The organism is Amycolatopsis sp. H20-H5 (genome assembly GCF_035828755.1).
Taxonomy (GTDB): Bacteria; Actinomycetota; Actinomycetes; order Mycobacteriales; family Pseudonocardiaceae; genus Amycolatopsis.
Genome location: NZ_JAYMZS010000008.1, coordinates 39,537 through 95,070, shown reverse-complemented (window position 1 = coordinate 95,070; position 55,534 = coordinate 39,537). Strand labels below are relative to the sequence as shown.

58 protein-coding genes and 1 pseudogene (1 of these 59 running past the window's edge) are annotated in these 55,534 nt (G+C 69.3%); 14 read left to right on the top strand and 45 right to left on the bottom strand.

Features of this window, described 5'->3' with window-relative positions; all coding sequences use genetic code 11:
• The 11 genes and pseudogenes from QMK34_RS06675 to QMK34_RS06635 form a co-directional block, all read right to left on the bottom strand.
• Positions 1-1,153: the 5' portion of a recombinase family protein gene (locus QMK34_RS06675; RefSeq protein WP_326412617.1), read on the bottom strand. It extends 758 nt beyond the left edge of the window; 1,153 of the gene's 1,911 nt are visible here — the first part of the coding sequence; it begins with the start codon at positions 1,151-1,153; its stop codon lies beyond the left edge, outside the window.
• Positions 1,154-1,639: 486 nt separating this feature from the next.
• Positions 1,640-1,957: a recombinase family protein gene (locus tag QMK34_RS06670; RefSeq protein WP_326412615.1), complete on the bottom strand. Its 318-nt coding sequence runs from the start codon at positions 1,955-1,957 to the stop codon at positions 1,640-1,642.
• Positions 1,908-2,207 carry a hypothetical protein gene (locus tag QMK34_RS06665; RefSeq protein WP_326412721.1) on the bottom strand — a complete coding sequence of 100 codons (300 nt, stop codon included), beginning with the start codon at positions 2,205-2,207 and terminating at the stop codon, positions 1,908-1,910. The genes QMK34_RS06670 and QMK34_RS06665 overlap by 50 nt, the downstream gene beginning before the upstream one ends.
• 255 nt (positions 2,208-2,462) lie before the next feature.
• The gene (locus QMK34_RS06660) at positions 2,463-3,188 is read right to left on the bottom strand and encodes a recombinase family protein (RefSeq protein WP_326412613.1); all 726 of its coding nucleotides are present in this window, start codon (positions 3,186-3,188) and stop codon (positions 2,463-2,465) included.
• A 24-nt stretch (positions 3,189-3,212) separates the two neighbouring features.
• The gene (locus QMK34_RS47705) at positions 3,213-3,881 is read right to left on the bottom strand and encodes a deazapurine DNA modification protein DpdA family protein (protein ID WP_442785104.1); all 669 of its coding nucleotides are present in this window, start codon (positions 3,879-3,881) and stop codon (positions 3,213-3,215) included.
• Positions 3,859-4,130: pseudogene (locus QMK34_RS47700) on the bottom strand (deazapurine DNA modification protein DpdA family protein). Before QMK34_RS47700 ends, QMK34_RS47705 begins: the two are co-directional and overlap by 23 nt.
• Complete coding sequence (locus QMK34_RS06655) at positions 4,127-4,714, bottom strand: VUT family protein (protein ID WP_326412611.1); 588 nt, start codon at positions 4,712-4,714, stop codon at positions 4,127-4,129. The pseudogene QMK34_RS47700 and the gene QMK34_RS06655 overlap by 4 nt, the downstream one beginning before the upstream one ends.
• Positions 4,711-5,634, bottom strand: coding sequence for a hypothetical protein (locus tag QMK34_RS06650; RefSeq protein ID WP_326412609.1), 924 nt, complete (start codon positions 5,632-5,634; stop codon positions 4,711-4,713). The genes QMK34_RS06655 and QMK34_RS06650 overlap by 4 nt, the downstream gene beginning before the upstream one ends.
• On the bottom strand, positions 5,631-7,094 hold the full coding sequence (locus QMK34_RS06645; protein WP_326412607.1) for a DNA cytosine methyltransferase: 1,464 nt from the start codon (positions 7,092-7,094) through the stop codon (positions 5,631-5,633). The genes QMK34_RS06650 and QMK34_RS06645 overlap by 4 nt, the downstream gene beginning before the upstream one ends.
• On the bottom strand, positions 7,091-8,281 hold the full coding sequence (locus QMK34_RS06640) for a TRM11 family SAM-dependent methyltransferase (protein ID WP_326412605.1): 1,191 nt from the start codon (positions 8,279-8,281) through the stop codon (positions 7,091-7,093). The genes QMK34_RS06645 and QMK34_RS06640 overlap by 4 nt, the downstream gene beginning before the upstream one ends.
• On the bottom strand, positions 8,278-9,378 hold the full coding sequence (locus QMK34_RS06635; RefSeq protein ID WP_326412603.1) for a hypothetical protein: 1,101 nt from the start codon (positions 9,376-9,378) through the stop codon (positions 8,278-8,280). Before QMK34_RS06635 ends, QMK34_RS06640 begins: the two co-directional genes overlap by 4 nt.
• 620 nt (positions 9,379-9,998) lie before the next feature.
• On the opposite strand from QMK34_RS06635, the gene QMK34_RS06630 reads away from it, so the two are divergent.
• From QMK34_RS06630 to QMK34_RS06580, 11 genes are all read left to right on the top strand, one after another.
• Entirely contained in the window at positions 9,999-10,976 is a 978-nt protein-coding gene (locus tag QMK34_RS06630; protein WP_326412601.1) for a hypothetical protein, read from the top strand.
• Positions 10,977-11,182: 206 nt separating this feature from the next.
• Positions 11,183-11,497 carry a pilin gene (locus QMK34_RS06625; RefSeq protein WP_326412599.1) on the top strand — a complete coding sequence of 105 codons (315 nt, stop codon included), beginning with the start codon at positions 11,183-11,185 and terminating at the stop codon, positions 11,495-11,497.
• A 204-nt stretch (positions 11,498-11,701) separates the two neighbouring features.
• Positions 11,702-13,768, top strand: coding sequence for a hypothetical protein (locus QMK34_RS06620; protein WP_326412597.1), 2,067 nt, complete (start codon positions 11,702-11,704; stop codon positions 13,766-13,768).
• Positions 13,765-13,992 carry a hypothetical protein gene (locus QMK34_RS06615; RefSeq protein WP_326412595.1) on the top strand — a complete coding sequence of 76 codons (228 nt, stop codon included), beginning with the start codon at positions 13,765-13,767 and terminating at the stop codon, positions 13,990-13,992. The genes QMK34_RS06620 and QMK34_RS06615 overlap by 4 nt, the downstream gene beginning before the upstream one ends.
• Positions 13,989-14,492 (top strand): PrgI family protein, encoded by a 504-nt coding sequence (locus QMK34_RS06610; RefSeq protein ID WP_326412593.1) that lies wholly within the window; start codon positions 13,989-13,991, stop codon positions 14,490-14,492. The genes QMK34_RS06615 and QMK34_RS06610 overlap by 4 nt, the downstream gene beginning before the upstream one ends.
• Positions 14,411-15,277, top strand: coding sequence for a hypothetical protein (locus QMK34_RS06605; protein ID WP_326412591.1), 867 nt, complete (start codon positions 14,411-14,413; stop codon positions 15,275-15,277). The genes QMK34_RS06610 and QMK34_RS06605 overlap by 82 nt, the downstream gene beginning before the upstream one ends.
• Complete coding sequence (locus QMK34_RS06600) at positions 15,277-17,226, top strand: VirB4 family type IV secretion system protein (protein WP_326412589.1); 1,950 nt, start codon at positions 15,277-15,279, stop codon at positions 17,224-17,226. The genes QMK34_RS06605 and QMK34_RS06600 overlap by 1 nt, the downstream gene beginning before the upstream one ends.
• A gap of 56 nt (positions 17,227-17,282) precedes the next feature.
• Positions 17,283-19,910, top strand: coding sequence for a type IV secretory system conjugative DNA transfer family protein (locus QMK34_RS06595; RefSeq protein ID WP_326412587.1), 2,628 nt, complete (start codon positions 17,283-17,285; stop codon positions 19,908-19,910).
• 71 nt (positions 19,911-19,981) lie between these two features.
• Positions 19,982-21,037, top strand: coding sequence for a replication-relaxation family protein (locus QMK34_RS06590; RefSeq protein ID WP_326412585.1), 1,056 nt, complete (start codon positions 19,982-19,984; stop codon positions 21,035-21,037).
• A gap of 7 nt (positions 21,038-21,044) precedes the next feature.
• Entirely contained in the window at positions 21,045-21,365 is a 321-nt protein-coding gene (locus QMK34_RS06585; RefSeq protein ID WP_326412583.1) for a hypothetical protein, read from the top strand.
• Positions 21,362-22,324 carry a C40 family peptidase gene (locus QMK34_RS06580; RefSeq protein ID WP_326412581.1) on the top strand — a complete coding sequence of 321 codons (963 nt, stop codon included), beginning with the start codon at positions 21,362-21,364 and terminating at the stop codon, positions 22,322-22,324. Before QMK34_RS06585 ends, QMK34_RS06580 begins: the two co-directional genes overlap by 4 nt.
• Here the strand turns inward: QMK34_RS06580 and QMK34_RS06575 are convergent.
• Entirely contained in the window at positions 22,293-22,730 is a 438-nt protein-coding gene (locus QMK34_RS06575; RefSeq protein ID WP_326412579.1) for a hypothetical protein, read from the bottom strand. The genes QMK34_RS06580 and QMK34_RS06575 overlap by 32 nt on opposite strands.
• Positions 22,731-22,821: 91 nt before the next feature.
• Positions 22,822-23,706, bottom strand: coding sequence for a hypothetical protein (locus tag QMK34_RS06570; protein ID WP_326412577.1), 885 nt, complete (start codon positions 23,704-23,706; stop codon positions 22,822-22,824).
• A gap of 322 nt (positions 23,707-24,028) precedes the next feature.
• Here QMK34_RS06570 and QMK34_RS06565 point away from each other — a divergent pair, with 322 nt between their 5' ends.
• Complete coding sequence (locus QMK34_RS06565; RefSeq protein ID WP_326412575.1) at positions 24,029-24,931, top strand: MarR family transcriptional regulator; 903 nt, start codon at positions 24,029-24,031, stop codon at positions 24,929-24,931.
• Between the two features lie 72 nt (positions 24,932-25,003).
• On the opposite strand, the gene QMK34_RS06560 is transcribed toward QMK34_RS06565, so the two are convergent.
• From QMK34_RS06560 to QMK34_RS06505, 12 genes are all read right to left on the bottom strand, one after another.
• Positions 25,004-25,651 (bottom strand): hypothetical protein, encoded by a 648-nt coding sequence (locus QMK34_RS06560; RefSeq protein WP_326412574.1) that lies wholly within the window; start codon positions 25,649-25,651, stop codon positions 25,004-25,006.
• 609 nt (positions 25,652-26,260) lie between these two features.
• Entirely contained in the window at positions 26,261-26,599 is a 339-nt protein-coding gene (locus tag QMK34_RS06555; protein ID WP_326412572.1) for a hypothetical protein, read from the bottom strand.
• Positions 26,600-26,622: 23 nt separating this feature from the next.
• Positions 26,623-26,931, bottom strand: coding sequence for a hypothetical protein (locus QMK34_RS06550; RefSeq protein WP_326412570.1), 309 nt, complete (start codon positions 26,929-26,931; stop codon positions 26,623-26,625).
• Between the two features lie 48 nt (positions 26,932-26,979).
• Positions 26,980-27,318: a hypothetical protein gene (locus QMK34_RS06545; protein WP_326412568.1), complete on the bottom strand. Its 339-nt coding sequence runs from the start codon at positions 27,316-27,318 to the stop codon at positions 26,980-26,982.
• Positions 27,315-27,659 (bottom strand): hypothetical protein, encoded by a 345-nt coding sequence (locus QMK34_RS06540; protein WP_326412566.1) that lies wholly within the window; start codon positions 27,657-27,659, stop codon positions 27,315-27,317. Before QMK34_RS06540 ends, QMK34_RS06545 begins: the two co-directional genes overlap by 4 nt.
• A gap of 28 nt (positions 27,660-27,687) precedes the next feature.
• Entirely contained in the window at positions 27,688-28,266 is a 579-nt protein-coding gene (locus QMK34_RS06535) for a hypothetical protein (RefSeq protein ID WP_326412564.1), read from the bottom strand.
• Between the two features lie 36 nt (positions 28,267-28,302).
• Positions 28,303-29,121: a hypothetical protein gene (locus QMK34_RS06530; RefSeq protein ID WP_326412562.1), complete on the bottom strand. Its 819-nt coding sequence runs from the start codon at positions 29,119-29,121 to the stop codon at positions 28,303-28,305.
• Between the two features lie 84 nt (positions 29,122-29,205).
• Positions 29,206-29,460 (bottom strand): hypothetical protein, encoded by a 255-nt coding sequence (locus QMK34_RS06525; protein WP_326412560.1) that lies wholly within the window; start codon positions 29,458-29,460, stop codon positions 29,206-29,208.
• Positions 29,461-29,531: 71 nt separating this feature from the next.
• The gene (locus QMK34_RS06520) at positions 29,532-29,759 is read right to left on the bottom strand and encodes a hypothetical protein (RefSeq protein ID WP_326412558.1); all 228 of its coding nucleotides are present in this window, start codon (positions 29,757-29,759) and stop codon (positions 29,532-29,534) included.
• 52 nt (positions 29,760-29,811) lie between these two features.
• Positions 29,812-31,566 carry a vWA domain-containing protein gene (locus QMK34_RS06515; RefSeq protein WP_326412556.1) on the bottom strand — a complete coding sequence of 585 codons (1,755 nt, stop codon included), beginning with the start codon at positions 31,564-31,566 and terminating at the stop codon, positions 29,812-29,814.
• Positions 31,567-31,606: 40 nt separating this feature from the next.
• Positions 31,607-32,812, bottom strand: a complete 1,206-nt coding sequence (locus QMK34_RS06510; protein ID WP_326412554.1) for an AAA family ATPase — start codon at positions 32,810-32,812, stop codon at positions 31,607-31,609.
• Positions 32,809-33,051 carry a hypothetical protein gene (locus QMK34_RS06505; protein WP_326412552.1) on the bottom strand — a complete coding sequence of 81 codons (243 nt, stop codon included), beginning with the start codon at positions 33,049-33,051 and terminating at the stop codon, positions 32,809-32,811. Before QMK34_RS06505 ends, QMK34_RS06510 begins: the two co-directional genes overlap by 4 nt.
• Before the next feature lie 807 nt (positions 33,052-33,858).
• On the opposite strand from QMK34_RS06505, the gene QMK34_RS06500 reads away from it, so the two are divergent.
• On the top strand, positions 33,859-34,329 hold the full coding sequence (locus QMK34_RS06500) for a winged helix-turn-helix transcriptional regulator (RefSeq protein WP_326412550.1): 471 nt from the start codon (positions 33,859-33,861) through the stop codon (positions 34,327-34,329).
• A 70-nt stretch (positions 34,330-34,399) separates the two neighbouring features.
• Here QMK34_RS06500 and QMK34_RS06495 read toward each other — a convergent pair whose 3' ends face one another.
• From QMK34_RS06495 to QMK34_RS06415, 17 genes are all read right to left on the bottom strand, one after another.
• Positions 34,400-37,603, bottom strand: a complete 3,204-nt coding sequence (locus tag QMK34_RS06495) for a transcriptional regulator (protein ID WP_326412549.1) — start codon at positions 37,601-37,603, stop codon at positions 34,400-34,402.
• A 44-nt stretch (positions 37,604-37,647) separates the two neighbouring features.
• Positions 37,648-38,109: a hypothetical protein gene (locus tag QMK34_RS06490; RefSeq protein WP_326412547.1), complete on the bottom strand. Its 462-nt coding sequence runs from the start codon at positions 38,107-38,109 to the stop codon at positions 37,648-37,650.
• A gap of 48 nt (positions 38,110-38,157) precedes the next feature.
• A complete protein-coding gene (locus tag QMK34_RS06485) occupies positions 38,158-38,547 on the bottom strand; it encodes a pilus assembly protein TadG-related protein (RefSeq protein ID WP_326412545.1) in 390 nt (129 codons plus the stop codon).
• Between the two features lie 74 nt (positions 38,548-38,621).
• On the bottom strand, positions 38,622-39,035 hold the full coding sequence (locus tag QMK34_RS06480) for a TadE/TadG family type IV pilus assembly protein (protein ID WP_326412543.1): 414 nt from the start codon (positions 39,033-39,035) through the stop codon (positions 38,622-38,624).
• 137 nt (positions 39,036-39,172) lie between these two features.
• The gene (locus QMK34_RS06475) at positions 39,173-39,562 is read right to left on the bottom strand and encodes a TadE/TadG family type IV pilus assembly protein (protein ID WP_326412541.1); all 390 of its coding nucleotides are present in this window, start codon (positions 39,560-39,562) and stop codon (positions 39,173-39,175) included.
• 232 nt (positions 39,563-39,794) lie between these two features.
• Positions 39,795-42,143 carry a helix-turn-helix domain-containing protein gene (locus QMK34_RS06470; RefSeq protein ID WP_326412540.1) on the bottom strand — a complete coding sequence of 783 codons (2,349 nt, stop codon included), beginning with the start codon at positions 42,141-42,143 and terminating at the stop codon, positions 39,795-39,797.
• The gene (locus QMK34_RS06465; RefSeq protein WP_326412538.1) at positions 42,140-43,351 is read right to left on the bottom strand and encodes an ATP-binding protein; all 1,212 of its coding nucleotides are present in this window, start codon (positions 43,349-43,351) and stop codon (positions 42,140-42,142) included. The genes QMK34_RS06470 and QMK34_RS06465 overlap by 4 nt, the downstream gene beginning before the upstream one ends.
• Positions 43,348-45,534 carry a Mu transposase C-terminal domain-containing protein gene (locus tag QMK34_RS06460; RefSeq protein ID WP_326412536.1) on the bottom strand — a complete coding sequence of 729 codons (2,187 nt, stop codon included), beginning with the start codon at positions 45,532-45,534 and terminating at the stop codon, positions 43,348-43,350. Before QMK34_RS06460 ends, QMK34_RS06465 begins: the two co-directional genes overlap by 4 nt.
• Positions 45,531-46,247, bottom strand: coding sequence for a TnsA-like heteromeric transposase endonuclease subunit (locus QMK34_RS06455; protein ID WP_326412534.1), 717 nt, complete (start codon positions 46,245-46,247; stop codon positions 45,531-45,533). The genes QMK34_RS06460 and QMK34_RS06455 overlap by 4 nt, the downstream gene beginning before the upstream one ends.
• A gap of 167 nt (positions 46,248-46,414) precedes the next feature.
• Entirely contained in the window at positions 46,415-46,603 is a 189-nt protein-coding gene (locus tag QMK34_RS06450; RefSeq protein ID WP_326412533.1) for a hypothetical protein, read from the bottom strand.
• A 31-nt stretch (positions 46,604-46,634) separates the two neighbouring features.
• Complete coding sequence (locus QMK34_RS06445; protein ID WP_326412531.1) at positions 46,635-47,528, bottom strand: type II secretion system F family protein; 894 nt, start codon at positions 47,526-47,528, stop codon at positions 46,635-46,637.
• Positions 47,529-47,533: 5 nt separating this feature from the next.
• Positions 47,534-48,457 carry a type II secretion system F family protein gene (locus QMK34_RS06440; RefSeq protein WP_326412529.1) on the bottom strand — a complete coding sequence of 308 codons (924 nt, stop codon included), beginning with the start codon at positions 48,455-48,457 and terminating at the stop codon, positions 47,534-47,536.
• On the bottom strand, positions 48,445-49,965 hold the full coding sequence (locus tag QMK34_RS06435; protein WP_326412527.1) for a CpaF family protein: 1,521 nt from the start codon (positions 49,963-49,965) through the stop codon (positions 48,445-48,447). The genes QMK34_RS06440 and QMK34_RS06435 overlap by 13 nt, the downstream gene beginning before the upstream one ends.
• Complete coding sequence (locus tag QMK34_RS06430; protein WP_326412525.1) at positions 49,962-50,819, bottom strand: MinD/ParA family ATP-binding protein; 858 nt, start codon at positions 50,817-50,819, stop codon at positions 49,962-49,964. Before QMK34_RS06430 ends, QMK34_RS06435 begins: the two co-directional genes overlap by 4 nt.
• 38 nt (positions 50,820-50,857) lie before the next feature.
• Positions 50,858-51,562, bottom strand: coding sequence for a hypothetical protein (locus QMK34_RS06425; protein ID WP_326412523.1), 705 nt, complete (start codon positions 51,560-51,562; stop codon positions 50,858-50,860).
• A gap of 114 nt (positions 51,563-51,676) precedes the next feature.
• Positions 51,677-52,600: a hypothetical protein gene (locus QMK34_RS06420; RefSeq protein ID WP_326412521.1), complete on the bottom strand. Its 924-nt coding sequence runs from the start codon at positions 52,598-52,600 to the stop codon at positions 51,677-51,679.
• A gap of 107 nt (positions 52,601-52,707) precedes the next feature.
• On the bottom strand, positions 52,708-53,244 hold the full coding sequence (locus QMK34_RS06415) for a hypothetical protein (RefSeq protein WP_326412519.1): 537 nt from the start codon (positions 53,242-53,244) through the stop codon (positions 52,708-52,710).
• A gap of 331 nt (positions 53,245-53,575) precedes the next feature.
• Between QMK34_RS06415 and QMK34_RS06410 the strand changes: the two genes are divergently transcribed.
• Positions 53,576-54,214: a prepilin peptidase gene (locus QMK34_RS06410; RefSeq protein WP_326412517.1), complete on the top strand. Its 639-nt coding sequence runs from the start codon at positions 53,576-53,578 to the stop codon at positions 54,212-54,214.
• 27 nt (positions 54,215-54,241) lie between these two features.
• On the opposite strand, the gene QMK34_RS06405 is transcribed toward QMK34_RS06410, so the two are convergent.
• From QMK34_RS06405 to QMK34_RS06395, 3 genes are all read right to left on the bottom strand, one after another.
• Complete coding sequence (locus QMK34_RS06405; protein ID WP_326412515.1) at positions 54,242-54,580, bottom strand: hypothetical protein; 339 nt, start codon at positions 54,578-54,580, stop codon at positions 54,242-54,244.
• 211 nt (positions 54,581-54,791) lie between these two features.
• Positions 54,792-54,983, bottom strand: a complete 192-nt coding sequence (locus tag QMK34_RS06400; protein ID WP_326412715.1) for a DUF397 domain-containing protein — start codon at positions 54,981-54,983, stop codon at positions 54,792-54,794.
• Between the two features lie 2 nt (positions 54,984-54,985).
• The coding region (locus QMK34_RS06395; protein ID WP_326412513.1) for a DUF5753 domain-containing protein at positions 54,986-55,534 on the bottom strand (549 nt) is incomplete at its 5' end.

The window sequence follows — 55,534 nt, the reverse complement described above, 5'->3', positions numbered from 1 at the left end:
CCGTGCCGGGGCTGGCGTCGCTGCGGGAGCGTTCCCGTTTCGGCGCGATGTCGAGGGCGGCTTTGAACGTGTCCAGGTCGATGATCTCGGGATGGGTTGGTTTCTTGGACCAGACCCACTCGCTGGTCGGGTTGTACTTGCCGGGGTGGATCGGGTCCTTCATCGCGCGCCGGTTCCACACCTGGTAGCCGGTGTACTTCGGGTTATGCAGGACGTCGCGGACCGAGGAGTGGGTCCACGCGCCGACGGCGCGCGCGGGGTCGGGCGGGACGGGCGGCGGATAGCGGTCCAAGTCGAGGTTGAGGCGTTCGGCGATCGCGCGGTAGCCGAGCTTCTCGTCGATGCGCCAGCTGTAGATCTGCTCGACGACCGGTGCCCGGACAGGGTCAGGGGTCAGCTTGGTCTTGGATCGGCCCTCGGCGCGGCGGGCGGGCACGGGGTGCGGGATTTTCTCGGCCAGGTAGCCGTAGGGGGCTTGACCGATGTTGAACCCGGCCTCGGTGTGCTGCTCGAAACCACCGCGTGACTTCTCCAGCATCTCCAGCACGTACCACTCGGAGATGCCTTGTTTGACCCGTCGGGTGAGCACGTTGGTGGCCCGAGGGGTGGCGCCGCGCGCGAGTTCGATCGGCTCGTCGGCGGCCAGCAGCCGGACTCCGTGGCGTTGGAGTTCGTGTTCGATGCGGGTGGCGTAGACGGTGCGCCGCCCGATCCGGTCGATCGACTCGCAGATGACGATGTCGAAGCGCCGCCCCGGTGAGGCGGCTTCGGCGAGCATGTCGGCGATGCCGCCGTCGCGGTGGATCGGGATGGTGAACTGCTCGTGCGCGGTGCCGTGTCCGCGCTGGTCGAGGTCCTTGCGTCCGGACTCTACGTCGTAGAAGTGCGCGACGATCACGACGTCTTGGGGCACCCCGGCCAGTGCTTTCTGGCAGTTGCCCAGTTGTCGTGGCAGCGACAGTGTCGGGTCCTGCTTGTCGTCGGTGGAGGTGCGCCCGACGAAGCACGCGGTGAGGATCCCGGTGGCCGCCGCTACCGGAGCGCGGAGACCGGCGAGGACTTCCTGCGGGGTGAGGGCTTCGCGGTGGCTGTAGGTCAGGCCGTGTCGTGCAGGGTTGCGGATGTCTCCGGGGTGTTCTGGGTTGCCCACCATGTCAGCACCTCCCGGATCGCTCGGGCCTGCACCAGCGCGAGCTGGCGTCCGCGTTCACCGTCGACGAGAGTGATATCGAATGTCGTCTGGAGAGGACGCTCATCGTCGATGACCCGTGGTTCTCGGCGTAGTGATGGCGGACGAGACTGGGCGGTGGGGCGAGTGGTTCTCGGGCCTCGCGGTGGCCTGGTGGGAGTCTGGTCACGCGCGTCGTCGTGGTGCCTGCTCACCGTCGGCTCCTTTCCTCAGCCGTGTTCGGCTGTCGTGGGGGTATGCGGCGGTCCAGGACACCTCAGTCCACACCGAGTGCGCAATGTGGTTGGTCACGATGACTCGGCATCGCTGGATGTGATCGTTGCGGGATCACGGTTTCACCGCCGTATTGCTTCCATGGCCCTGTGGAGAAGGTCGCCGGTCAGTCGTGATTCGTTGTGCTGTCAGGAAGACGTCTTGGGGCACGATGCGCGGACGCACGGTCTTTTTCGATCACGTCCACTCGTGAACGGGACAAGGTCGTCGGGTGGTGTCGCGTCGGTTGGTCACCTGGTATCCGGTGTAGACCGGGTTGGACACCACCGCGCGGACCTGGGACGCCGTCCAGCGCCGAGGCGGACCATTCGTGTGCGGCGTGGACGAGACGGCCGAGGACGCGCTCTGGTTGAGGTCGCGGGCGATCTGGGCGACACCGCGTCGCTGACACACGTAGGAGGAGAAGATGCTCTGCACGATCGCGGCCTGCGTAGGGCTCGACGAGTTAGTCGGCGCCGGCGCTGGCGGCGCGGGCCAGAAGCTGGTCGATGCCACCGGCTACCCGCTTATCGCCCACCGAGCATCCTGTGACGGATCGGCCGCCGGTGCCCAGACCGGTGTGAGGGCCGGCATCGGCGTAACACCGCACAATCGGGGCCATCGTGCCGAGCGCCGCGCGGACGGCGCGCACCTGGCGTTGCAGGGACAACAGTGGTTGCTCGTCGCGGGCGACCCGACCGTAGAAGACGACCCGTGCTCGGGTGCGCGGTCCGTCGTGGCAGCGGTGGTGAGTCGAAGAATTCATCGCAGGCGTGTCCTTTGGCTAGAAGGCTTGTCCGCTGCGGCACCGCGCCGCAGCGGTGCCACTGACGCATCCACGCTCTGTACGGGTCGAGTCTGCAAGCCGACCGGTTGCGGCGGGACTTGTCGTGGGCCGCTGCCGACCGGATCCCCGCCATGGGGTGCCGCAACCCCAACCGACGTCGATTCGTCGGCTGGTGCGGCAGCACGCCTGTCATCCGGCGTCGCTGTGCGATGGGTCGTCGGCTGGCGGGATGGGCTACGCACCGCGCGCTGGGATGTCGCCGTCGCTCGGCGGTGTTTCCGCGAGCCACTGATGGCGATTGGCCGCCGTGAATTCGGCGACGGTGATCAGCGGCGGATGCACCCATGTCTCCGACCAGACCCAGGCAGCTCGCGGAGTTAGCTTCCCGTGATGGGTGCGTCCCCAGACCTGACGACCGAGATACTTCGGGTTGCGGAGGATCGCCCGCACAACCTCCACCGTCCACGCACCGGGCTGCCCTGTCTCGGGGTGCAACGGCGCGGGGTAGCGGGAGGCGGCGAGACGGCGACGGATCTCCTTGGTGGGCAAACGATCCGTTCCCCGCCACACAAAGATCATGCGTACGGTGGCCGCTTCGACCGGCTCCATTACCAGCCGGTTACGCCAGCGGGCTCGCCTACCGGTCGGAGTCACCTCGACCCGTTGGGCTCGATAGCCGTACGGCACGTCGCCGGTGTTGAACCCGGCGCGCACCAGTTCCTCGGACCCGCGACGTGCTTGGGCGAGGGTGGCGGTGTGGTACTCCCGCAGGACGCGCTGGCGGACCGCCCACCGCACGTCCGCGCTGTCGGTCGTCGGGCTGCTGTCACGGTCGGTCGGCGGTCGCTTCGACGGGCAGAACAGGCGTGCGCCGCGGGCGGCGACGCGCTGGGCGAGAGATCTGCGGCCAGCGGTCGCGGCCCATCGGGGAACGCCGTCCTGGTTGGTGTTCATGGTCATGGCCGACTCCTTATCGGGTAACCGCTACGCGGCGGTGGACAGAGGCGAGGTGCTCGTGATCGAGCGCTCGCGTCGGGTACGGGTGGCAGGTCGGATAGGCGTGCTCGCCTGATGCGGGCGCGATTCGCGACCGCGTGTTTGCGCGCATCTGGTGGTGGGCAAAGACCTCACCCGGCCCTGGGGTTCTGGGCTGTCGTCGTTGTCGCCGGCGTCGGTCGCTGAGAGGGACGCGAGGAGCCTGGTGTGCCAGGCTAAGGCGAAGTGGACGCAGTTGGATTCGCTGCGGTGGCTGGGAGAGCAGCCGGGAACATGGCGCCCCCGGAAACTCCAACTGAGCGAGTCACTGGAGCGGACCGCGTCGGCATAGCGAGACAAGCCGAGGACCTTCGCCCCGAAGGTGTGCAACCTCAGTCCGCGTCCAGCCAGCGAGCGGACGATCTGTTCCACCTCTCCGCTGTGCGAGCGTCGGCAAATGCTGCCTACCCCGACCCGAGGCAGCGCGGCCAAGTCGACACCGTGCCGCTCGTAGAGGTCCGCGCAGCGCTGATAGTCGGAGACCGATTGCCCTTGCAGCGTCGCGATGAACGGCAGCTCGGCGCCAGCTCTCGCAACTGGAGGTAGTCGATGGTGCGGTGCTGATGGGTGAGCAGACTCGCCCCGGTTCGCGCTCTCACATGGCTTTCGACCATCCATCCTGCCCTGCGGCCCAGTCGAGATTTCCGATCTCCTCGGAGTAGCGGCGCACAGCGGCGACGTAGGCGCGGGCGTCCGTACGCCATTGGCCGTACAACGTTCCGTGAAACCGCCACTGTCCAAGGCCCACGGCCCGGTCGCGCGCGGCAGGCTCCGGCGGCCAGCCAGCCGACGATGCGACACCAACAAAGGGACGCCGAGGTCGCGCGCCAGCCAGGCGGGCTGGTGCGTGCCGAGGTAGAACCTCATGCCCGCACCGCCCGCCGGACTGCCGTCGCCGCGACGAGCACGGCGACGGTGAGCACGGTGGCGACCGTCTTGCCGAGGATCTGGCCGGGCACGAAAGCGAAGGACCCGAACGCCAGCGGCACGAACAGCACGCTGTCGATCCCGAGCCCGACCATGTTCGAGCCGATCACCGCGCCCAGCACCGACCACGCGCGCAGTCGGCCGTACACAATGGACCCGACGAGCTCGGAGACGGTGAACGCGAGCACGCTGGCCATCGCGATTTGTGGTGAGGCCAGCAGCCAGGACAACCCGGCGCCGGCCGCGATCGCAGCGAGCACGCCGCGTGGGCCGAGGCACTCGTGCAACATGTCCCGAAGAGTGAACGTCGCCCCGGCCCACAACGTCCCGGCGGGCACCGCGACCACGCCGACGAGCAGGGCGCTCCAGTGCGTCGAGGCCCAGTTCGCGGTGACGATGGTACCGACGTAGGCAGCGAGCACCACCAGGCTCACCCCGGTGACGCGACGGCCAGTCGCGCCAGAGAACAGCCGACCGAGGGCGAGCGGCGACGCCGCAACCGGAGGGTGCTGGGGCGTGGTCATGCCGCACGCTCCTGGGCGACGGCGGTGCCGGAGCGGCACGACCACGGCGAGCAGCCGTCCGGGTCGTCCTGCTCCGTCGAGGCGGCGGTGACCAACCGCAAGAGCCGCTTGGTCGTTGTGGCGGGCGGGTCGAGGTCGACTTCGCCGAGTGGCTGACAGGAACGGTGCAGGAAGTACTGCCCGCGCAACGGTTGGCCTTGTTCGGTAGCGCGGGGGTAGCCCTCGCGGATGGCCTTGTCGAACTCCACCGCCTCGACCCACCCGTCCGGGTCGTTGTCGCGGATCCACCGCCAGCCCGAATTTCCGTGGAATGGGCACCCGACACAGGCGGATTTCACGGTGTGCCCGAACCCGCGCTCGGCGAGGTACTCGCCGCAGCGGGCACGGTCCCAGCCCAGGTCGATCAACGGGAACACGTTGCGCAGGTACCGCACGCCCGAGTCCTTCGCGCGCGTGAACTCATCAGTGCTGATCCCGATGGACTGCTCGACGTACACGCCGCGCGGAACCCGGCGAGGATGCGGGTAGCCGAGCAACTGCCGCGCCGCCTTCTTCAGCGGGATGACCTTGTACTCGGACGTGCATTGGCGGCGGGCCAAGCCTCGGGAGCCGTCGGTGTTGAGCACGTGCAGGGGCATCGAGACGAAGCGGTGGGCGGGGTCGAGGGCGTCGGTGCGGATGTTGCCCGCCGAGACGGTGCGTACCGGGATCCCGGCGTTCTCGGCGTGGGCGCGTAGCCGCGTGAGGTTCTCGTAGACCTGGCGCGGTTCCCAGCCGGTGTCAGCGAACAGGGCGGCATCGAAGCGTGGGATCACGCCGTCGCAGGCGAGCAGCAACACCGTGCTGCTCTGGACACCGGCGCCCAACGAGAGCAACCGCAAGACGGGGCTGGAGGTCGGGTTCGGCAGGTGGCTGGTCATGCCGCGTTCGCCTCCTGCTCGTGTCCGAAGCACTCGTCGGTGGCGTCGCCGAGGAGCCCGGCGAGGTCGGTCAGCAGCAGTCCCACGGCGTACGCGGCTTGCTGTGGCACCACCCCGTTTCCACAAGCTCTGAGCAAGGCGGTTCGTGGCAGCGCGAGGCCGGTGACCCAGCCGGGTTCGAGCCCTTGCAGCCACTCCACGAAGACCGGTGCCAACACCGGGCTGCCATGCCGACCGGGTTGCGTGGGGAACGGCGCGGGGCGGCCGAGGACCTGCTCCCACCGCCGGACCGCCGCCGCGTAGACGCCCCAGTCCACCTCGGGATGACCCACCGACGAGGGCTCCGGGTCGGCGGGGTCGGTGACGGCTACGAGATGCCGTGGCTTGCCTCCGGTGTCACCAGTCGCATGACCGCCGAGGGCAGCATCAGGTCGCCCTTGGAGCCCCGCTGCGCCGGGCAGCCCTTCGTCCCGTCGGTCGCCCTCGGCGTCGGCAGAAACGCCTCGGGATCCACCAACGGAAGTACCTGCTGCGACAGCGGCGGCCGGAACCCCGCCCCCGCCCGGCGGCCCGCCGTACCCGTGTCCGACGCCCTCGGGGTCGGCAGCAGCCGAGCCTCGTCGGGCAGCGACGGACCGCCACCCTGCGTCCTGTGGGTGCAGTTCTTCGCGTCCGACGCGGTCGGTGTCGGCAGCAGTCGCAGCCGGTCCAACAGCGACGGTCCGCCCTGACGGCTGGCTGCGGAGATGCCGTTGGATGAGCCGTCGTGTGCGGTCGGCGTGGGGAGCATCCCCGCCTCCAACGTCGGTGGCGAGGAGGCGGGGCCAAGCCAGCAAGAACACTCGCTCGCGTCGGTGTGCGGCGCCGATGTCGGCGGCGCGGACGCTACGCCAGAGCGCGTCATACCCCGCTTCGGCCAGGTCGCCGAGTACACGGTGGAGACCTCCATTGCGCCAGCGAAGCGCGGCGACGTTCTCCACAACGCACAGCGCGGGTCGTAGTACCCGAAGGGCACCCACGATGTCGGTCCACAGTCCACTGCGTGTGCCTTTCTCGATACCCACGCGCCGCCCGGCGGCGGAGATGTCCTGACACGGGAACCCGGCGGTGAGCACATCGACCGGCTCGACCGCCCTCCAGTCGATGACGCGGACGTCGCCGAGGTTCGGGACGCCGGGCATCCGGGCGGCGAGGATCTGGGTGATGTGCGGGTCGGGGTCGGCGACCCAGGCGATGCGGCCCTCGCCGAGCGCGGCGAGCACCCCGAGGTCCAGTCCGCCGTAGCCGGTGCAGACTGAGCCGACGAGCGGCCCCGGACTCTCGGCGGCCGACAGTGTTTGGGGCACGGTCTCCGGTGTGGCCGCCCGCACCGCCCCCGCCGCCGTGGTGGTGACGGCGACGGGGGCGGGGGCGGGGTCGCGCCCCGACCGAGGTGTGGTGCGGCGTGGTTGGGTGCTCATGCCGCCTGCCGGGACACCTGGCCACTACCGGTGGCGTGCCGGGGGATCCGTGGCAGACACGGGGGTGCGGGTCGCCTGCGGACTGCGGAGTCCGCGCGAGCCGTTGCCGTCGAACTCTGGCGCAAGAGCGGCGTGCGGAACACCAGCACGTCCTCGTGCGCGATGAGGTGCAGCGGCAGTCCGGCTTCGCGCTGTTTGCGGATGAAGTCGCGCTGGAAGAAGGACCCGCGCGCGACGAGGTCGTGCTCGGCCGCGCGCGCCAGCAGAGCGACGCAGCGTTCGACTGGGATCAGGCCGGCGTGGATGCCGCAGGCGAGGATTTGGGAGGGCAGGTCGATCAGTTCGGCGTGCTCGCGCCAGGGGCGGATGGTGATGGCGATGTGCCCGCCCGGCCGCAGGAACGGCACCAGTCCGGCGAGGATGCGGGTGAACCCGGCCAGCAGCCGGTGGTGGCCGATGTTGGCGAGGTTCCCGCGGTCGAGGGTGTTGCCGTAGAGGTGGTGGTATTTCTGGATGCCCACCGTCCGGGATACCGAGACCTGCCCGTGCGTGGATGGCCCGTAGGGCGGACTGGTGACCACGAGCGCGGCCTGTCCGAGGTACTCCGGCGGCAGCAGGGAGGCGATCTGGCGGGCGTCGCCGTGGAACACCCGCCCGTCGTGGGCGACCCCGGCGGTGTGGGCGAGCGCGAGGTTGGCGCGGGCGACGTCGACCCAGTGCGGCTCGTACTCGATGCCGACCGCGCGCCGCCCGGCGTGCACGGCTTCGACGAGGGTGGTGCCGATTCCGCACATCGGGTCGAGCACCAGGTCGCCGGGCTCGGTGTAGTGGTCGATCGCGTGCGCGGAGACGGCCGGGAGCATCTTCGCGGGGTGCGCGGTCGCGTCGGCGACGTAGCGGCCCTTGCGCTGGGCGGCAGGAGAGGTTTGTGCGGTCGTCCACACCGACACCGCCGGTTCCCGCGCCGCGTCGTCGGTGACGCCCGCGGGTGTGGTGCTGTCGAGGTCGTCGGGGACGGCGCGCGGGAGCCGCTGGGTCGGCCCGTCGACCGCGTTCTCCACAGCGGCCGACACGGTGTCGGCGGGGGTGTCGGGCAGGGTGTGCGGGGCGCGGTCGTCGGCCACGGGCGTGCCTTCCTGGCGGTGGGTTCCGGGCTGGGCGGGGTTCGGGGTCGTCGCGCCGGTCATCGGATGACTCCGGTGTTGAACGCCTGCTCGGCCGGGCTCACAGAGAGCGGCTCGTGCTGGTGTGGCTGGGCGAAGACCAGGACGTCGGAGTGGACGCGCCGATGCGGTGCGGGCAGTCCGCGCACGGTCGCGCGGTGCGCGGCGCGCGCCTCCTCGTCGTCTGCTGTGCCGTCCAGTGCGGTGAGGGATTCGACGGCGAACCGGCCCTCGCGCACCGGCGCGTGCAGGGCGATGATGTGCTGGAGGTAGAGCAGGTCGGCGTTCTGCGCGCAGGCCACCACCGCGCCGGTCGGGTCGATCAACTCCCCCGCGGGCCAGTCACAGTGCGTGATGACGACGAGGATCCCGCCGACCCTTAACAGCCGGGCCGCGAGCAGCGCCACCAGGTCGCTGGCGTGGTTGCCGCCATCCTCGGGTCGCAGGCTCGTGATGATCAAGTCTGTGTCCGGCGGCGCGCCTTCGGCATCGTCGAGCACCCCGCCGGGCAGGTCTGAACGCGACGGCGAGGCGACCGTGGCGGGTGAGCCGTCGGGCGTGCCGACAAGATCTGCCCAGAACGGTCGCGACCCCGGGCCGGTGGCGGTCTCCTCCACCGGGACACGCACCACCTGCACGGTCCGGCGCAGGCCCTCGACGGCGGCGAGCGCGTCGGCCACTTCGCCGTCCGGTTCGACTCCGGGGGTGTGGTCGAGCACCGCGTCGGAGAAGACTGGTGTGAGACGTAGGCGGTCACCAGGGGTCGGCTGCGCGCTCGGCCAGGGCAGCAGCGCGACCCGTCCGCCGGGTTCGCTGAACGCGCCGACGATCTTCTCGACGATCGGTGTCGGCCAGTTCGTGTCGAGGTCGATCGGAGCCGGGCCAGCCGTCCATACCGTGGCCGGGGTCGGGGTGGACACCGTGCCGCGCGACCGCGAGCGGGCACTCGGCGAGCCGGGCTTGGCGGGGCTGACCCTGGTGGTGGTCGAGGCGGTCGGATAGGGGCGGCGCTCGGTGGCCGGGCAGGTGCCGGGGCGGGTGTTCGCCGGGTGGGTGGAGTCGTCGCGCCGGGTCGGGCCGTGCGGCGCGGAACGGCGCGCGGCGTGGTCGGACTGGGTCATGGATTCCTCGCAAGGGCCGTGGGGTGCGCCGAGCTAGGTGGCGCGCTCGTACACCCCCCAACTCCGAAATTTGGCCCGTTTTTTGACAGCCCGTACCTGACTTTTTTCTGGAATTTTTCGCCCGGCGGTTAATGGGGGTCGCGCGTCAAGAGGCTCGCGCGTGCGCCCGTGCGGAGAACCTGAGAGCACCGCTGTTAAAGAAGTTTGTAGATCAACTTCGACGGGTTTCACCCGTCGAGGCGACAGAGGTGCGCCGGTGCTCGGTCCGGGAGGGTTGACCCGCCACCAAAACGCCACCGAAACGCCACCAAAACATCGTTACAGCACTTCAGAGGCTATTACCGGCGATCATCAAAACGATCTTGAAGACGCACGAGCGGGCGGGACAGATGATCTTGGTGGCGGTTTGAAACGATCACTCAAGATCATCGGTGGCGTTGTGGAGGACTTTTGGTGGCGGTTTGGTGGCGTTTTGGTGGACCTGCTTTGGCTTCCTTGTCTGGTCGTTGTTCTTCGATCACGCAAGGGGCCCGGTTATGGACTCACGTCACGCATTGAATTGCGTTCCTTTCGGGCGCGATTCGCTACCCTTGGATGCCGCGCGGACGGCATTCGAGTGGTTGGTCACCGGGCCGCGTCCGGCCTCGGTCGAGGGCTGGCGTTTCCCCGGCCTGCCCCGGCGGGGGGTGGCGCTGGATGAGCTGCGGGACCTCCTGCTGGACCCGGGGCTGCCGATGGCGACCGTGGACCCGGTCTGGGTGCATTTGGTCACCCGCTCCCGCGACGAGGGCGACGCCGCGACGGTGGGCTGCGTCGGGGTCGCGCTGCCCGCGTTGTTCACCATCGCCGCCGACCTGTGCGCGCCGTTCACCGACGACCACCACGACATCCACGCCGCGATCCTGACCGGCTTCCTGTCAGAGCTGGCCAGCATCGACCTCGCCCGGCCATGGGTGATGTGGCGGCTGCGCTGCGCCGCCCTGCGCGCGGGGCACCTGTTCATCCGGGACGCGCTGGAACGCCCGACGCCCTCCGATGAGGACTTCCACTCCAGCCAGCCGAACCCGCCATGGGGACACGAGGACTTCGTGCTCGCCCGCGCGGTGGCCGAAGGCGCGATCACCGGCGAGCAGGCCGAGCTGATCGGCGCCACCCGACTGGAGCCGGAGTACACGCTCACCCAGGCCGCGGCCGACTGGGGCGTCAGCTACGACACCATCGCGCACATCCGCGTCCGCGCCGAGCAGCGGTTGGTTGCCTGGCTCACCGAGCAGGCCCCATACGACGACCCCAGCGACCGCCGCGAACGCGATGTGGAGATCCGCGCGGTCAACGCGGTGACCATCACCGCCGCCGCCCGCGAGGCCACGCGCCGCTCACCAGCCCACCCTGACGAGTCACACACGGTGACTGAGCTCACCGGAAAGTCATCGAAAAAAGTTCGGGGTCGCGTGTCAAAAAAGACCCCGAAATTCGGAGTCGAGGGCTGCGGGAGAAAAGCAGCCGCTCCCGCGCACACCCCCCCGCCCACCCGGCCTGCCGGCACTACTACCCGGCGGTCCGCGGGCACGACTCTGGAGGTGCCGCGATGCGCCTGACCCGTTCGCCCCATCGTCGCCAGCCGCACCACCGCAGCGACGACCGTTGGCTTGGCCGCGAACCCACTACTCCGTCTCTCGCGGCGCCTCGCCGAGCCCGCCGCAGCCAGTGCCGCACCTCACGCTCGACCGCCGACCAGCCAACCACACCTCCGATCTCTCGTGTGTCAGTGCACAGTCGCCGCACACTGCGCCGACGGCTCATCGTGATCACGGAACTGGCCGTGCTCGCCCTGTTCCTCCTCACCTCGGTGGCGCACGCGGAGACCACCACGGTGCTCGCGCTGGCCGGGTCGATCGATCAGGTTCTGACCAACATCCGCAACTGGGTGATGGGCATCCTCGCCGGGTTGGCGACGGTGTTCCTGTCGATCGGTGGAGTTCGTTACGTCATGGGCGGCGGCGACCCCGGCGAGATCGAGAAAGCCAAAACAAGCTTCAAAGCGGCCGGGATCGGCTATGCCCTGGCCGCGCTCGCGCCCCTGGTTGTCACCGTGCTCCAGGGCATCGTGGGGGCGTAGCCGATGACCACGACCCGGCATCCTCGCCCTCGCCAATCGGCCACGCCGACCGCCCGCCGTCCGCGCCCCGACTGGCACCACCAGACACATGGTGCTCCCGCCGGAGCGCACCGCGAACTGCTGACACCGCCAGCGCCGAGTACTGCCCGACGCTTCGGCCGCTCGCGCCGTCGGCCTCGTCTGACGCGGGGCCGGGCGTTGGCGATGCTGGCGTTGGGCCTGGTCGTCCTGCTTGGCGGCACCCTGGCCGTCAACGCCAGCGCCGCCCCTGGTGCGGGCCCCGCTGCCGCGCAGCCCGCACCGGATCCGCCGTTGCCGGTCCCGACCGGCGACTCGTGCGCTCCGGGTTCGTCGCTGCCGGTCTGTCACCTGCCGACCTCGAGCAGCACACCGCGACCGCCGAGCGGTGTGCTGCCACCTCCCACGGCGCTGCCCACGCTCCCGCCGTGTGATCCGGGCCTGCCGTTGCCGTCGTGCTCACCGGGTGGCTCCACCGCACCGAATCCACCGTGCACCGGGATGGGGTGCATCCCGCACCCCACCACCGCGCCGCCGCCGACAGGGCCGGGCACCGGGCACCCCGGCGACGGCGGCAACGGTGACGTCGCCTGCGGGATCACCGACATCGGCGGCTGCGTCACCAACGCGATCAACGCCTTCTTCCGAGGCGTCGTCACCGACGCGCTCAACCCACTGCTCGACCTGCTGTCCAAGACCCTGCTGACCACACCGACACCGGACTCGCTGCCGCGGGTGGGGGAGCTGTGGGACAGCTCCTGGCAGATCCTGCTCGCGTCCTACACGCTGCTGGTGCTCATCGCCGGGGTGCTCGTGATGGGCTACGAGACGGTGCAGACCCGGCACTCGGTCAAGGAGGTCGCGCCCCGGATCGTGGTCGGCTTCCTCGCCGGTGCGCTGTCGTTGTGGGTGGCGACACAGGGCATCGAGGTCGCCAACGGCCTGTCCCAGGCCGTGATGGGCGGCGGCCTGGACGCCGGTTCGGCCGGCGAGACGCTGAAGAACCTCGTCCTCGGGTCGCTCAACGGCGGGATCTTCATCGTCTTCATCGGTATCTTCCTGGCCGGGATGGTGATCGTCCTGCTGGTCACCTACATCGTCCGTGTCGCGCTGACGGTGATTCTGATCGCCGGGGCGCCGCTGGCGCTGATGTTCCACGCGCTGCCGCAGACCGAGGGCATCGCGAAGTGGTGGTGGAAGGCCTACGGCGGGGTGCTCGCCATCCAGGTCGGCCAGTCACTGACCTTGATCGTGGCGATGAAGGTGTTCCTCGCACCGGGCGGGTTCACCCTGTTCGGGCCGACGGTGAGCGGGCTGGTCAACCTGCTGGTCGCGCTCGCGCTGATGTACGTCCTGTTCAAGATCCCGTTCTGGATCCTCGGCTCGATTCGCGGCGGCGGCGGACGGTCGCTGGTCGGGTCGCTGGTGCGCGGGTTCCTCGCCTACAAGACCTTCGGCCTGCTCGGCGGCGGTGGCGGTAGTAAGCCGCGTCCGTCCGGCGGCAACCGGGGCAGTGGCGGAAACACGAATCCCTATGCCAACACGACTACCACGTCGGGCGGCCAGTACGTGTTGCCGCTGCCCGGTCTCAAGCGCGGCCCGCTGCCCACACCGCCGCACCAGCGCTATCCCGCTCGGGGAACGAGGACCCCTTTCGGTCCTCGGCGCGCGCCGAGCGGAGTGCAGTTGTCACTGCCGTTGGGCGATGACTGGCCGGAGAACAAGCCGGTCCTCGGGCGCGACGGGCAATACCGGCTCCCGCTCGACGCGCACCGAGTCACCCCGACTCCACCACAGACGGCACCACCTGCCCCGCCAGGGCAGCCCGGATCGGGTGGCGGTCGGCGGCGCGGGCAGCAACTGCAGTTCGAGTTCGATCCTTACCACGGCAACCGGGCGACTCGCTCCGGGCAGTATCCGCTGCCGCTGGGCGGCGTGCGGCGCACGCCTCGCCCGGCGAGCTCACCACCTCCCGTGACGCCACCGCCACCGCGGACGCGCGGCACGCAGATGGAGCTGCCGTTCGACCCCTACAAGGGCAACCAGGCCAACCGCCGCTCCGGGCAGTACCCGCTGCCACTCGACGGGGTCCACCGCGTCCGGCCCGCCACGCCCACGCCCGTGACACCGCCTCCGGCCGCACCGCCACGGCCGGCCCGTCGTACCGGACGACAGCTGCGGCTCCCGCTGGATCTGCCCAAACCGCCGCGCCCCAGGCCACCGCCGAAACCCACCTCCGGAGGAACGCCATGACCACGCCCGACTTCAGCCCGGACGGGCTGACCGTTGAGGACATCACCGCCCTGCAGTGCGAGGTCACCGCGGAACTGCGCCGCGAGGGCCACCTTCCGCCGCCGCGCCGCCACCGGCGCCGCCGCGGTGGCACGTGGCCGAGCGGCGTCGCGCGCGTCCCGTCCGCGCCCACCTCCCGGCGCCCCGCGACCGGCCCCGGCCGCCAGCGAGGCGAGGACCAATGAGTGCCTACGACACCCGCACAGCCGGGTCCTCCGCGGTGCGCATCCCGGCCGACGTCGACATGCGTGACCGCGTGCTGGGGCCGTTGACCGCGCGCCAGCTGGCGATCCTCGGCGTGACCGGACTGGTGCTCTACGCCGCCTGGGCCGCCACGGCCGCGTTCTTGCCGATCCCCGTGTTCCTGGCGCTGGCCATCCCGGTCGGGACGGCTGCGGCGATCCTCGCGCTCGGGCAACGCGACGGTATCTCGATGGACCGGATGCTGGTGGCCGCGATCCGCCAGCGCGTCGCGCCACGCCACCGCGTCTCCGCCCCCGAAGGGGTACGGGCCGCCCCAGCGTGGCTGACCAGCCAGACCGCGGCCACCAGCACGGGGCGCGGCGGACGCAACGGCAAGGCAAGGGCAAGGCCACCGCGCCGGTGCGGGAGGAGATTTCGCCCTCGGCGCTGCGGCTGCCCGCCGAGGCGGTCACCGACACCGGCGTGGTCGACCTCGGTGTAGACGGCTTGGCCGTCGTCGCGGTCGCCTCGACGGTGAACTTCGCGCTGCGCACCCCGTCCGAGCAGGAGGCGCTGGTCGCCAGCTTCGGCCGGTACTTGCACAGCCTGACCGCGCCGGTGCAGATCCTCGTGCGCACCGAACGCCTGGATCTGTCCGGGCAGATCAGCGAACTGCTCGCGCGTGCCGGTGGCCTGCCGCACCCGGCGCTGGAGGCCGCCGCCGTCGAACACGCCGACTACCTCGCGCAGCTCGGCGAGCAGACCGACCTGCTGCGCCGCCAGGTGCTGCTGGTGCTGCGCGAGCCGATGGGTGTCACCGCCGCCCCGACCGACGGCCTCGGTGGGCCGTCGCCGCTGTCCGTGCTGACCGCGCTGGCCCGCGGTCGACGGCGCACGAACACCGACACCGGTCGGGTGAGCGCCGGGGTGCGGCGGGCGGCGGAGTCGCGGCTGGTGCGCCGCCTGGGCGAGGCGGTCGAGCTGCTGGCACCGGCCGGGATCGTGGTGACCCCGCTGGATGCCGGACAGGCCACCAGCGTGCTTGCTTCCGCGTGCAACCCCGACACGTTCCTGCCGCCCTCGGCGGGGTTGGCGGGGGCCGACGAGGTCATCACCACCACCGGTGGCAGCGGCGACCTGAGTGACGACGACATCGACGACACCGGGTTCTGGCACGCCGATCACGGCGGCACCGAGCCCGACCCGGACGGCGACGGCAACGGCGACGACTGGGACTACGGCGACGGCGAAGACGACGACATCGACGACGAAAGGGGGCGGTTGTGATGACCACCCGAGCGCGAACCCGGCGCGGCCCGCGTCGCTCCACCACCCGGCCCGCGTCCCGTGCCGCCGCGTTCACTCCCGACGCCCTCTCCGTCGGCGCACGCCACCTGGAAGTCGGCAACGAGTGGGTGTCCTCATTCGCCGTGACCGGCTTCCCGAGGGAGGTGCATCCTGGTTGGCTCGCCCCGCTGCTGATCTACCCCGGCCGACTGGACGTCGCCCTGCACGTCGAGCCGATCGACCCGGCCACCGCGGCGGACCGGCTCAAGAAGCAACTCGCCAAACTGGAGTCCGGGCGCAGGCATACCGCCGAGCGCGGCCGCCTGTACGACCCGCAAGTCGAAGCGGCCACCGAAGACGCCTACGACCTGAGCTCTCGCGTCGCCCGCGGCGAAGGGAAGCTGTTCCGCGTCGGCCTGTACCTGACCATTCACGCTCCGACCGAGCGGGCGCTGGCTGATGAGGTGGGCGCGCTGCGGTCGCTGGCGGCGAGCCTGCTACTGGACGCGAAGCACACCACCTACCGGTCGTTGCAGGGCTGGGTGTCGTGCTTGCCGATGGGTCTGGACCTCATCGGGATGCGGCGCACCTTCGACACCAGCGCTCTCTCGACGGCGTTCCCGTTTACCAGCCCGGACCTGCCCGCGGCCGATCCGACCTCGGTGGCCGCGCCGTCGGGGGTGCTCTACGGCTACAACGTCGGCTCCCAGGGGCTGGTGCATTGGGACCGGTTCGGCGAGGGGATGCACAACCACAACTCGGTCATCCTGGGCCGCAGCGGCGCGGGCAAGTCGTATCTGGTCAAGCTCGAATTGCTGCGCAGCTTGTACCGGGGCATCGAGATCGCGGTCGTCGACCCGGAGGACGAGTACGCCCGCCTCGCGAGCGCTGTGGGCGGCACCTACGTCCACCTCGGCGCGCCAGGCGTGCGCCTCAACCCGTTCGACTTGCCCATCCACCGCACCGACGACGGCCGCCGCACCGCCCCGAAAGACGCCCTGGTGCGCCGGTCGCTGTTCCTGCACACCGTCATCGCCGTGCTCGTCGGCGCCGAGTTGGACTCCGCCGAACGGGCCGCGCTGGACCGGGGCATCGCTGCCACCTACCAGTCGGTCGGGATCACCGCCGACGCCCGCACCTGGACCCGCCCCTCACCGACGTTGCGGACCTTGCGCGACCAGCTGGCCGCCGCCGGCCACGCCGGTGACCGGGCCGCGACCGAACTCGCCGCGCGGCTGCATCCCTACGTCGAGGGCGCGTTCAAGCAGTTGTTCGACGGGCCGACCACGACCACTCCCGACGGTCATCTGATCGTGTTCAGCTTGCGGGACTTGCCCGACGAACTGAAGGGCATCGGCACCCTGCTGACGCTGGACGCGGTGTGGCGGCGGGTGTCCAACCCGGCGATTCGGCGTCCGCGTCTGGTCGTGGTGGATGAGGCGTGGCTGCTGATGAAAGAGCGGTCCGGCGCGGAGTTCCTGTTCAGGATGGCGAAGGCGTCCCGGAAACACTGGGCGGGTTTGACGGTCGCGACGCAAGACACCGCCGATGTTCTCGGCAGCGATCTTGGGAAAGCCGTCGTGGCCAACGCCGCGACCCAGATCCTGCTGCGCCAGGCGTCCCAAGCCATCGACGAGATCACCCAGACCTTCGACTTGTCCGCTGGGGAACGTCAATTCCTGTTGTCGGCCGATAAGGGACAGGGCCTGCTCTCGGCCGGAACCCAGCGCGTCGCGTTCCAGTCCATTGCGTCGCCGACCGAGCATTACCTCGTCACGAGCAACCCCGCCGAACTCGCCGGATACGCCGAGAACATCGACATCGGCGATGCCGACACCGAGCAATCCTTCGTCGATCTGGGCTTCGCCGACGACACGCCCCAGGCCGGCGACGGTGACGAGTTCGGGTCCTCCGGCCCGGACGACCACATCGAACTCGACGCCGCCTGACATCTCCACCCGCGCTGTCGGGGCTCGATTCCCTTTCTGGTGAAAGGACTTCCGCCATGCCTGTTGTGATACCCGCTGCCCTCATCCACCCGCTCTCCACCGTCACACCACCCAGCACCAGGCCGCAGCCGACCGGCCTGTCCGGCGGCTGGCTCGGCCAGTACCTACGCGACCCCCTGGGTGCCCTGCTCGCACTGCTCGCCCCGATCGGACAGTGGCTGGCGGTCTGGTGGTCCACCGTGTCGGTGTTCGTCGTCTTCTCCACTCTCGTGGTGATCGCCGGGCGGCGGTGGCTGGCTCAGCGACGCCACGTCGCGCTCAACGCCGACGCCCGCCAGATCACCGTGCTTGCCCCGCCCACCGTCGACCCCGCGGGCGGGACCGCGCTGTGGTCCAACCTCGTCGGACTGCTCCGCCCGGCCTGGCGCCGCGCTTTCACCGGCCAGCCGCACGTCACCTGCGAGTACGTGTTCTCCGAGGCCGGGGTCGCCATCCGGCTGTGGGTGCCCGGCGTGATCCCGCCCGGCCTGGTCGAGCGCGCCGTGGAGGCCGCCTGGCCGGGCTCACACACCCGCGTTACCGCGGCCGAGCCGCCGCTGCCGTCGCCCGATGCCGGGCAGCGGCGGCTGGTCGTCGGCGGCGAACTCCGCCTCGCACGGTCGGAGGCACTGCCGATCCGTACCGACTTCGACGCCGACCCGATCCGCGCCCTGATCGGCGCGCCTGTGGGTCTGGGGCGGGACGAGCACGCCTGCGTGCAGATCCTCGCCCGCCCAGTCACGGGCCGCCGCGTCGCGACAGCACGGCGTTCGGCGCGCCGGGTGCACACCGGCGGCTCCACCCACCTGGTTGGGCGCCTGCTCGACCTCATCACCCCCGGTGTGAAGACCAGCCGCACCCGGACCACCACCAAGTCCGGACAGCTACACAGCGATCCGCAGACCTCGCTGGAGTACTCCGCCCAGAACCGCGCCATCGTCACCAAACAACGCGGATCGCAGTTCGAGACGGTCATCCGCTACGCCGTGGCCACCCTCCTGCCCGAGGACGCAGGCGAGCGCGAGGTCCGCACCGCGCGGGATGTCGCCCGAGGCCGGGCGCACGCCCTGGCCGCGTCGTTCGCCTCCTACACCGAGCACAACCGCTATGGACGCACACGCGTCCGCCACCCCGGCATCGTGCTGGACCAACGCCGCCTCGGCCGAGGAGATCTGCTGTCGGTGCCCGAGTTGGCGGCACTGGCGCACCTACCGGTCGACGAGTCCATCCCCGGCGTCCAGCGCGCCGGTGCCCGCGCGATCTCCCCACCGCCCGGCATCGCCACCCCCGGACCCGAGGCCAAACCACTCGGGATCACCGACACCGGCCACGAGCGACCGGTCGCGTTGCGGGTACCCGACGCGCGGCACCACCTGCACGTCATCGGTGCCACCGGCTCCGGCAAATCCACCCTGCTGGGCAACATGATCCTGGCCGACGCCGAAGCGGGGCGCGGGATCGTGCTGATCGACGCCAAAGGCGACCTGGTCACCGACGTGTTGTCTCGGCTGCCGCGCTCGGCGGCGGACCGGGTCGTGCTGTTCGACGCTGACTCGAAGTCTCGTCCGCCGTGCCTGAACCCCCTCGACGGTGGGGAGACCGACCTGACCGTCGACAACCTCGTCAGCGTGTTCCGGCGGGTGTACTCCGCGTTCTGGGGACCCCGCACCGACGACGTCATGCGCGCCGCGTGCCTGACGCTGCGCACCCAGGAAGGCGTCGCGACCCTGGCCGATCTGCCGAAGCTGCTCCTCGACGAGGCGTTCCGCTCACGGGTGACCGCCGGGGTCACCGACCCGGTTCTGCGCGGGTTCTGGACCTGGTACGAGGAACTCACCGACTCGTCGCGGTCGCAGGCCATCTCGCCGTTGATGAACAAGTTGCGCGCGTTCCTGTTGCGGCCGTTCGTGCGCGACGCCATCGCGGGTGGTCACTCCACAGTGGATATGAACGAGGTTCTTGACGGCGGGATCTGTCTCGTGCGCATCCCCAAAGGCTCGCTGGGGGAGGAGACCACGAAGCTGGTCGGTTCGCTGGTGGTCGCGCGGACCTGGCAGGCCACCACCGGGCGCGCCCGCACCCCGCAACGGCAGCGGAAAGACGCCTCGATGGTCATCGACGAGTGTCACAACTTCTTGAACCTGCCCTATCCGATCGAGGACATGTTGGCTGAGGCGCGGGGTTTCCGGGTCGCGATGACCCTGGCCCATCAGCACCTCGGGCAGCTTCCACGGGAACTGCGCGAGGGCATGTCGACCAACGCGCGGTCGAAGATCTTCTTCAACGCCAGCCCCGAGGACGCCCGCGAGCTGTCCCGCCACACCGTGCCGCGGCTGTCCGATCACGACCTCGCCCACCTCGGCGTCTACCACGCCGCCGTGCGCCTGGTGCTCAACGGGGAAGAGGCACAGCCGTTCACCATGCGCACCCAGCCCCTGCCGCGCGCTATCCCCGGCCGGGCACGGGAGATCCGCGCTGTCGCCCGGCGTGCGCTGCGCACCCGCATGGTCGCCCCGACCACCAGCGGCGGCTCGTCCTCGCGGCCGTCACCGAAGTCCACCACCGGGTCACGGCCGGCGAACCGCACCAGCGCGACCGGGCCGGTGGTGCGGCCTCGCAGCACCGATCCACGCCGCCACGGCTGACCGGCCGCCACCACGACACCCCAACTCCCGCACCCGCCATCAGCTGAATCCGACACTGGAGGTCTCGCACCATGATCACTAACCCGACGAGGCAGCGTTCCCTACGCGGCCACAAGGCCACGCGTCCAACCCCGCGTGCGGCGAACACCGCCGACCATCAGGGCGTGCTGGCGTGGCGGCTGACCCCGCGTGACCGGTGGATCATCCGGATGCTGCACGAGCACCGTGTGCTGACCGCCCACCAGATCACCGCGCTGGCCTTCCCGTCGTTCCGCTCAGGCCGGATGCGGATGCGGGAGCTGTTCCAGTGGGGTGTGGTGGACCGCTTCCAACCGTTTATCACCCTGGGCACCGCGCCGATGCACTACGTCCTCGCGCCCGCCGGGGCCGCGGTGCTGGCCGCCGAGGACGGCTTGGACGTCAAGGAACTCGGCTACCGGCACGACCGGGCGTTCGGTGTCGCGCACAGCCTGCGCCTGGCGCACACCGTGGGGGTCAACGAGTGGTTCACCGCCCTGGTCGACCACGCCCGCCATGCCGACCCCGGCGAGCACGCCACGCTGGACGTCTGGTGGGCCGAGGCCCGCTGCGCCCGGCACTTCGGCGATCTGATCAAACCCGACGCCTACGGCCGCTTCAGCGCCCACGGTCAGCAGGTTGAGTTTTTCCTCGAATACGACTTCGGCACCGAAGTCCTGGGCAAACTCGCCGGCAAGCTGGCCGGCTACGCCGCGCTGGCCCAGGCCACCGGCATCACCACGCCGCTGCTGGTGTGGCTGCCCACCTCGCGGCGCGAGGCCACCGCCCGCCGGCTGCTGCACACGGCGTGGCGTGAGCTCGACGACCCGGACTCGGTGCCGGTGGCCACCGCCGCGGCCGAGTTGCTCAACCCCACCGCGGCGCACCCGAGTCCCGCTGATGAGGTCTGGCTTCCGCTGGACAACCACGGCGCCACTCCGGCGCGGCGTGTTCTGCACCGGTTGCTGGGGGCCTGGCCGCATGTCCCGCCGCCGGTCACCGATGCCGACGACGAGCAAGGCGCGGCGGACTCGCTGGTGCTCAGGGCCCCGGCGCCTGCGCCGATGCCGCCGGCCACCTCGCGCGGGCCGAGCACCGGCAGGCGGTGAGGCGGGGATGGACGTGCGAGACTTCGCGATCTTCTACCCGCGACTGGCGGCCGAACTGCGGCAGATCGAGATCGGAGCGATGCCGGGCTGGGTAAAGACCCCGCGTGGGCTGCGCCCCGCGCGGCGGGTGCTGCCGGAGGTGACGTTCGCCACCGCCGTGTACACGGCGCTCACGGTGTGGCTGGTGGTCGGCCTGACCCGCTGGGACTGGGCCGCGTGGTGGTGGATCCCCGCAGCAGTGAGCGGGCTGATCACGCTTCACGGGGTCGGCAGGACCGTCCTGTGTGCCCGAACCCTGGTCACCTACTGGCGGGGCGGCGACCGATGATCGCGAAAGTCGGTGTCGCCGCGATCGGGGTGATCATCCTGATCCCGTTGTTGATCGCCGCCGGGGTGTCCGGCGCGATCTCGGCGGTGTTCGGTGGCGGCAGTCAGCCCAGCCAGAGCGCGCTGGCCGACATCCCTTCGGATTACCTCGCCCTCTACCGCGCGGCGGCCGGGGTGTGCCCGGGGCTGGACTGGTCGATTATCGCCGCCATCGGTAAGATCGAGACCGACCACGGCCGGTCCACGCTGCCGGGTGTTTCCAGCGGTACCAACGCTTTCGGGGCCGGTGGGCCGATGCAGTTCCTGTCCGGAACCTTCACCGGTGTGGTGTCGCGGCATCGGATCCCGGCGGGCGGCGTGAGTCCGCCATCGCTGTACAACCCGCACGACGCCATCTACGCCGCTGCCTACTACCTGTGCGACAGCGGAGCCGGACGCGGAGACCTCCACGCCGCGATCTTCGCCTACAACCACGCCGAATGGTACGTGCAAGACGTGCTCGCACAAGCGAAAGAGTACGCGGACGCCGCCGCGTCGGTCGGCACGGGCGACTGCAACGCCATCCAAGCGACCAACTCGGTAGCACTGACCGCTCTCAACTATGCCTGCGGGCAAAGAGGATTACCCTACGTGTGGGGTGGCAACGGCCCACAGGACGGCGGATTCGACTGCTCCGGCTTGACGTTGGCAGCCTACAACGCGGCCGGGGTCACGCTGCCCCGCACAGCGGACTCGCAGTTCCGGGCGGGGCCGCACGTCCCCGACGGGCAGCCACTACTACCCGGCGATCTCGTCTTCTACGGCACGGCCGCACACATCCACCATGTCGGGCTCTACCTCGGCGGCGGGCTGATGGTAGACGCACCGGACTTTGGGCAGGTAGTGAAAATTCAGCCCTACCGGTACAAGGGAGACGACTATGAAGGAGCTACGCGACCGGCGGGGTTCGTTGCGGGGTAACGGGTTCCACGTCGCCGACGCCCGCACCCATCATAGCGGCGAACGGGTGGCCGTCGGTACCGACGAGAAGGATGCGTTGGGTGAACAGCGGCGGCGTGGTGGCGTCGAGGGCGATGATGTTGTGGTAGCTGGCGAGTTCGAAGAGCGTGTTCATCACGTCCCGGCTGGTGGTGTGATCCGGGTCGGCCTCTATTGAGAGCCCGTTGACCCGGATCTCCAGCACTCGCTGCTGCGGCAACACTGTGATGACGGTGCGCACGTGCGGCGGGATGCCGCCGTCGTCGCGTAGCTCGCCGATGTCTTCGGCCAGCCGCACGGCGACGGCTTCCAGGGTGTAGCCGGGGCCCACCCCGGCTCGTGTGCCCCACACGACGAGAAAATCCACTGTGGACTCAAAGCGGGTCATGGCAACACTCCTCGGGACGGCCGGATCCGTTGTGCTGCGGCAGCCCACCGCACAACGGATCCGTCACAGATGTAGGCGGCGGTTGCGTGGCTTACTGCCCGCGCCGCGCCTGAAGTTCGGCACGCAGGTCGGCCAGCGTGCGCCCGTCAGAGATCCGCCGAAACGCGCCCCAGCCGTTCTGATGGTTGCCGCCCAGCGCGGTGGTGGCACCGGACGGGTTGGCATACACCCGACCATCAGCGAGGACGAGGGATCCGTCGATGCGGATGCGGGCGGTGTGGCGGACCCCGACGTTGCGGCGGTCCCACACCAACTCCTCGCCCGCTGTGACCACTCCGGCGTCGAGCAGGTCGGCGATGCCGCCACGTGCCCACTTGATCAGCGGCGGCGAGGTCAACGGCGGCGGGGTCTCCGACCAGATAGCCGCCTCGCAGGCGTCACCGTGCAAACCCATCACAGCGGCGGCAGTCGGCGCGACGACACTCGGCCAGCTGTCGTCGAGCCCCTGCCACTGGCCGACCCGCTGCCAACGTCCCTGGTACGCCAGCAGCATCTCGACATCGGTGGCATGGTCACGGGAAAGCGGGTACATGGGATCGGCCGGGTGGGTCAGGCGCACGACAAGGTCACCGTCGTACAGGCTGTCGGCCGGAGGCTGTCGCGACACCCAGGTGCCCGCGAACAACGCCACCTCGCCCGCGCGGTCGGGGTCGGCGTCGCCGATGATGTCGACCGCCGTCACGAGCAACGCCCACACGTCGTCGGGGCCTCGCATCGGCGGCGGGCCGAATGCCGGGGCGAGGATCATCGTGTCCGGCGGCAGCCCTTCCCACGCCCGCATGATCGCCTCGTCGTCCGGCTGTGACACCCCGGTGTTCGCGGTGGTGCGATCGGGTGGGGGTTCGGGTCGCGACACGTCTACGGCCGCGCCGGGGGCCAATGGGGTTGGTTCCTGGATGTCGTGGTCGGTCGTCATTGTCTATGCGCCCCTTCGGTTTACGGGCGTGGCGGGCCGGGTGGCCGACATGTATGGACGCTTCGTGCACGCCTAGTTGTCAACGGGCACCTGCGCTATGCGCGCGAAGTGGATCCGTGTGGCGCAACGATTCCCAGGTCCGCGCCGCCACCATCTACACAAGACAGACGTCTTGTTTGCCGAACCCGCTTGACTTCATGGGCTGAAGGAAGCGTCCATAGTCGTGTAGCCCGAACACACCGGCAGCGCACCGGGGGCCACACCCGCTCCGGCCGGGGCATGACCACCCGCCACCGATCACGAACGCGAATCGAGGGATGTCATGTCCAGCAAGACCCGCACCCGCACAACCCGTACCACCGCCAGCACGACCGGATCCGCCCCGACATTGCGGTCAGTTCCTGAACAGACTGTCGCCGCGAAGGTCCGCACGGACGCCGAAGACAGGCTGTGGAAGGTGCTGCGCGTCGACCGGAACAGGACCGCCGCCGACTTGTCCGTCGCGGCGAAAATCGGGAAGTCGACCGCGCAGAAGATCCTCGTCACGTGGTCGAACGACGGAAGCGTCACGCGCACCGCCGGAATCGCCGAGGCTGGTCGACGCGCCGCCGACCTGTGGGCGATCACCGAAGTCAACACCACCCAGCCCGACCTGGCCCCGGTCGGCACCGATGCGGCAAAGGACAGCGACACGACGGACACCGCGCACACCGAACCGGACGCACCCGTGGTCGTTCCGGTTGTCCCGGACGCGCCCGCCACCGACGACGCCACGGACGTTGAGGGCGACCCCGTCGACCCGACGGACACCACGCCGACCGACACCGCAGCCGATGACGCGCAGGACCCGGTCGAGACCGACAAGGCCGACCGCGTGGAGGCCGAGCCTGTCGTCGCCGACGTGAATGAGCCCGCCGCCGACGGCGAGGCGACCGACGTCGACAGGCCGACGGAGGATGGCGCGGACGCGACGAGCGAGAAGAACACTCGGCTGGCACCCGGTGGGCTGCGCGGGATGGTCGAGGACTACCTGCGCGACCACCCCGGCGAGCAGTTCGGTCCCACCGCGATCGCGAACGCGCTGGGTGGGAAGTCCTCAGGTGCGGTGAGCAATGCGCTGGACAAGCTGGTCGAGGGCGGCGTGGCGGCGAAGACGCAGGACAAGCCGAGGCGGTTCGCGCTCGCCCCGTCCGAGCAGGAGGCTGCCCCCGCACCGACGAAATAACATCCTTACATGGGAATGTGGTTGTGTCCCAACGGAATTTCGTTGGGACACAGCCACATTCGCGTCCGGTCGCTATCCGGTCGGCAGATCTGCGGGATACGGGGACGGCGTTTGTGCTTGATTGGCCAGATGCGCCCACCAGGAACTGGTGTCCTGGACTGACACGGCGACCCCGAGCGTGGCCAGTACCCGCAGCACGTACACCTCGATGAACGGGATCTGGTTGCGCACAACCTCGTGTGTCGCCGCGAAGTCCCTTGCGTCTAGGGCGTCGCTGAACGCGTGGTCGGCGGCGCGGTTATCGCGATCGGCCTCGCACAACGCCGCCAGGACGGCATCGGCGGCGACGGTGTGCCCGGCTTTGGCGGCCCACGCGACAGCGGCTTGCGTGATCGCCGTCATCGCCCTGGTGTCGGCGACCGCTGCGCGGCCCGCGCTGTCGGCCGGGGCGTTGAGCACGGTGATCCATTGATGCCCGTCGGGGCCGTCGGCCAGCAGCAGCGCGGTGTCGCTGTCGCTGACGACCGCGATCAACACGGGCGCTGCGGTGACCTCGACCAACGCGGCGGACAACCCGGGTATGTCCGGGGAGTCCTCCGTGACGGCGGCGAGCTGCCAGTGGTCGTCGCGGCGGCCGACGAGCTCCGCCTCGTGCGGGGCCAGCAGGTCGATCAGCGAGTCCGGGGTGCGGGCGAGGATGAGCGAACCGGTGAAACCCATGATGGGAACCTTGTCGTTCGGGGGTCAGCGCGGTGACCACGGGTGCGGTTAGTGGGTGCGGTGGGCGGTGATTGCCAGTGCGGCAACGTCGGCGACGGATCCCGCAGCTCACGAGCGTGGTCAGGGTTGATGCCCTCGGTGTAGCGGTCGGCGTCGGGCACGAACCGCAGCGCGGTCACCACACGCATCGAGGGCGAACGGGGTATCGGCGGGCAGCACGTGCAGGCCACGAGCGGGGCCGGGCTACAGCACACCGAGCATGATCTCGCGGATCGCTGGGGCGGCGAGGGGTTCGGCCACGGTGAAGGGCGACCTCGCCCGCGGTGCGCGAGGTAAGGGCCGGCGGGCAAGGTGGGCTCTGATCGGGATCGGCAGGCAAGCCGGTACGTCGACGACGGTGAACGCAGCCCGCCGTGCCGTCCGGGCCGACTGCGGTGACGACGCTGACCTCGGCGGTGCGCTGGCGGGCAGGCAGCGTGGCGACGGCCACCTCGTAGCCATTCCGGTCGGCGGCGGAGAGCACGGCGGTCCGTCTCGGCGTCGCCCGTCGCGCCAAGCCAAGTCGACGGGTCATTCTCGATCCCTCCGGGGCGGTTAGCGTGACCCCGGTCAGACGGGCTTCACCCATGTGCACCGTGCGGGATCCCAGGTCGCCTCGGTGTAGAGGCGGTTGAGGTTGGGGAGACCGGGGCCGATCATCCAGCCGAGTTGCTCGCAGTCGACCAAGCCGGGCCACCACCCGGACCAGACGTCTCGCCCGCAGTCGTGGTCAAGATCGCACATCAGCCGCTGCAGCCCGGTCACCAGGCAACGCGCGACGTCACACCCGCCGTCGTATTCGTCGTATTCGTGTGCCTCGCCGACGGCCACGGCGCAGTCCGGGCAGGTCGCCTCGAAGTCCAGGAGGCGGAGCTGCTGGTCGTCGGCACTGTCGTTGCGGTCGTTCATTGCGCCTCCTGTGTCCGTCGGGTTCATCGTTGGACTCGTCCGAGAAGTTCGTTCCACGCTGTGGCCTCATGCGACGCGTTCATCCGGAGGGGCTTCCACGCCGGGTTCGTCTCGGCAATCGCGAGTTCGGTGACCAGCGACGACCCTTGAGTCATCACCTCGGCGATCCGCAGGTGCATCGCCGCGCACTCCATGGCTCGGCGGTACTCGTCCGGGTCGGAGGTGTAGAGGCGTTGCGCGTTGGCGAACTCGTCCTGGGCGGCCGAGCAGTGTTCGGCGGCGGACATGGTCTGGCGCGCGGTGGGAGGCTCGGGTGAAACGGCTTCCGACATCGGTGCACTCCTGTGTGCTCGTAGGGAGGAGATCGCTGACTTTTGGTTTTACTGCGACACTCGCTGGTGGACACGCAGCCACGCGCGTCCGGTCGTGATCCACACCCGACCGTGGGTGAACGTGAACACCCAGTCCGTGTCGTGACTGTCCGGCCACAACCACGGCCAGCCGTCGCGAGGGTGGTAGCCGCGCCCGTGGTCCTCGTCGGCCCAGACGTCGAGCAGGTCGGTCACGGCGTCGGCGTAGGTGAGCGGGTCGGTCGCGTTCAGCATCAGTCGTCCACAGGCGACGGTGCGCACCGTGACGGGGTCGGCGTCGCCCTGGAGTGAGCCGAGCCAGACGGCGCGCGGTCCGTGCCCGTCGTAGAAGTCGGCGGTGGTGGTCACCACCGTGGCGTGCGGGTCGCGTCGCGGAGTCGTTGTTCGACTTCGGCACCGTCGTGCGCGGTGAGAATGGTGGTCAGCACGAGGATGGCGGCACCTTCGGAGACCGGGTTCACGGGTTGGCTGTCGAGGGCGAGCGGAACGCCGAGTGCGGTGACGATGTGCCAGTCGGACTGGCGGACGCGGTCGGCGCAGTAGTAGCTGCCGACGAGTGCCCCGTCGCGGGTGACGGTGCCGTACAAGGTTTGTTGCGCGTCGGCGGGGTCGGCGACGATCGCGGTCACCTCGCAGCCGTTCTCCGTGAAGCGCCGGATGACGGTCTCGGGAACGTCGTAGGGTGTCATGGTTGATCTCCTGTGGTGTGAGGCGTTTCTATATCCGGCTCGGAAGGTCGAAGTAGCATTCGTCGTCGCAGTCCTGACCGCCTTTGCTTGCTACGAAGGGGCATTCGTCGCGGTGGGCTTTGGTGAAGGTGACGCTGCCGTCGGGGTTCTCGAAGATGTGCAGCGTTCCGCCGTTGTCGGTTGCCCACGTGATGTCGTTCGGGTCGATGCGGCATTCGGCGTTGTAGCCGCTGCTGGTGGCCAGCAACGCGCTCACCGCGCGGTAGAGGTGGGGTGACAACGTCACGGTGGGAGGCGGTGCGGCGAGGATCTCGGCGGCGTGATGGAGGAGCCGCTCGGCGAGCGGGCCGAGGACGGCGGCGGCGTCGACGTCCACGCTCGGGGGTGGGGTGTCGTGCCACCAGTTGGTGAGGTCGTCGGCGGCGAGGGTGGACCAGTCCGTCTGGTCGGTGAGCACCTCGGCGACGGCACCGCTGTGGTTGAGGTAGACGCCGCGCTCGAGGCGGGCGCGGACGGTGCGTCCGGCGATCTCGACGACGCGGGTGTAGTGGTAGCGGGTCGAGGTGGCTCCGGCGTCCTGGTCACGTTCGGTGGTTGAGGCGGTCATGGCGGTTCTCCGTCGTGTCGGTGGGTTTGCCGGGGTTCAGTGGGTGGCGAGTGCGGTGCGCAGTTCGGACAGGGGGCGGTCGTCGCGGGCACGTCGCCAGAGGTGCCAGCCGTTGACGGTGTAGCCCGCGAGGCTGGTGGCCAGCACGGTGACGGTGGAGACGGCGAACTCGTGCGGTCCGCCGTTGTGCAGCACACCGCCTTCCCGGACGATGGCGGTGTGCCCGTTCCACACCAGCTGCTCGCCCACCTCGACCAGCCCGGCCTCGATCAGCTCGGCGAGGGCATCCGGCGGGCGAGGCGCCGGCGAGGCCGCGGACTCGTCGGCGAGGCGAGCGGAGAGGACTTCTGGGGGCAAGGCGGCGGCGACCGGCCCGGCCAGCGTCGCCGACTGGGCGGCGTTGAAGGCGGCGTCGGCGAGGTGGCGCATCTGCCACAGCACCGACGGGGCGGCCTCGTGTGGCCAGCGCGCCCCGATCGACCGTGTCCAGGTACGGATCGTGCGCCATTCGCCCTCATCGGCGGCGAGGACGACGACGTCGGCCCGTGTCGGGTCGTCGGGGTTGCGCGGAGAGCTGGTGTAGGGAGACTGCAGGCGCACCACGACATCCCCGGTGTGCAGGTGCGCGGGCGGTCGCGTAGGCAGCCACACCCCCGCCAACAGGTCGGCTGTGTCGGTGCGGGCAGGGTCCGGGGCGGTGGCGTCGGTGGTCCGTACCGCCACCACGACCAGCCCCCACGCCCCGGCGGGGGGACGCAGTGGGACGGCGGGAGGCGGTGCCGGAACGAGTAGCACAGTCTCGGGCGGGAAGGTGTGGTTGGTCGGTGCGGTGGTGCCGAGGTCGTTGCTGGCCATCACGAAGTCCTCCTGGCGTGCGGGCGGGTTGCGGCGGCTGTTCAACTGCTCACGGCGGCGGCGATTCCGACGCGGTGGTGGTCATCACGACCACCCGAGGGCGTTGGCGGCGAGTGCGGGCAGGTACCCGACCTGTTCGCCCGCACCGAGCCACACCACGGGCGGGTCGGTGCGCGTGGGGCCTTCGTACTCGGCGTCGTCCGGGGTGCACGCGACCCGCGCGAGAAGGTTCTCCAGCGGGTAGCCGGGTTGCGTGGCGAGGCGTACCGGGGTGGTCGGGTCGTACTGGTGAAGGGCGGCGATCAGGTCGCCGACGGTCGCGATGTCGGTGTCGGTCATCGACAGTCATCTCCGGTAAGGTTGGGCGGCGGAAGCCGCGCCGATGGGTGTGGACGGCGGGCGGGGGTCGGCTACAGCTCGACGAGGTCATCGGCGGGTGTGACGCCGGGAACGCCGAGCATCTCGGCCAGCGTGTTCAGACCGGTGACCGCCGGTCCGGTGTAGTCGCCCCCGAGGCCGATTTCCTCGCCCGCTTCCTCGTCGAGGCACTCGATGGCGACGAGGACGACCTGCTCGAGTTGGTCCAGGGTGAGCTGCGGCATCCGGGCGGCGATCCGGTTGGCGGCGTTGGTGATCATGTGAGCTCCTTTGTGGACGGACGGCGTGCGTATGGGTCCCGGTTTCGGGTGTTCAGTGGGTGGCGCGCAGGGCGGTGGTGGCGGCGCGGCCGATGGCCTGCGCGGTGGTGGTGGGGTCGGTCATCACGTGCACGGTCGCCCCGGTCAGCGGGTCACGTCCCGGGACGTCCGGGGTGATCCACAACACGGCGCATCCGGTGGCGCGTAACCGGTCGAGAAGCCGCTGCCCCTGCTGGCGGGGTCCGACGCGGAATTTGCCATCGGACACGATGATCAGCAACCGCGCGGCACCGGGGCGGGACAGTCCGAGTGCGCCGTCGAGGGCGTCGATCGCGGTGTCGACGGCTTCCCAGGTGTCGCTGGTGGCGAAGTCGGTCACGGCGGCGGGGGCCTTGCCGGGGCGGGTGATCGGCCGGACGTGGTTGCCGAAGATCACGGTGGCGGTGTCGGCGGGCACCGGACTCTGGGCGGCTGCGTTGGCCATGATCCACGCCGTCGAGGCGACCGGACCCGCGAAGCGACGCATGGATCCGGACACGTCGCACGCGATGCCCAGCCGTAGCGGCGGGGTCGGGACTGGGGTGCGGGTGGTGCGGGTGAACGGTTCGGCGGTCGGTATCGCCCCGGCGGCGCGTTGCGCCTCGCGGGCCAGCGCCCCGCGCATCCGAAGGCGTCCGGGTGGGATCGCCGAGGTCGTTTTGGTCGCCACCCGGTCACGGACCCCGGCGGTGGTCAGCGCGCGCCCGAGTACCCGCGCGGCGGTGCGTTCGTCCGTGGTCGGCGGGCGGGTGCCGATCGTGTCGGTGCGTCCGTCACGGGGACCACCGACGGCGGAGAACACGCTGCGGGCGGCGTCGTCGGCTTGTTTCGTGGCGGCGTCGGCGGCGGCCTTCGCACGGGCGGCGATCTCGGCGGGGTCCTCCGGAAGTGTCGCCCGCGCGACCGCGCGCGCCACCTTGCCCAGTGCCTTGCCGATCGCGTCGGCCAGCGGGGACGGGGTACCGGACGGGTCGGGGGTGGCGGACGTGTCGGCGAGGTGCGGCGGTGTGGTGTCGGGGTCGGGTCCGATGATCTCGCACCACTGGCGGCCGAGTTCGATCATGGCGGCGGTGTCGTCGTCGGCGGTGCGGAACGCCTGACGCCACACCGCCCGCAGCTTCGAGAGTTTCTCCGCGCCGAGCACCGTGTCGATGGCGCGCGCGACGGGGGCGGTTTCGGCGCGGGTGAGGATGCCGCCGTCGGTGCGTCCCAGGAACAGGGCGGCGGTGTGGGCGGCGTCGCGCGGGGTCATTGTCGGGGCGAAGGCGGGGTCGTCGAGTTTCATGCCACCCGTGACGATGGTTTTCACGCACGCGCGCAACCAGTGCCGGTCGTCGGGGCGGCGGCGGATCTGTGCCTGTTCGATCCGGGGCTCTTCGAGCAGCAGGGCGGCCTCGACCGCGCCGGGGTCGGCGTCGGCGGGCACGGCGTCGAGCCACCGGGTGTGTTTGCTGTGCGCGCACTCGTGGGTCAGCGCGCCCCAGGTGGGGGCGTAGCGCTTCCGGTCGCTCATCCGGTGCGGTGTCGCGGTGGCGGGGTCGACCGGGTGCAGGTGGGTACCGTCGACTTCGATCATGGCGGCGGCGGGCAGGAAACACGCCGGGGCACCGTGTCCGGCACCGGGCGCGATGGTGACCAGCAGGTCGCCCCGATCGGCGATCGCGGGGACTTCGGCGGTCAGCGCGGCGGAGAGCGCGTCCCATCCGGGGGCGGCGGGGAACACGGCGGAACCGGTGGCGGCGGGGTCGGCGATCATGTGCGCGGTCATCGCGGGTGTCCTTTCCGGACGGGTCGGGCGCGGGGGTTGGTCAGATACGGGCACCGAGTGCCAGCGGGGCAACGGTTCTACCGAAGGCGGTCTTGACAACGGTGGCCACGATGTCGCGGTCCTCTTCCGGGGCGGTGCCGATCAGGTTCCCGGCGGCGGCGTCGGTGCCCAACACGTCGGCGATCTTCTGGAATGCGAGCAGTTCGCGTAGTTGCGGTGCCCACCGGACCTCGCCGCTGGCCTGCCGGGTGGACAGGTTGCGCGCCACGGACACCGCGCGCGTGTCGATCTTGAGCTGCGTGGCGAGGTCGTAGTCGGTGGACACCTGGATCTGCACGGAAAACCGCGACGCCAACGCGTCCGAGAGCACCGCGCCGTGCACGCCGGGGTTGTGTCCGGCCACGACGTAGAAACCGGGGGCGGCGTCGATGACCTCGCCGCCGTTGGCCTTGATCATGATTTGGCGGCGGCCGTCCATCGCGGGGTAGACCACGGCGAGCACGGTCGGCGGTATGAGCGTGGCGTCGTCGATGAACAGGGTCCGGCCTTCGTGCATCGCGCGGACCAGCGGACCGTGCACGAACACGAACTTGCCGTCCGGGGCCTGGGTGTACTCGCCGACGATGTCGGCGACCGTGGTGTCCCCGTCGCCCTGAACCGTGACCAGGTCACCGAAAGCGGCCTCGACGACCGACGTTTTCCCGGTTCCGGGTGGCCCGTACATCAGGGCGGCGACCCCAGCGTCACGCAACTTCTGCAGCGCGGTCACGTCCGGCAGCCCGGACAGCTTGCGCGGGTGGTAAAGCTGTCCGTTCGGGCGCGTCACCGGACCGGTCACGGCCCGAGTCGTCGGCGGGGTGGCTGGTGGCGGTGTCGTCTTGGCGGTGGCGGGTGGGGTGGTGCGGGGCGTGCGGGGGCGGCGGGGCGTGCCGGACGGGACCGCCACAAGCGAGGTGGTGGCGTCGGCGGTGGTCGGGCTCGACCGGTAGCGGACCGGTTTGGTCGAGGTCCGTTCGGCGTAGCCACCAGCGGTCAGCGCAGCCAACGCGTTGGCGATCGCGCCCGAAGATTTCCCACCGAGTGCGGCGGCGACGTCGCGCGGGGTCATCTCCGTACCGCCACGGGCGGCGAGCACTTCGGCCACCCGTCGGCGAAGTTCGCCGTTGGGCAACCGCCCGCCCGCCGTGGCGGGGGTCGTCGTGCCGGATGCCGCCGGGGCGGTCGTCGGCGTGGCTGGCGTGGTCATCGTGCGCGCTCCTTCTGATCTAGCACCTTGCGGATCAACTTGGCGAGGTCGCACCGCCGTGCCTCCGCCGCTTGTTCGGCGTTGTGCGTTTCGACAGCGTCGGTAGCGGCCTTCTGGGTGCCGCACGTCGTCGACCAACCGCAGGCGCAATACGCGGTTGCGGTTCCGCTGCAATGTACGGCGACGCAATAGCCGTAAACGTGGACCATAATTTGCCCCCTTTGGTGGACATAGCTCACGCCGGGTATGGTATTCGATTTGTTTCCGGTTTCCCCGGTGCTAATTCAATTATGACTCTGCCACACGCCGCGCGCAATAGAAATAGCCGACCATTTTCAAGACTCTTTTCGCGATGGTTGCCGTCGCCGTTGCGGAGTGATAGAAAGCCGTCCGTACGGTCACAATTCCGGCCACCATTCCGTCGATTTCCGCAGGTCAACGATCCGGCCACGCTCCGGCCGTCGCGGACGGGAATGCTCGGGCGGGGCGCAAGGAATAGCGACGGTGAACTGTAAGAAATGAAATAAAAGAATCGGGAAGGGGGGTAGGGGTGAAGGTGAGATATAAAAGAAGGGTGATGACGGGGCAGCAATGGAAGCAGTGGCCAGCCAGCCCGCCCCGATGTGTCTCCCGGCTTGTGGACAAGCGAGTCTGGGATACCGGCGGATCCCCCTGTGGTAGCCGTGACCAGCATCTTCGCAGGTCGCAGGGGGTGGTCCTCTAACCTGATCCCCCGTATGAACCCCAACATGATCCCCCGTATGAACCCCCAACGGAAGCCACTGTACGTGCAGGTGATCTTCCAAACGGCTACTTTGCGTGACACTCGGTTACAAATCGCAATGAGTAGGAATACGGTGGGCTGCTTCCGCCGTTCGGCGTAACGTGGAGATCTCTATCACTACGACACGAGGAGGCCGTGGCAGGCTTCGTGGTCGCGCTGAGCAGGCACGACCGCGTAGGTGGCAGGTGCAGCGGGTGCGCCGCCGAACGACGGGACGACAGGCGCGGCGAGGGGGCCGGGTCACTGCACACGGGGAGGCGCTATGAAGGTGGACGACGAGAGGTTCCTTCGGGGTTTGTACGACCTGAAGTATCTGTTCGGAGACAAGTGGGCACCGGCCATCTTGGTCACGCTCGCGGACGGCCCTATGCGGAGAAAAGAGATTCTTTCCACTATTAGCTCGTATTCCATTGGTGAAGAATGGTCGGACAAACACGCTGTCCTGCACGATAGCATTTTGGCGCGGACGTTGAAAAAGATGACTGAAGGGGGTCTTTTGACGCGCACGCGGTGCACGGAGACTTTCCCGGTCCAGGTTGTCTACTCGTTGAAGCCGGAAGTCCTGGAGTTCTTGTCGCTTTCCGAGGTGCTGGTCGGATGGGCTGATGGGCATCCGGAACTCGTCGCGCAGGCTCAGGCATATAGCCGCCGGAATGGTGACGAGACAGTCACCCTCACCGGAATTGCCGAGCTGGACGAGCTCGATATCGCCGACGACGAAGACGACGAGTAACCACGACCGGAGGACACCAACCCGATCCGCAGCGACATCGCCCGGCTCAGAGCACGGCGGCGCCATCGCGTCAACTGGCCGCGCTGCGGCCACGGGGCCGGGTGGCTGCCCTCGTGGGGTCAGTGGAGTTGTCGTCGTCGTGGCGGTGGCTCAGCCGGGCGGCCAGCCCCCGCGCCTGCGGGGTCGGCTGCCCGTCGACCTCGGCCAGCCGGGTGGCGAGCAGGGTCAGCGTCCGCGGGATGGCGTCGAGCAGCCCGAGCCGTTCCTGCAGGCGCATGATGTCGCGGTAGAGCAGTTCGTTGTGCGGGTCGAACGCCCGCGCGACTTCCAGCAGATCCAAGGTCTGCTGCGGATCCTGCTCGACCAGGGCGCGTGCCAAGGCCGCGACGGCGTCGATGGCGTCGCGGCGGATCGCCTCGCGCGCGGGCTCGATCCACTCATTCGTCATGCCCTCGGCCAGCGCTCCGCTGTAGCTGGTGACCACGTCCCGGTAGGCGTCGACGCGCGCGTGGTCGGTGGCGGCGGCGCGGCGGGCGGCGACCGCGTCGGCGAAGCGCCAGTAGTCGACATGGACCTTCGCCGGGTCGAGTTGGTAGCGACCGTTGCCGACCGAGGCGATGTCGGTCACGGTGCCGGCGGTGGCGGTGGCCAGCGCGGAGCGCATCCGGGATAGCGCGGTGTGTAAGGCGTTGGTCGGGCGGGTCGGTGGGTCCTGGCCCCACAACGCTGAGACGAGCGCCTCGCGGGTGGCGCCGTCGGGGTGCAGCGCCAGCAGCACCAGCAGTTCCTGGGTCTTGGGCTGCAACACCCCGGTGATCTCCCGCGCCAGCTGATCATCGGTGCCGGTGGTGTCGGGTTCGGGGATCCAGTGCACGCGCAGGCCACCGAGCACGGTGACCGTGATCGGTGCTGAGGCCGTGTCCGCCTCGCCGCCCGCGGTGGCGGTCGGCGACGGCTCGGCCGCGGTTGTGGTGTGCTCGCCGGTCGGTCCCGGTTCGTCGGTGACCTCGATGTGGCTCTCGTCGTGGTCGGACACACGCGGCGCGGCGGGCTGCGCGCGCCATTCGGCCGGTCGGCGGAGGCGAACGCCGGGCGCTGGCCGGCGACTAGGAGCAAGAATCTCCAGCTCGGTGTCAGCGGGAGCCGGTGGCGCGACCGCGGCCGTGATTTCCAGTTCGACCTCGTCGTCCGCGACGTCGGTCCCGAACCGGTCCACCTCGCTCGGCGGCGGGCGGTGGTTGCCGGCGGGGTGGGCCGGCACGATCCGAGGACGCGGCACCGGCGGCGCGACCACCTGACCCTCGGCTGGTGGGGCGGGTTCGGCCTGGCGCAGCAGCGTCAGCAACGCGGTGGTGTCGTCGTCGCCGAGGCGGAACATCCGGGTTCCGCGTAGCGCCTCGCCCAGGCCGGGGCCGGTGGCCGAGATCGTGCCGTCGGCGCGGACGTAGGCGGTCACGCCGGGCTGCCACTGGCCCAACAGCAGCCCGGTGATGCCGAACGGCGCGCCGTTGTCCAAGACCGCTTGCAGCCGCTGCCGCTGATGCTCCGCTGGGCGTGCCACCAGCACCAACGCCGGCCAGGAACCCAGCTCGGTGTGCTCGCGGCTGGCCACGGCGCGCACCAAGGTCTCTGCCTCTGCCGCGTCCAGCGCGTCGTGCAGGTCGGTGACGACGTGCAGGGCCGCGGGCAGGTGCGCGTGTGCGGTCCCGCGTCCGAGCACAGCGGCCAGGTCATCGGCCGGGACAACAACGGTCGCCCCGGCCGATGTCGCCAGGTGGCCGGTGATGGCGGTGAGCGCGGCGACCAGCAGCGCGCGAGCCGCCGCCGCGGCGCCGGTACCCACCAGTCCGAGGCCGCGGGCGGTCGCGAGATCCAAGGCGACCTCGCGGCCGTCCCGGACACCCAGCCCCGGCGCGCGGGCTGGTGACGGGGGCGAGCCGGTCTGCGGTGCGCCGACCACGAGGGGTGGCGGAGGTGGGACGCGCCACGGACGCTCGCCCTCGTCGGCGTAGTCCTCGTCGAGGTCGAACTCCGTGTCGTCCCGTTCGGCGCGCAGGTGGGCCAGGCGCAGCTGGTACACCACCGGCGCCACGGGGAAGTCGTCACGATCCCCGCTGCCGGGTCGGTACCGGCTGTTGTGGCGGCGTCGGGCGATCAGCAGCGCAGCGCTGACCGCGGCAGCCAGCCCGAGGCCGACGAACAGCTCCGGTCCCCAGCTGAAACCCGGTTCCCGTGTCGCCGAGGGCTGCGAATTCGTGCCGGTCGCGGCCGGCGGCGCCTGCTGCGGCGTGGACGGCGCGGGTGTCGCCGGGGTGGAGGGTTGGAGGCTCGTTGGTGGCGGGGAGGTGGTCGGGGGCGCTGTGGTTGTCGGTGCGGGAGACGGTGGCGGCGGTGGGGATGGATTCTGTGGCGGCTGTATCGAGACGGTTGGCAGGGTCGCGCCGGCGGGCAGGGCCAGTTCCTCGCCGGGGAAGATCAGGCTCGGTTTGGTGAACGTGTGGCCGTTCGGTTGCGGCTTGCCTTTGTTGGTCTCGAAGATCTCCGGCCAGCGGGCGCCGTCGCCGAGGGTGCGTTGGGCGACGCGCCACAACGAGTCGTGCACCCCGTTCTGTGGTGCGAGCACGACCACCGACTCTGGAGGCGCGGGAGCGTTAACCGTGGAGATGCCACCACCTGCGGTGGGCTGGGTGGCGAAGACGGCGTGGCGGACTGCCGCCTTGCCGCCGTGGGATGGGTGCTGCCAGGCCGGGGCGGTCGCCACGACCTGCGACCCGGTCCCGAGCGCGGCGGACAACGCGGTGGCCGGTGCCGGCGTGGGACGGTTGCCCAGCACCGACAGCAGGACCGCGCCGATCAGGACACCTGCCAGGGCATGTACTGGACCGGCGGCGGAGAAGTCCGGCAACCGGGCGGCGTCGACGCCGCTGCGTGCCAGGTCCACCATGCAGCGCAGGACATCGATGGCGAAGGCGGCCCAGGTGATCCAACACAGGCAGGCGAGGAAGTCCAGCAGGAACGTGGTGGTCATCGGGCCGAGCAGCACGCCCTGGACCTCGACCCAGGTGGGAATGTGGTGCGGGAGCGGCCAGCCGATGTAGTGCCACAGCGCCCATGGCACACCCGCGACGAGCGCGAGCAGCACCGCGGCGGCGATCAGACCTCGCAGGACCCGGCCGAGAAACCGGACCGCGCCGGCCAGCATCCGCCAGGCCCGGCGGCCCGCGCCCGGTGGCCTGGTGGGCTCCCGGCGGGGCTGGTGCGATGGTGCGGTCACGACTGGCTCATTTCCTTGGCAGTACGGGGTTGCTGGCTCGACGCTCACCGCGCGCCGAGCGACGTCATGACACCTCCGCAGGGGACACGCGCGGGCGCTATACCAGAGCGAGGTGCGGCGGACGCGGGCGGCGTGGATACCTGACCGACCGCCGGTGTCCTCGCCGCGGACGGCTCTCGGCTCGTATCGCTCTCCACACCAGCGGCGGGCTTCTTCCGCTTGGTGCGGGCCGGTTTCCGGGCCGTGAGCCATCGCGTGAGGTCAGCGGCCGGCACGTCGGTGAACCTCGCCAGTTCGTCGATGTCCATGACTTCGTGGGCGGCGGCGAGTGCGTTGCCGAGTTGTCCTTCGATGTCGCCCAGTTGCCCGGCGATGACGGCCCGGCGCGCTGCGAGTTCGCCGACCTGTTGTGCCGCAGCGGATCGCTTCGCGTGCCGGGTAGCGTCGGCTTCCTCGACGCGGCGTTCGATCTCGTCGGTGGTAGCGACTTCTTCCGTTGTAGCCATCCTGATCTCCTGTGCGTTGACGTACCGGGTGTGAGCGACAAGGTGCGGTCATGGGTCGATGGTCACCACGCCGCGTTGGGGATGGGCGCTGCCGGCGCCATGCACGGTGAGGCTGGAGATCCCGACCATGCCCAGCAGTTGTGTGGTCTGGGAGGCGGTGATGGTGACGGTCACGGTGTCGCCGGAGACAGTCACGGTTCCGGAGGCGCCCACGGTGGCGAGGTAGCTGTGCGCGTCGGCGACAGCCATCGCGGGCACCAGTGCCACGGTGCCGTTGTTCCGGTAGGCGGTGAGGTCGATCGCCTGGGCGCCGGCGCGGGCGGCGGCCTCGGCCTCGCCGTTGGCCTTGACCTTGGCGGCCAGCGCCAAACCGCCGTCCAGGGTCAGCCCGGCCAGGGCGAGGATCCCGATGCTAAGTACCACGACGAACGCGGTCACCCGGCCCTCATCAGCTCGCCACCACTGCCCTCGCCGAGTCCACCAGGTCGGCCGAGCGTGACGCCCCCGTCGGCTCACGAGCCACCCCCGGAGGCGTTCACCGCGACCGAGCGCCACGTGTCGATCGGCTCGACAGCGTTGGCAGACAGGCGTTTCTGACCGGGCACACCGAGGATCAGCGCGTCGCCGAAGTCGACGGTGCAGGAGACCGTCACGCTCACCGTGCCACCCGGCCGCATACCGCCGGTGGCGGTGTCCACGGTCAGCGATACGCAGCTCACCCCGGCCGAGGACAACGCGCTCGCCGCGGTGGACTGCGCCGCCGCGATTGCCGTGACGGCGGTGCGTTCGATGCTCGCCGCGCGAGCAGCTTGGTGTGCGGCGTCGTCCAGCCGCAGCCGGGCATCCACGCCTCGGTGGATGACCACGGCGACGAACACGAGCAGCATGACCAGAAACGGCGCCACTATCGTGACTTCCGCCGCCACGGAGCCACGGTCGGCGCGCCACCAGACCACCCACCACCGCCAACCGCGGCGTTCGCACCCCAGCGGCCGTCCTGGGCTATCGGACGGGCGTGTGGCGGCTGTCCGCGCTCGGGTTGAGTTCGTGGTCATGTGTCGGGTCACCCGCCGCTAGCCAGATCGGGGACGAACCTCTCCACCGGCCCAACCGCTTCGGCGTGCACCGGCAGACTGAGGAACGGGATCACCGATGTTGCTGTCCCGGAGATCCGCACCGAAGCTGCGGTCGCGGTGCGGTCGGAGTTGACGCTAACGCCGGTCAGTGGGCCGCGAGCGAGCTGGTCGAGCATCTGCTGCGCGCTGGCGCTGCCCGCGGCCGCGGTGCCGCCTTGAGCTCGCTCTGCGGCGAGCCCTTGGGAGGCGGCGGCCTGGGCGATGTGCGTGGCGTGCGACCACAGCGCGAACTGCACGATCATCAGCAGCATCAGCAGAAGCAGCGGCGTCGCGATCACCAGCTCGGCGCTGACCGCGCCGCGGTCACCGCGCAGCAAACGTCGGACGCGGCCTCGCCAGCCCACCCGCCCGTGCGCAGACGGCGGTCGACGACCACGATGACCATCGCCGCCGCCGTCGCTGTAGGGAGTCTGTGAACTTGGCATCCAGTGCAGCCTTCTTGGCACTCGTCGCCTGGGGAAATAGTCGCCGACGGTGGCGGCTTGTCGTGCCGCGAGGTTGTGTTGGGGCATTGGACTTGGCGCTTTCTGTGATCATGGTTGTGGTTCCTCATCCGCTCGAGGTCTGATTGAGGTAGTCGTGGGCTTGCTGGCATAGCTGCTCTCCGAGCGGGGTTAGGGGTCCGAGGGGTTGCGGGACGGGGCGTCGGTGGAATAGCGGTCCGCCGCAGGCGCGTTCGAGGACGTGCAATTGAGAGGTGAGGGCGGGCTGCGTGGTGTGGACCGTTGTGGCGGCTTGTCCGAGGCTGCGGTGTTCGATGATGACGAGAAATCGGTCCAGTCGATCGCGGGATCGCTGACCGCGCAGGGCTTTCCGAAGAGGGTCAGGGAGATGGCTGGGGTGGCCGGTGACGACGTCGGTGTGGATGCAGGTGCCGTTGCCGGGTGAACGGCGTGGGATTGCGTGATGTTCGGCGAAACGTCGGAGGCTTCCGCTGTGGCAGCCGATTTCGCTGGCGATGTGGGCGAGCGTCCGACCCCACGTGATGTATTGCTCGCGGAGCCAGGCAGGGTCGATGTAGTAGACGCGATGGGGATCGTCGGGATGTGGATCAATGCGGTAACCAAGCCCGCCCTCGGCGGTCATCGCGAGGAGGGTTTTGGGTCTGCCCGCTGGATAGGGGGCGTGCGTGACCGGATGCCGGCGCAGGACATACCGGAGGTGATGACTGGAGATTCCGAGTGCGTGAGCGGCATCGCGGGTCGGTGCCCAGTGGTTGTGGACGCCTCTGGCCCACTGCTCGCGGATAGCGTGGTGGATGGGGGCGGGTTCGGTGCGATCCGGGTCGGCTCCGGGCCAGCTGGTGACGGTGACCCACTCGGTTGGGGGCTGCCAGGACAACGGTTCGTCGATACCCGCGGCGTTCAATAGGTTTTCGGCGTGGGCGATCAGCGCGGTGACCAGGCTCGCGGGCATGGCGGCGCAGAACTCGATGTAGTCGATCCGAGGCGCACCGGTGGGCAGCCGGTAGGAATGCGGGGCGGTGGCGAGGTTCCCGCCGGTGAGGGTTTCGTAGAGGTATCGGGCTGCGAGGTCTAGGCGCCGGGCTCTGCCTTTGTGCAGACCCGCCTGCCGGCAGAGGCGAGTCCAGGTCGGTTTGTCGATCAGCTTGGTGTGGGCGACAAGGTGGCGTCGGCGGGCGTAGTCGATCGGGATTTCGGCATCGTCGATGGCGAGGGCGAGTTCGGTGAGGATCTGCAGTGCAGTGTCGCCTGCGGGGGTTGCCGCCAACCGACGGAGCTGGTGGGCCACCCCGTTGGCGTCGGGTTGGTGTGGCAGCAGGTCCGTGATCTCAGGGAGCGGCAGGTCGCTGTGGGGCAGCAGCAGCGCGGCAGCCATCGCGGAGCGGAAGACGCTGCCGTCGTAGGAGTCGTCGTCGGTCAACCGGATCGCCCAGGCCGGCCAGAGTTGATCGGGAAGACGCGCCGCCCTGGCCTGTGCGGGATCGGTGAGGCGCCGCGGACGAGGTGTCGTGACGGGAAGTGTTGTGGCGTAGCGAATACGTTCAATCGGGGTGAGGTTCTTTTCCCGGCCTCGGGCTATCCGAGCGATGAGAGTCGGGCCGGAGCCGTGCCAGGACGCCGGGATCGTGCGCGAAAGCCTCCTGCGGAAACTGCCCGCGACGACTGGTCCCAAAGGATCCTGCCGGGACAAGGAGGGATCCGGTGCGACGAGCAGTCCCACTGCCGCCGTCCAGGCCGCGGCAGTGGGCATCTGGCGGGCATTGCCGCGCGTTTGTGCGGTTTCGCCGTGGCTGAGATGCACAGCGATGAGGGTGAGATCGGTCAGTTCATCTTGTGCCTCTTCCCGGTTCTCAGCGGTCGCCGCCGGGTCACGCATCCGCTCCAGCGCCGTGGTAATCACCTTCTGCGCGGCGGTGATCTGATCACCGAGACCGGTGTGTTGGGGGGCTGTGGTGGTGAGGTCGTGACTGCAGGACGGACACGACGAGGGGCTCTGTGTCGTCCTGATCGGTGTCGCGGGACTGGGCGGCGTTTGCTCGCAGGCGGGGCATCGTTCGGCTAGCGGTGCGTGGTGGACCATGCACTGGAAGGTCAGCGGCAGCGCCCAGGCGGGCCGCCAGCTGAGGCCGTCCGACAGGCATCCTGGGCAGAAGCGGCTGACGGGCTGTGGCGTCCAGACCCGCAGAACAAGCTCAGGTGGGCAGACCCGGTGCGAGGCGAACATTCCGGCGACCTGCGAGTCAGTCAATCCAGTCGCGGCGGCGATCGCCGCCGCGTGCTCAGGTCCGGGCCCCGGCGGTGGCCCGGCGGGAACTCCTGTGGCGTGGGCGAGTTCGGTGCGGGTGACGCCCAGACGAACGGCGTAGGTGTGCCACCACAGGCCGAATGGCTCTGCGGGCAACGGGGTGAGGGTGAACGGGAGTCGGCGTGTCATGCTGCTCCCTCCTGCTCGCAAGGTCGGTTGCCCGGACGCGGTTGGTTGGTTGTCCTGGTGCGGGTTGCGTGCGGGCGTGCATGGGTGGACAGCAGTCCTGCGTCCAGCGCGGCGTGCAGTTCACCGCGGGCGGTTTCGGCGGCCTCGTCGATGCGCACGGCGTCGAGCAGTTCGACCGACAATGCCTCGGTTCCTGTCTTGATCGCGCGGTAGCAGCCACGGCTGATCAGCGACATCAACGAGGCGAAGTGGCCGCTGGAGCGGGCGAACAGGTAGGCGGCCAGGTCGGTTGCGACCATGCCGCGATGGGTGTTGGCGAGCACGAGGTCGCGTTCGATGCCCAGCAGCAGTTGCCGCCAGATGCGGCGTCCGGGCGCGGTGCGGATCTCAAAAGGCTGCAACGCCAGTACATTCCAGCGTCGGGCGGTTTGGGAGAACGCCGCGTCCGAACCGAACAATCCCTCGTCGAGGAGCCCCCGTGCGCGTAGTCCGACACCCACGAACAGGAATGTCACGGGGAAGGTGTTGGCCAGCCACTTGAAGTGGTTGGCGACTTCACGGCCGTCGCGGCGGTTGACGTCGAGGAAGTGGACGTCATCCACGATGATCAGACGATTCTTGCACTGGGCGACACATTCGGCCGCGCGGTGCGCGAGCAGGTCGGCGTTGCCGCGATCAGCACCGGGGAGACCGAAGAACCTGCAGAGCATCGCGTTGAGACTGCGCATCGTGGTGTTGGAGGTCAGCCCGAGATAGACGACCGGGATGCGCTGCCACGCGCCGTCGCCAGTTTCCACCAGCGGTCCGTAGAGATCGATCTGGTCACGGTGGAATGCTCGTCCGAACGCCATCGCCGCGGTGGTCTTTCCCAAACCCGGCAACGCATCCAGGACAGCGGCCGGTTTGACCTTGTCCCCATCCTGGCGGTTGCTGCCGACGATCTCGTCGAGCTCGTCGAAGACCGCCGCCAGTTGGGGGGTGTGGATCGGCCCGAGGTTGGCGTGCCAGAGCGCGCGGGCTTCGTCGTAACGGCGACGTTCGATACGGGGTAGCGCCGCGATCTGCTCGGTGGATCGTGCCGGCGGTCGAGACCGTCCCGCGGCGTCTGCCATCGCGAACCATCCGGCCTTTGTCGAGGGATTCCAGTCCCGTTCGTCAGCCACCACCACCGGTGGTGCAGCTGGTGTCGTGGCTCGGGCGCGGCTCATGGCAGCACCCCCAGGGCGTCGGCGTAGAACTCCTCATCGGTGAGATCGGCGTCGACCTCGTCGGCCTCGCTGTCGATGTCCAATTCCTCGGCGCTGTCGTCATCGCCGGCCGGTGATGCCTGCGCGGCCCGCATTGGTGTGGTCGTGTCATCGGCAGCGGTGATCGCGGCGACGGTGGGCAGCGCGGCGATCTGTGCGGTCGCATCGCCAGTTGTGGCTGCGTCCAGCCGGGATTGGCGTTGCTGGCAGGCACGGATCGCCATCCGCCGTTCCGCGGGGTGGCGGACCAGGCCAGCGTCCCACCGGTCCAGCAGTTCAGCCAGCGCTCGTCGCGCGTCGACGTGTCGCCCTGAGGCCAGCGCCAACCGACGGGCGTAGGCCAGGGTCTCGGCTGAGAATGGCGTGCCGATGTCCTCGGCGTGTTCCCACGCCAGTTCGTGCCAGACCTGTTCGCGGTCGTCCGGATCACAGAAATAGATCTTGGAGGCGTCGTCGGGGTCGTAGCGGACCGGCCATTTTCCGGCGTGCGCGCCGGTGAACGGACTGGTGCGGTTGCGGCAGCCGCCCAGTGCCGGCCCGTTGTAGCGCAGCCCGTGGATCTCCACCCCGTAGTGCTGGACCGTGCGCCAAGAAGTGGGCAAGAAATCGAACACCAATCCAGGATGAGTCGGGATACGCAGCCGTCCCGCACGGGCAAGACCGGCGTCGAACATCTCCGCTGGGGACAAGTCCAAGCCGGGCACCTGCGGCGCCACCAGTCCACGGTGCGGCCGGTGGTGGTAGATGCTGATCCATTCGCGGATCACCTGTTCCAACTCGTCGACGAAGAAGTAGGTGCAGCCCTCCGGATCGACACCCCGGCTGTGAATGTCGGGGCCTTTGTAACCAGGGAGCGCGGCCAGCAGACCTTCGCGCAGGGTGCGGAAAAACCTTTCCACCGCAGCCTTGTCGGTGGGTGTGAGTGGCCGGGCCGGCTGGATCGAGATCCCCAGCCGTTCGCACACCGACATCACATGCCGCGACAGATAGATCTTGCCGTGGTCCACCACCACGGTCTCCGCGGCCACCTCCGGCAGTCCCGCCTGCGACACCGGCGATCGCATCGACACCGCCGACGCGCCGAACTGGGCCTGCTCGGCGTCGACGACCACGATGTCGGGTAGCCCGGCGTAGGGCAGCAGCCCGGCTCCTGTGGACTGTCGCGATTCCGGGCGCAGCGTCTCGAACAGCACGATGGCGGCGTCAACGGCCTTGGTCGACACCGGAGACAGCCGCAGCCCGACGATCGCGCGCGAGTAGAGGTCCATCGCGACCGTGAGTTCCACGCGAACCCACCGCAACGTCAGCGGTTCCATCGCGAATACGTCCAACGGTGTTGTGTCCAGCAACAGGTACTCGCCCGGCCGCGTCGCCCGCAGCCGCCCATACACGCCGTCCGGACGGTTCGCGATCGACCGTTTTCCTTTGGTGCTGCCGGTGAACGTGTTTGTGCCCCGGGTGAGCTCCGTCAACACCATGCGGGCCTTCTTCACACCCGGTGGCGTTACCGTTACCGTTCCGTACTCGGCCTCCAGCCGCGCGGCTACCCGCGCCAGTAGCAGGTTTTTGGTTGGCCGGGACGCCTCGGTGTGCTCATCCACCACGATCCGACACATCGCGAGCCACCGTTCGTCCACTCCGGACAGAACATTCGCGGTCCGTGTCGACCGACCGTCCACCAGCCCGGCTGGCCCGGACTCCCCGAATGCGGCTACCCACCGTTGCAGGGTTCGTCTGCCTATCCCGAGCTCGGCTGCCTTAGCCGCGTAGCGGTCCAGTAGCGGCACCGACGGGGCATAAGCTGGGCGTGGTTCGCCAACAACCGCAGTTTCGGCGTAGCCGGAGACGTAGCCGGTCAGGACCTCACGAACGTGGCCCAGCCTACGATCCAGCTCACCCAGGTCGGCATTGTCGAGGTCTCCCAACACAGGCCCGGCCGGTGTCGGCGGATCTTCGCGTGCGCCAAGGATCCGCGTCGCCGGATCAGCCAGCAGCGTGGCAGTGCGTATCCGCATGCTGCGACCGCCCTGCCCCCGCAGCAGTACACTGTCGGCATCCAGCCCGGCCACGGTGTACAACTCGCCGTCGTAGACCAGACGGGTGCCATCAGCGACCGTGACCGTCCAATTCCGATGCTCACTCATGCGGCACGCCCCAGCATGGTCGAGCCCGACAGCGGCGACGACAGGTCAGCCCGAAACACACCACGCCAGAGAAGATGCAGCGCCGCCGCGCGGACTTCACCGGACTGGCGCGGCCAGAAGGCTTCCAGTTCGTCCAGGCTCACCGGTTCGCCGACGGTGTCCTCAACGCGGGCGAGCACGTCGACAGCTACCCGATCGCGGTGACGATAGGCTGCGAGGAACCGCACGTTGGCCAGGACCGTCGTGGGCGCGCTCGACCAGATCTCGTGACGCCAGCCCCTGTCGGCGAACACAGTTCCCGCCCACTCCAGCGCCGCGGCTATCTTCGGCTTGGCCAGCAGGTCAGCCGGTTTGACGTTCACCACGGTCGCCAGACCGTCCTGGTCCAGCAACAGGTAATCCGGTACGTGCCTGCGAGTTCGTCCCACCTGATGCTCTGTGATGTGAAACGGTTGCGCCGCAATCGAAACCACGCGGGGATCGAAGTCGGCCAGCAGCAGTCGAGCCAGCTCCAAACGGCTCTCGTACACCACGTGCTTGCCCATCGTCGCCGACCAATACCAGCCGGAGTAGTGCGCTTGACCGTGATGCCAGCGGAATCGCCGCCAGGGCTGTCCGCCTGCCAGGTCAGTTGTTCGCGCCATTGCTAACTCCGTTTCCTGCACTGCGCCTGCGGGGTCCTTGTAGGTCAACTGCACGTTTCCGGTCTTCATGGGCCGAGATAGTTGACCCGCTGTCCCTCAAGCCGTTGGCAACACGCTCAGGAAATGCCAACTTGGCGACCACATGCCACCCGAATGCCAACAAGGCAACCCAAATGCCAACTTCGATGACTCCCTACAGTCGCGCTGCGGGTGCGCCTGCGTCCCGTGCATCACGGCTACAGGGTGATGCCGGTGGCTTTGGCGGTGACCTTCGCGATGATGATCGCGATGATCGCCAACGCGGCCACCACCAGCAGCGCGGTCACCAGGACAGTCTCGGTCGAGTACCCGGCCTCGGGTTCCCGGCGCAGGATTTCCCACCGTGCTTTCAGCGTTGTCCACAATGCCTCCAGGTAGGGGTGCATCGGGTTCTCCTCCCTTTCCACGAGCCCGAGCTCACAAGCCATTGAGGACTTGCGTGAGCGCGGGGTAAGCGATGAACGCCAAGAAGCCCAGGAACAACGCCATCACCGGCAGCGACATGCGTTCGGTGGCGGCCTGGGCGTCGCCTTCGGCGGCGGTGATCTGGTGGGTGCGCAGCGCACCGGCCTTGGCCGCCAGCGAGGTGCGGACCTTCGCGCCCTCGGTGCCGGCCAAGCTCACCGAGGCGGCGAGTTCGGCCAGCTCGGTGATGTCGAGTTCCTCGCCGAGCTGGCGCAGCGTGGCCCACGGCGTCGTGCGAGTCAGGCGGGCGGTGTCCAGGGCGCGGCGGATCTGCTCGAACGCCCAGCCGCGGCCGATGGTGACCGAGTCGTTGAGCGCGCTGTCGACCCCGGCGCCCCCGGCCAGGGCGATCCACACCAGGTCGAGGTAGGCGGACAGGGCGTGCCGGAACCCGGTGCGCAGCTTCGCCGCGTCCGAGCGGGCCTGCAGGTCGGGCAGAAGGAACCCGGTAGCGGCGAGCACGAGCCCGGCGATGATCGGGAACTCGATACCCAACGACAATCCGGCCAGGGCGAGCAGCAGTTGCAGCAGCACCGGCGCGAGCAGCCCGGCGATCGCGAGGGTCGCCTTCTCCGCCAGGTGGGTCGCTACCGGTCGCCCGATGACAGTCAGATCGCGGGCCAGGCGTGAACTGGGCAGGCCGAGCGCGCGCAGCGGCGCGATGAACGGGCGGCCGAGCCTGGCGGCCCAGCCGGTGTCCTCGGTGGCCAAGATCGGTGGTGGCGCCGGCGTCGTCGTGCTGCGCGCCAGCACCGCGCCGAGGGCGGGACGGGGTGGGAACAGCCACACCGCCAGCGCCCACAGGCCGACGCCGAGCCCAGCTCCCAGAACGAGTGCGGTGATCACGGTGGTCACACCTGCCTCTCGACGACGAGCGGAGCCTGGCCCGCGGTGGTGTCAGCGGTCAGGGACAGCAAGCGGTCGGGGTCGGTGACCTTCGCGATGCGCACCAGCCAGACGAACCCGAGCGAGAACAGGACTCCTATGCCCAGCAGGACGATCTGCCCTGCAGCCGAGTCATAGGCGGACAAGTACGGCCGGTTGAGCAGCACTACGGCGACGGCGAAGCACAAGGTGGTGCCCACGATCACCCGCACCGACGTCCGGCTGCGGGCACGCCCGGCCTCGACCCGCATCCGCATGGACGCCTGTTCGCGGGCGGTATGGGCCAGCGAGCCGAGCAAGTCGCCGAGCTGGCGGGCCTGCTGCTCGGCGGCGAGCACCAGTGCGGCGATCACGAGGTCGCCGGTGGGGTCGGCGAGCTGGTCGGCCAGGTGGCGCAGCGAGGGCGCGAGGCGATCGCCGTTCTCGATCCGGGCGGCGAGGTCGGTGATCTCGCCGCGGATGGCCGGCGGCGCGAGTGGCGCGGTGGCGAGGATGGCCTGCTCCAACCCTGCCGCCGCCGACAGCGTGTCGCGCAGCATTTCGGTCCAGGTCGCGATCGCCTCGATCCGCGCGACCCGGCGGCCGTGCTCGGGGTCGCGGCCCAGCACGCGGGGCAGCGCCCAGACCGCGAGCCCGGCCAGCACGGCACCGACGACCCAGCCGGTCCCCACCCCGCTCAGCACACCGACGGCGACCGCGAGACCGATCCGCAGCGCCTGGCGCTGATCCCGCGGCGCGGTCTGACTGCGGCGAGACAGCGCACGGCGAGGCCGATTCGGGTCCACGCCACGCCAGCCGATGATCATCAGCAGCACGCCGACGCCGACTCCGACGCCCAGCAGCGCGGCCAGGGCAGTGGTGGCGCTGATCGTGACGTTCACCGCGGCCACCAGCCCTCGGGCTGCTCCAGCACACCGGGATCGAAGCCGACATCGACCAGGTCGTCGAGTGTGTCGGTGCGCAGTGCCCCGGCCACCGGGCGGGCGCGGCGGTCCGCACCGGGCCGGTAGACCTCGTTGGAGATCACCTGGGGACCGTCGGAGCCGACGACCTCGCGGATCGAGGACACGACGCGGGTCGCGCGGTCGGTGCCGCGGGCCAGGTGCACGACGAAATGCACGGCCGAGGCGACCAGCAGGTTGGTGGCCTCCAGCGGAAGCCGCTCGACACCTTGGGCGGCGTAGGAGGCGAGTCGGGTGAACGCGATCCTCGAGCTACTGGCGTGCAGGGTCGCCATGCTGCCGTCGTTGCCCTGCGACATGGCGTTGCACATCGGGATGACCTCCGGTCCCCGGATCTCGCCGACGATCACCCGGTCCGGGCTCATCCGCAGGCCCCAGCGGACGAGTTCGGCTTGGGAGATGGCGCCTTCGCCTTCGACATTGGCTTCGCGGGCCTGGAAGGCGGTCACGTCGGCGTGGACGTCGGGGTCGAGTTCCAGGCCGAGCTCGAAGGCGTCCTCGATGGTGACGATGCGCTCCAACGCCTCCATCTCGGAGGCGAGCGCCCGCAACAGGGTGGTCTTGCCCGCGCCGGTGCCGCCGGTGATCAGGATGTTCTTGCGCGCCCGCACCAGCGCGCGCAGGAACTGCTCCAAGCCGGGGTCGATGGTGCCGCGAGCGCGCAGCTCGGGCAGCGTGACGGTCAGGTAGCCGTGCCGGCGGATCGACAGCGAGGTCACGCCGCCCGCGGTCAGGCCCATCACCGCGAACAACCGCTCCCCGCCGGGGAGTTGGAGGTTGACCGCCGGGGAGCCGTAGTCGAAGCGGCGTTCCTGGCTCGACGCGCGAGCGGCCAGCAACCGCACCAGGTCGGTCAGCTCCTCGTTCGACCCGGCGATCGGGGCCACCCGCGCCCGGCGGCCGTCGTTGTACTGCACGAACACCCGGTCGAAGCGGTTCGCGTTGATCGTCTCCACCGTCGGGTCGTCCAGCAACGGCTGCAGACCAGCCATCCCGAACAGCTCGTTGATGACCTCGGTGATCACTCGCTGCTCCACGTCGCGGCCGACCAACGAGCGGTTGTCCATCAGCTCGTTCTCGCTGTGCGCCCGGACCGCGTCATCCAGGATCGTCCGTGCCAGCTCGCGACGGGCTTCCCTGGTGACCGGGGCGCTGGTGCGCCGCTGTTGGGCATCCACCCGCTGCGGCAGCTCGGTGCCGAGCGTGTCCCGCAGGTGCTGGCGAAGCCGCCCGACGGCCTCGGATGCCTGCGCTGGGTACTCGCTGTTCGGTGCTGTGTGCGGCTGCGGGGAGCCGATCTGGCCCGGCTGTTGGGCTGGCGCTGCCCAACCGGGGTGACCGGACACTTTCGCCGGGTGCCAGCCCGTTTGCTGCCCCTGCTGCTGATGGGGGCGCAGGGGTACCGGTGGCGGATAGCCGTTGGGCGGATAGGTCATGATGCTTGCCCTCCCCGCGACGTGTTCTCGTGGTGCGGCGGTGTGGGTGCGAGACGCACACCGTTGGCCGAGACGGCGTTGGCAGGGACGCCGGGCACCGCTCGCAGAACCGGCGTCGCCTGGTTTTCGGCGGGCTCCCGCCGCGGTAGCGCGGCGAGCGGGGCCTGTTCGGCGAGGAGCACCGTCGCGACCTTGTGCGCGACCTGCCCCAGTGCCGAGTGGGCCGGTCCGCTGCGGCCCCACCGCAGCGTGCTGGGCCTGCCGCACAGCACAGCAGCTCCGTGCGGATCGTCCGGAACGCGGCCCAGCGGCAGTACTCCGAGTTCGCGGGTGACCTCTGTTGTGGAGTACCCCTCGCCGACCAGCAGCATTGCCGGATGTGAGGTCCAGCGGCCGATCGCCGGCAGCCGGCGGGCCAGGTGCGCGAGGTCGTCGGCGTGAGCACGGGTCAGCATGACCATGGCGTCGGCCGAGCGCACGATCGGCATCGCGGGAGACCCGGCGTCGATCCGGCCGCAGTCCACGATCACCACGCTGTCTGGCGCGCTCGCGGCGGTGCGCAGAACGCCCGCGCCCGTGCTCGGGTCGGCCAGCGCGGACAGCGCTGCCCGCGCGCGGTCGGCGTCTGGCGGCGCGGCCACCACTGGCAACCCACCTGGTAGCGCTTGCGTGTGCTGCCACAGCAGCGCCGGGTCGTCGCTGCGCCGCGCGGCAACCGCCAAGCTCACTAGTCCCGGCGTCGACTCCAACGAGAACCGTGTCCCGATGTCTCCGCCGGACGGGTCGGCCTCCACCAGCAACGCGCGCGCCGGAGCGGGCCAGCGCGCGGCCAGAGCGACTGAGAACGTGGTCACCCCAGGCGACCCTTTCACCGACAGCACCGCCACCAACATCACTGACCACTTCCTGGAAGCATCACGATCGACAACTGACCGGCGGGCACGGCGGCGATCTGGCGGGCGGCGGCCTGGCTCAGCTGCACCGACACCACCGTGACCTGCTGGTTCGGCGGCAAGGTCACGCTAGTGACTACCGCCGGCCACACCGTGGTGGAGTCCGGTGTCGGCGGGCTGGCCAGCGCGGCGCCAGACTGGCCGGGCACGAACACCACCGACACGTGGGTGCCTGGCGACACCTCTACCGGGAACTGCCCGGCTTTCAACGACAAGGCCGCGATCGCTTGCCCCGCCATGGGAACACCGGCTCCGCTCACCGCGTCCAGGGTCAGCAACGCACCGGCGGGCAGACTCGCGGACATCGTCTTACCTACCACACTGGTGGCCTGGCCCGCGTCCACAACAGACACTCCGGGATCGACGGCGATGTTGACCTGCTTGAGATCCTGTGTAGTCAACACCTGCCCGACCGCTACCGGCCGCGCCAACGCCAGAACGGACTGCCTGTTCCCGGAGTTCAGCGACACCAACAGAAACGCGGCGGCGCAAGCCAGCACGAGCAGAGCACCCAGCAGTAGGTGGGGGATGCTGCGTCGCCGTTTCGTTCCGCGCAGCCGCGACGCGGGCTTCTTGCCGTCCGCAACCCAGGGACCGCCGGCCGACGTGCCGGGCCGGGCCTGGGTCGTGATGTTGTTGGTCACGCCGGTACCTCCTCTTGGCATGGGGGTAGTGCGCCGCGTCGCCGAGGTTGCCAGCGAGCGGATGGACGAGTTGCTGTTTGTGTTGTTATGAAGGGAGATGGAGCCCAGTGAGGGTCATCCGCCGCCGTTGTTGAGGGCTTGGGCTTCCGCGACGCGGAAGGCTGCGGCGCCGGTCGTGGTCAAGTCCGGGAACGTGCCGCCTTGACCCGCACCGGCCCAAGTGACCGTCCAGTGCACCGTCGTGGCGATCGGGAACGCTTGCCCCGTTTGCTTTGCGGACGAGTTTCGGTAGGTGTGACCGCAGTCCGGCGACGCCGCTTTCGGGTCGCTGCCGACCCGGAACGGCGTGCCCGAACCGGTGCAGGTCACCGTGCTGCCGTCGCCCATCGACCACGTCACCGACGTCGGCGTAGCGGTCGCTGTCACCGATACGCCCGGCACCGAGGCCGTCGCCGATACCGGCCCCCAGCCGCTCGACAACCACATCCATGTCGGCAGGTTCACCAGCTGGTCACCGGAGGGGTTCACCGCGATCGTCGGCGTCGGTAGCCGCAATTGCTTGCGCGCCATCTGCGCCAACTCGGCCGGTGAGGGCAACTGCGCCGCTCCGGGCTGCTGTCCATCCGCCATCCACACCGGTGGCCGGTACAACCCGTCGGTGACGCCCGCCGTCGAGCATTGCCATACGTACCAAGCACCTTGCTGGCCCTGTGCTGGTTGGGCGGCTTGTGCGAGCACCACACCACCCGCTGCCCGGCGCGTGAACACAGCGGGTTGCGCGGTCGCGCCGCCCGTGTTCAGCGGTTTGGTGAAGGCGACGGTGACCATGCCGCCGGGCGGCGGCTGGTAGTCGCTCTTCACGTAGGAACACTTCGCCAGGTTTGAGTTCCCGCCGACGATTGTGTCGCCGGGATTGCTGTTGCCGTTGCCGGTGTTGCCAGAACCCGGACGGCCCGGCTTGTTGCCGTTGCCTGGGTTTCCCGACTTGGCGTTGTCGTCACCCTTGCCCGCGCCAAGGTCGCAGATCGGAGCGGGCATCTGATTGCACGTGGTGTCGCCGTAGCCGCCGTCAGCGAGCGCCGGAGCCACACCGCATATGCCGCCGACTACCACCAGTCCCGCCACGATTGAGACGCTTCGTAGTTTCAGCATGTCCCCGCCTCGTGGACGCCGTACTCCGAGACCTTCCATGATCCGTCTGCCTGCTTTTGCACGATGGCGTTGATGAGGTGTCGGCCGCCCGGAGTGTCGTCGGCGAGCTGCCCGGTGGCGGCCTTGTACTTCAACCAGCGCGAATCGTCGGAGCAGTCCGTGATCACGATCTTGTTCGGGTTGTCAGGAGGAGCGGCAGAGGACACCGCGGGCTCGTACGTGGGTTCACCCTTGGTAACCAGGCCGTTGTAGTGGTCGGCGTATAAGGACCGTGACATGTTCGTCAGCGCGATCTCGGTCGCATATTGTCCCAGTTTCGGCGACTGCCAGTCCGATGTGATCCCAGCGGAGACGAAGTCCTGCCACATGCCTCGGTACGACGTGAGGGCATCCTGTTTGGCCCTATCCACAACGGACAAAGCCGTGCTCGGCGGAGCCGAGGTCGGCGTGATCTGTCCGGTCGGTTGTGTCGAGCCGGTCGGTGGGCTGGTCGCCGTACCGGAACCGCAGGCGGCGATAACCACCAGCACGGATCCGAGCGCGAGTACCTCCGTGGCCCGGTACCCGCCTCCGACTACGACCTTGCGAGCTACCACACCCCACCCCCTGACATCAGTGAAGATCGTCTATCTTTTCGTGATACATACCACGTCTACACCATGGACCCCCACTGACTGCAAAGTGTGTAGGCGACTGACTTTAAAGTCGGAAAGGCTTTTCTGTAAATCTTCACTCTTTCGGGCTACGGCAGTCACCGTCTGAGGTTGACCGGGGTAACACTGGGAGTCAGACCAGCGACTTTCCGGGGGTGGGGCGATGTCGCTTCGACTACTGAACGTTATCAGTAATGGTTTTGGCTGAATGTCCGCCGCGTTCATCACAGCGTGGGCGGGTGTGGGACTCCTTGTGGGCGCCGCGCTTACCGCCATCTCCTTCAGCTTGCTCACGACTGCCAGGCCCGATCTGAGGGCGGTGCGAGCCGGGGCCACCTTGTTGACTGCGCTCGCGTTCGGCGTTCTCGCCTGGCGCTTCGATCACCAGTTCGACTTGCTGCCGTACAGCGTCCTCGCCGCAGTCGGCGTCACGCTCGGTTGGATCGATCTCATTGAGCAACGCCTGCCGACTGTGCTCGTCTATTCCGGCGTCGCCCTCGTCGGCGCGCTACTCGTGACCTCGGCGATCCTGTACTCCCGTGGGCCGGACTTCCTCCGCGCGCTGGCCGGCATGGCGATCATCGCCGTGTTCTACCTGGCCCTCGCGCTGGCTTCGGGGGGAGGATTGGGGGCAGGCGACGTGAAACTGGGCGGCCTGCTTGGGCTGGCGCTCGGCTGGCTGAGCTGGTCAGCGCTCGTGACGGCCACTGTCCTCGGGTGGTTCACAGCCGGTCTGGTGTGGCTGATTCTTCGCGTAACCCAGCGGAGGTCGCGGGACTCGCTGCTCCCGATGGGACCGTTCCTCCTGCTCGGGGCGTTGCTTACGATCACCGTTGTGCCGACCTGACGTCGCCGCGGCTGCACGAACAGCCGACTATTCGGCATAGTCAGTGGAGCCGCTGGACAATGCTTGCTGGGCACGGGACAGGCGCTCAGCCATGTCCGGGCGAAGTCTTCGGGCGGCTTCGTCTGTCTCCAGCAGGGCGAACTCGCTGATTTCCGGATCGATCACACGCAGGTCCGCCACCTGTTCTCCGGTCAGCGTGCCGCCGTCGAAGATAAACACGAGCTGGTCGTCCCGGGGACCGTGCGGCCCGATCCAGTCCAGCACGAGGATCCGGCCGGCGGTGATGGTGAGACCGAGTTCTTCGACTGTGACTACATCCGCGAGAAAACCTTCGAAACCCAGTAAACCGCCGCAAACGGCAACCACGACGGCTGGCCCAAAGTGATCGACGAAGACGATGTGCTCTTCGTCAGCGCACTCCGAGACAAAGGCGCCCCGATGCCCGACGTCGTGAGAATCTGACCATCAAACAGGCAAGAACACCGGCCAACACCCCGCAGTCGCCTCGTTCTACCGCGCCCTCGCCGATACCGACGCTTGACCAGGCACTACCGGACGGGCTTGGCAGGTTCTCCCGTCACCAGGTTCGGGCCCCCTGCTTGATGACTGCCACCAGCGCGGTCCACGCACATCGAGCAACGGTCAGCTGTCCGCCATCCCGCTCCTTGGTGTCTCGGACGCCTGTTTCCTCGCCGAGTCGCACCTCGACGCATTCACTTTTTTCCGGGCTCCAGCCTGATTTGAACCACTCGCCCGGCTCGTGTCGCATCGTCATTCGCGCTCCAGCTCCTGCATTTCCCGCTTCTGTTCCTGCAGTACCTCCGCGATATGCCCGGCAGTCTCGTCCGGGCTTATCGCCTTCTTCTGGGCCCACTCAGCGTCACGCCGGTGTTTGTCGATGTCTTCCTTGGTGCGCAGCGTCAAGCCGCTGCCATGCAGGTCCAGGCTCACGATGGGCTGTGCCTGGTCGGACTCGTACAACGTGAACGAGCCGACGAGGATGGGTGACCAGCCCGCGCGGTACGGGACGAGCCGGAGCTCGACGTTCGGTAGTTCCCCCATCTCAAGTAGGTATTGCAGCTGGTCCGCCCAGGCGGCCGGGCCACCGATCACGTACCGGATAGCGGCTTCTCCAAGCAGGACATCAAGACGCGCCGGATTCCGGCGCGTAATCAAGTCTCGGCGACCGATGTGGGTCACGACCCGCTCCTCGAGCTCTTCCGTCGGAACTCCCGCTTCGTGCATGAGCGTCCGGATGACGTCGGCAGTCTGGAGCACACCGGGAACCATCAGCGGCATGACCTGCGTGACGTGTGTCGC

Bases quoted from the DNA above. Each gene is read 5' to 3' on its own strand.
- QMK34_RS06665 (WP_326412721.1), bottom strand. From the start codon at position 2,207: ATGAATTCTTCGACTCACCACCGCTGCCACGACGGACCGCGCACCCGA.
- QMK34_RS06660 (WP_326412613.1), bottom strand. From the start codon at position 3,188: ATGACCATGAACACCAACCAGGACGGCGTTCCCCGATGGGCCGCGACC.
- QMK34_RS47705 (WP_442785104.1), bottom strand. From the start codon at position 3,881: ATGGATGGTCGAAAGCCATGTGAGAGCGCGAACCGGGGCGAGTCTGCT.
- QMK34_RS06655 (WP_326412611.1), bottom strand. From the start codon at position 4,714: ATGACCACGCCCCAGCACCCTCCGGTTGCGGCGTCGCCGCTCGCCCTC.
- QMK34_RS06650 (WP_326412609.1), bottom strand. From the start codon at position 5,634: ATGACCAGCCACCTGCCGAACCCGACCTCCAGCCCCGTCTTGCGGTTG.
- QMK34_RS06645 (WP_326412607.1), bottom strand. From the start codon at position 7,094: ATGAGCACCCAACCACGCCGCACCACACCTCGGTCGGGGCGCGACCCC.
- QMK34_RS06640 (WP_326412605.1), bottom strand. From the start codon at position 8,281: ATGACCGGCGCGACGACCCCGAACCCCGCCCAGCCCGGAACCCACCGC.
- QMK34_RS06635 (WP_326412603.1), bottom strand. From the start codon at position 9,378: ATGACCCAGTCCGACCACGCCGCGCGCCGTTCCGCGCCGCACGGCCCG.
- QMK34_RS06620 (WP_326412597.1), top strand. From the start codon at position 11,702: ATGCTGGCGTTGGGCCTGGTCGTCCTGCTTGGCGGCACCCTGGCCGTC.
- QMK34_RS06615 (WP_326412595.1), top strand. From the start codon at position 13,765: ATGACCACGCCCGACTTCAGCCCGGACGGGCTGACCGTTGAGGACATC.
- QMK34_RS06610 (WP_326412593.1), top strand. From the start codon at position 13,989: ATGAGTGCCTACGACACCCGCACAGCCGGGTCCTCCGCGGTGCGCATC.
- QMK34_RS06600 (WP_326412589.1), top strand. From the start codon at position 15,277: ATGACCACCCGAGCGCGAACCCGGCGCGGCCCGCGTCGCTCCACCACC.
- QMK34_RS06595 (WP_326412587.1), top strand. From the start codon at position 17,283: ATGCCTGTTGTGATACCCGCTGCCCTCATCCACCCGCTCTCCACCGTC.
- QMK34_RS06590 (WP_326412585.1), top strand. From the start codon at position 19,982: ATGATCACTAACCCGACGAGGCAGCGTTCCCTACGCGGCCACAAGGCC.
- QMK34_RS06585 (WP_326412583.1), top strand. From the start codon at position 21,045: ATGGACGTGCGAGACTTCGCGATCTTCTACCCGCGACTGGCGGCCGAA.
- QMK34_RS06580 (WP_326412581.1), top strand. From the start codon at position 21,362: ATGATCGCGAAAGTCGGTGTCGCCGCGATCGGGGTGATCATCCTGATC.
- QMK34_RS06575 (WP_326412579.1), bottom strand. From the start codon at position 22,730: ATGACCCGCTTTGAGTCCACAGTGGATTTTCTCGTCGTGTGGGGCACA.
- QMK34_RS06570 (WP_326412577.1), bottom strand. From the start codon at position 23,706: ATGACGACCGACCACGACATCCAGGAACCAACCCCATTGGCCCCCGGC.
- QMK34_RS06565 (WP_326412575.1), top strand. From the start codon at position 24,029: ATGTCCAGCAAGACCCGCACCCGCACAACCCGTACCACCGCCAGCACG.
- QMK34_RS06560 (WP_326412574.1), bottom strand. From the start codon at position 25,651: ATGGGTTTCACCGGTTCGCTCATCCTCGCCCGCACCCCGGACTCGCTG.
- QMK34_RS06555 (WP_326412572.1), bottom strand. From the start codon at position 26,599: ATGAACGACCGCAACGACAGTGCCGACGACCAGCAGCTCCGCCTCCTG.
- QMK34_RS06550 (WP_326412570.1), bottom strand. From the start codon at position 26,931: ATGTCGGAAGCCGTTTCACCCGAGCCTCCCACCGCGCGCCAGACCATG.
- QMK34_RS06540 (WP_326412566.1), bottom strand. From the start codon at position 27,659: ATGACACCCTACGACGTTCCCGAGACCGTCATCCGGCGCTTCACGGAG.
- QMK34_RS06535 (WP_326412564.1), bottom strand. From the start codon at position 28,266: ATGACCGCCTCAACCACCGAACGTGACCAGGACGCCGGAGCCACCTCG.
- QMK34_RS06530 (WP_326412562.1), bottom strand. From the start codon at position 29,121: ATGGCCAGCAACGACCTCGGCACCACCGCACCGACCAACCACACCTTC.
- QMK34_RS06525 (WP_326412560.1), bottom strand. From the start codon at position 29,460: ATGACCGACACCGACATCGCGACCGTCGGCGACCTGATCGCCGCCCTT.
- QMK34_RS06520 (WP_326412558.1), bottom strand. From the start codon at position 29,759: ATGATCACCAACGCCGCCAACCGGATCGCCGCCCGGATGCCGCAGCTC.
- QMK34_RS06515 (WP_326412556.1), bottom strand. From the start codon at position 31,566: ATGACCGCGCACATGATCGCCGACCCCGCCGCCACCGGTTCCGCCGTG.
- QMK34_RS06510 (WP_326412554.1), bottom strand. From the start codon at position 32,812: ATGACCACGCCAGCCACGCCGACGACCGCCCCGGCGGCATCCGGCACG.
- QMK34_RS06500 (WP_326412550.1), top strand. From the start codon at position 33,859: ATGAAGGTGGACGACGAGAGGTTCCTTCGGGGTTTGTACGACCTGAAG.
- QMK34_RS06490 (WP_326412547.1), bottom strand. From the start codon at position 38,109: ATGGCTACAACGGAAGAAGTCGCTACCACCGACGAGATCGAACGCCGC.
- QMK34_RS06470 (WP_326412540.1), bottom strand. From the start codon at position 42,143: ATGACACGCCGACTCCCGTTCACCCTCACCCCGTTGCCCGCAGAGCCA.
- QMK34_RS06465 (WP_326412538.1), bottom strand. From the start codon at position 43,351: ATGAGCCGCGCCCGAGCCACGACACCAGCTGCACCACCGGTGGTGGTG.
- QMK34_RS06460 (WP_326412536.1), bottom strand. From the start codon at position 45,534: ATGAGTGAGCATCGGAATTGGACGGTCACGGTCGCTGATGGCACCCGT.
- QMK34_RS06455 (WP_326412534.1), bottom strand. From the start codon at position 46,247: ATGAAGACCGGAAACGTGCAGTTGACCTACAAGGACCCCGCAGGCGCA.
- QMK34_RS06450 (WP_326412533.1), bottom strand. From the start codon at position 46,603: ATGCACCCCTACCTGGAGGCATTGTGGACAACGCTGAAAGCACGGTGG.
- QMK34_RS06435 (WP_326412527.1), bottom strand. From the start codon at position 49,965: ATGACCTATCCGCCCAACGGCTATCCGCCACCGGTACCCCTGCGCCCC.
- QMK34_RS06420 (WP_326412521.1), bottom strand. From the start codon at position 52,600: ATGCCCGCTCCGATCTGCGACCTTGGCGCGGGCAAGGGTGACGACAAC.
- QMK34_RS06410 (WP_326412517.1), top strand. From the start codon at position 53,576: ATGTCCGCCGCGTTCATCACAGCGTGGGCGGGTGTGGGACTCCTTGTG.
- QMK34_RS06400 (WP_326412715.1), bottom strand. From the start codon at position 54,983: ATGCGACACGAGCCGGGCGAGTGGTTCAAATCAGGCTGGAGCCCGGAA.